Source organism: Photorhabdus africana (assembly GCF_035181445.1).
Lineage (GTDB): Bacteria > Pseudomonadota > Gammaproteobacteria > Enterobacterales > Enterobacteriaceae > Photorhabdus > Photorhabdus laumondii.
Genome location: NZ_JAXBVE010000011.1, coordinates 1 through 57671, shown reverse-complemented (window position 1 = coordinate 57671; position 57671 = coordinate 1). Strand labels below are relative to the sequence as shown.

Below are 57671 nucleotides of genomic sequence, written 5' to 3'. Positions count from 1 at the left end.
CTGGGGCCAGCAACCATCCGCGGTAGCGGACACGCCCAAATCCAAGGCAAAAAGATCGTTATGATCGGTGATGAAAAAAAGGTGCAATTTCAAGCGCAATATATTACTCCCAGCCACCCGGTGCCCGGCATGGGGATGGTCACCATTGCTCAATTAAATGCCAGTCAACAAGTCAACTTTTGCCGCAGCCCTGCCACGGTAATTGTTGTCGGGCAACAATTTATCGCCCGATTTACCCCAACCCAACCCGCTAATAATCCATCGAGTGGCCCGGATGTAACAGTCCCCAGTATGGGTAAAGGCCGGTTTATTGCCAGTCAATATGCGGTCACTGCCGGATAAATAACCTCTTCAACTTTATTTTAAATAACAGGTGATATAAATATGGGACAGGCCGAGTTAGAAAATAAACTCTCTGCTATTGTGCCGGATACTGCATTTAAACTTGATGAAAGAAGTACGCTGGATATTTTAAACTGGCTACAAGAATACGCTAAAAAAATCCCTTTCGATCAAGAGAAAAAACAGTTCTGGGACAGTTTTTACTTTATTCAAGCAAATAATCCGCAACAATTAGCGGATATTTACCAAAATGTAAATAAAGCCGATGGCCGATTACCCGCTCATCAAGCTTTTGTTTTGGCTTTCTTAACGTTATTAGAAACAACCAACCGATTATTAAATACCTTTCCGGCCCGGCACCGTGATCTTTATTACCGGGAATTATTAGGGCTGAAACCTAAAAAAGCCCAAGCGGATAAGGTTGCGCTAGGAATTACTCTCAATCCTGACAGCACAGAATCGTTGATAGCCCAAGGCACGCTATTTGATGCCGGGCAAGACAGCGCTGGCAATCCATTACACTATGCATCAGATACGGATTTACTGGCGAACCAAGGGGAACTGACCGACCTATATTGGTACCGAAGAGATAAAGATGGCTGGCAATCAGCAACCCCACTGAACCACTCAGATAATTTGGCATTACCCGAAAACGGTATTCGACTTTTTAGCCCAACATCCCATGATACTCCTGTGCTGTCCGGTTACCTGATTACCTGCTCCTTGTTTGCCATGCCGGCAGGAGAACGCCGCATTAAAGTGACTCTGGCAAGCGAATGGGCGGGTAATACTGATCACATCACCGCGACAATCAGCGCTGGAGATCATTGGCTCTGCTTGTCAGTAAAATCTATCGACAAAACCACGATAGAGCTTGGATTATCATCCAGTGATGCCGCTGTCACTGCCCCTGATGCCCTGGATAATATGGCGTTTAATGTACCGGCATTAAAACTGGGTACCACTCAAGGCCCTATTCTGCCGGAGATTAAAGGCATCGAAGTCAGTATTAATGGCAACCGCAGCGTGCACTATGCCTCTGACAATGGTATTGAACAGACGGATACCGCCAGCTTCCCGTTTGGTCAATCCCCGTCGCTGGGTTCCGGTTTTAATCTGGTTGCCCCAGAATGGTATGGCTCTGAAAACGCAACATTAACGATTACGCCTCAATGGGTTGGCTTACCGACAAGCAGTTTTTCAACATGGTATGACAAATATAATCCGAAACCTGCCAGTAATGGGGTGTTCAAAGTACAAGGTTACTTAGTCACATCTCAAAAGAGAGACGCTCTCAATAACGCTAAATCTCAGTCATTATTTGGTGGAACAGGTGCCCCACAAGGACAAAGTCTGACATTGACCTTACCGGTGATGAATTATCCCCTTGCAGACAGTCCATCCCCCAACGAATGGCCGGCATCCGTGCGCATAGAACTGGCTGAACAGGATTTTATGCACGCCCAATACTGGCAAAATCCCACGGATAAAAATGTCCCCTATACCCCGCAAATCAGTGCATTGCAGGTACAGTTCAACGCTAAAGCCAAACCTGAGCAATTCACCGTTTATCCTCTGACCCCTTTTGGCCGGGCCGAGGCAACAGCAAAAATGCCGACACTCACCCATGAAGCCTTCTATTTAGGCTTTACAGGCGTATCACCGGGACAAACTCTATCCTTATATTGGCAATTAGCAGGGATTCAAGCCCTCGCTTTATCCTGGTTTTATCTCAACAACAGCAATAGCTGGAACAAATTAGATGAATTAGTTGACGACCAAACCCATAACCTGTTTGACCGGGGTATCTGGCGTACCTTATTGCCCCAAGATGCGGCAAATCAGGCCCCTCTGATGCCGCCGGGGCGCTACTGGCTAAAAGCTGAGATAACGGCTCAGACCGATCCTCAGGATTACCCCAGCATTAAAAGTCCGCTATATAACGCCACGACAGCGACTTTAGTAAATGCCCAAGCCATTGAACAAGCTCATTTTATCAACGGATTGGCCGCTGGCAGCATTAAACAGCCAACCAGCACATTAGTCGCAATCAGCAACGTCACCCAACCTTGGGCTTCTTGGAACGGTCGCCCGCCAGAAACCGAGCAAGCTTTCCTGACACGTCTGCCTGCCCGGTTATCTCACCGTAATCGGGTACTGAGTTGGGGCAACATTGTCACCTTATTAAAAGAGCAATTTGTCAGCCTGTTTGACGTCAAATATCCTTCTGCCAATGAATTAACCAAAATCCCGGCACCAGAAATACAACGACTGATTGTGATCCCTAACAGCCGTTACAAAGATAACGATGATGTACTACGACCCAAATTAAACCCTGCCCGGCTGGCAGAGATGGTCGAATGGATCAAACAACTTAGCAGTCCCTGGGCAACGATTGAAATTAATAACCCCACCTACGTTGACGTTAATGTGGACTACCAAGTGACCTTTATCTCAGGGATTAACCCCGACTACGGCCATCATCAGCTACAACAGCAATTAAGCCGAAAATATATGCCGTGGGGCGAAAATCCGACTATCGGCGTGACAACCGGCAACCATATTGACTACTACCAACTGTTAGCCAACATCCAACAATCCCCTCTGGTGGAACGTGTCACCCATTTAAGTATAACCATTGCTAACCGGACCACAGGTGCCATAGGTGAAAGTATCGAAGCTGCCGATGATGAAGTGCTGATTTTGGTCTGGCCAGAGAGGCGCCCCTTAAACCAAGGAGTTAACTCATGAGTCATCAGGATGCCCTGTTTCCCATCGTCAAAGATGATATTACCTTCGATGCCTTACTCACTCAGGCCAAAACAGTCATTGAGCAGCAATCCGGCCAATGCTGGAGCAATACCAGTGAAAATGATCCCGGGGTCACTTTATTGGAAGCCTGTTGTTATGGTGCATCTGATCTGGCTTACCGTCATTCATTACCTCTGAAAGATCTTCTAACCCCCAAACCCGCGGAACAGATACCCGGCGACGGTATTTTCCCTCAGGAGTTCGGCCCACAACAAACACTGACCTGTGGCCCGATCACGGCGGAGGATTATCGCCGGGCTTTATTGGATTTACATAGCAGCGACACAGTTAATGAGACAAACAACAGTTATTTTTTCTTTAATGATGTCCAACTGATCCGTGAACCTGAAGAACAACGCTATAAATATTGGTATAACAAACAGGAACGTAAATATACCTTTAACGATTTGGGCGCCGACGGCAAATTAACCTTGAGAGGAAATTATTGGCTTTATTTACTTCCTGGTCAGGAAACTCAGGCCGATAATAAGCTGGCTCAGCAGAAACTCAACGATTTCCTAAAAAATAACCGTAACTTGGGGGAATCCGTCAGTAAAATTATCTGGCTGCAACCCATCAATTTCCTCTTGCAGATTGATATTGAACTTAATGATAACGTCATCGATATTCCTGATATCTTCGCTCAGGTTTATATGGCGGCGGAACAGATGGTGCTGGAAAAGCCCGGGCGCTATACCACTCAAGCCATGAAAGATCTGGGCTACAGTAATGAAAAGATATTCTCCGGCCCTTATTTACATCACGGCTGGATACCGGCATTACCTCAAACCAAAAATTACACCGGCGCTACGGTATTAAATCTCAGCCATCTGGTTAACCGACTATTAGCGATTAACGGTATTCAGAGTGTCACCCGGCTGGCATTAGCTAATCCCGACAAAACCATTACGCCATTGCCGGAGGATAATTGGTCCTGGGAGATTGCTCAGGGATATTACCCGAGATTATGGGGTAACGATCCACTGGCATTAATTACCTCACCAGATAGCCCACTGACTATTACCGCCAAAGGCGGCGTTAAAATTGTTGTTTCTAAACAAGATATCGAGGAAAAGCTTATTGCAGAGCCGCTGATCGATACACAGCCGGAATTACTGGATTGGGGTAAACATCGTAAAGTTCTGGATTACTACCCGGTGAGTAATAAATTACCCGCCTGCTATGGATTACAGGCCAAAAAACCTACGCCACAGCAAGTACAACTACACCAATTTATGCTCCCTTTTGAACAGATGTTGGCTAATAGCTGCGCTGAACTTGCCCTCTTACCGAAACTCCTGGCTTTTAAACAACGGGGGGAGACCGTATATGGTGTGCAATGGCCTTTTAAAGCAGGTACGGTCAATTACAACGTGCATCAACAGATCACCTCTGACTTAACCGCAAAACTAAACGACGATTCACAAATCTATATTAATGATGACATTCAGAGGTCCAACTATATAAAAGAACTGGAAATCTTAGATCATCTATTGGGTTATTTTGGCGCTCAACTTGCCGCCAGACCACTTACCCTCGATTTTCAGGATTTTCTGGATACCCAACGCGGTTATTTAGCCCAACAACCGGAACTGACCTATCAACGTAATAATATTCGGATTGATAAAATATCGGCACTACAAAAACGGATTGCTGCCCGGTTAGGTTTAGGCGGGGAATGTTTCAGTGACACGCCTGATCTGGCTAATTTGCCATTCTATTTAATTGAACATCGCCAATTACTACCGGCAAAACCCGATATCCAATTTAATACTAAACAAAAGCCTGATTCTCTGGTGGTTGAAGATGATCAGTTAAGAATCACCCAAAAAGGGACAGCAGGCCGCTTATTGCAAGGGCAGGTCATTAACCTGATCATCACTGACAATGATAGAGAATTTACCTTGCGAGGTCAGATGATCACTGAAGTGTCAGGAGAGACATTCTCCCTTAACACACGCAATAGCTCGGGTCTAAAGCACAATCTGGAAAGAATACTGGAGGCATTTGAGCAAAACAAATTGTTCTGGCAAAACAGCCCAGTGTGGTTGGAAGATATGGATTATCAACTGGTTTATGCCGATGCCACATATCAAAATGCTACCGAAGATCAACGTTGGATCACCTCCAGCGCCCAAAGCCCCTTCCCGGCCATGATTGAAGAAAATGACGAAATCACCCTGAAATATATCATTACGCCATCTGGACCATCCCAAAAAGCATTAGCCCATACAGTTCAAGCTGAACCGAAACCCGAATATGAACTCAAAGCACGTGTCATTAAATTTGATCGTATTCAAGGCAAGATATTAATTAAACGCAACCAAGAGTCACGGGATAATTTTCCTTCCGAGACAGAAGCATGGCGCTATCGCTGGTATTTCTCCAGTGAAAAATATGCCCTGGCTGATCGTTTTTCATTTGTGGTTAGCGTGGTAGTGAATCGCTTGTTAATTGAGAGCAACAAAGTTGACCCTTATAAACTGGAAGCTTGGGTAAAAACGGAGATTCTCTCTGAATTTCCCGCACATATTTCGATGATTATTCACTGGTTATCACCGAAACATTTTGAAGATTTTGCCAATACCTATAAACGCTGGCAAAACAATGATGCGCCTTTAGGGGACGAGGCATACCATATTTTAGAGACCTTAACCTTGGGAAGATTACCTTCCGCTGCAACCGGTATTGGCAGTATGCGAATTGCCACCGAACAGCAACGTATTGAGGTCATTGGTGAATCGGGCGATCAATGGCATGAAGACGTGATAAAAGATAATCAGCTATTATATGTTCCTTATACTAAAACGGTAGTATTGGTAAATATTGACTTAAATAAAGAGAATAATAAAGAAACGACTGTTTCAGAACTTCTGTATCAACCGGTAGAGAATAAAGGAAAATTGGTATTTTTAACTGATAACAGTCAAATAGGCCCTGAATATGCCGTACTGAAATCAGATAATGCATGGACAGATTACCATATCAAAGTGAAAAAGAATAAAAATGGGGTTATTACCGATGAAATATTGCATATTAAAGGAAGAAAGAAAGTCGGACTTAATATATCGTGGACGGCAATGAATTTATATGATCTTGATGCAGATAGTCGCTGGTCATTCTATTATGGATTTGTATTAGGCGATAACCCAGATCTGTCTGGTGCATTATTCCACACCGAAGAACCGCTTATTTTATCACTCAATTACATATCTGACCCTAATGACCTTAAAGGAGAAACACGGACAAAATTCAGCTTTAATTTTATTTATGATGGAAATAACCCTTAATAATATAAAATAAATATCTCACTGATTAATACCTCAAAACATTTCAATAATCTCGCTATTATTTGAATATATTTTAGTATAATAGCAAACATAATATAAGGTGATAAAAATGGTAAAAAAATATAACCTATATAGTTCAGACGCTAATCTGGAAAGTACGAACATTCAATCAACAGGACCTGCCGTCGGTGATTTGAAAAACCGTTTTAAAGAGGGCAGTATTCCATTACAGACCGATTATGCCGATTTGATTAATATTGCCGATATCGGTCGTAAAGCCTGTGGTCAGGCACCACAACAAAATGGGCCAGGAGCAGGATTAAAACTGGCTGATGACGGTACACTGAATTTAAAAATGGGCACGCTTTCCAGCCCAGACTTTTCTCCATTAATACTCGAAAAGGACATTTTATCTGTAGATCTTGGTAGCGGTCTGATTAATAAACCCAATGGAATATGTGTTGGTCAAGGTAATGGCATTGTTGTCAATAATGATAATGTCGCGGTCAAAGCGGCGAACGGTATTACCGTTAATGGTAGCGGTGTGGCAATCAAACCCAATAATGGCATCAATGTTGATACTAATGGTGTCTCGGTAAAATCAAAAAATTCCACGATTAAAGTCGAATCTACCGGGATATCGGTAGGAATTGGTTGGGGAGTAAAAATAGGGGGTGAAGGATTAGATATTAAAGCCAGTAATGGGATTAAAGTCGATGGTAATGGTGTTTCAGTCAAAGCCGGTTTCGGTATCACGGTTAATTCAGACGGTGTTAATATTGATCCCAACAAATTACTTTCCAAAGGAATGATTGTGATGTTTTCCGGTAGTAGCGCTCCTAGCGGCTGGGCTTTTTGTGATGGTAACAACGGAACCCCAGACTTAAGAAGCCGTTTTATCATGTGCGGTGAAACTATTTCTGAAACAGGGAAAAGCAGTAATAAAGCCAGTGGAGGTGGGAGTGGAAAAAACTTTTCCAGAAATACAACATCAACTGCGGTTTCGATCAATGTTAGCGTGCTAAACACAACATTAACAGAATCACAAATACCCAAGCATAAACACATTGAGAGCCTGCCTTATTATACCACTCTGGGATTCGCATATGATCATACGACTATAGGAGCAACTAACTACAAAATAGATAACTCAGTTAACGGACTTATATGGAAAAGGATATCTGGGCCAGACTATCATCCATACACATCAGATATAGGAGGTGGACAAGGACATAATCATAATGCATCAGCATCATCGCCTTCACATACTCATAACGTTGATGTCGTTCCGCCTTATTATCTTTTAGCTTTTATTATGAAACTCTAACTTCATCCCACACAGAAAGACTTAAATTATCTATTTTTTACTCATTACCAAGGATATATTGATATGACTTCGGAGCCAAATCTGTTAAATCGGATTACCATTACTATTGAAGCTAATAATCAACAGGTGGCTAAAAAAGTATTGCATGGCTCCCTGCTTAATCAGGCCAGTATAAATAAATTACTCAATTCATATTTTGATGGATATGATATTTATCAGGATATCGCTTTAGAGAAATTAACGCTGGACCTTGGTGAAATAAGTTTCCATGATTTTAATTCATTATTTCCGGCTCGCCTCAAAGTTGCGCTGAATAAAGCGCTCAGCCAATATCAGACCAATAACCCTAGGGAAGAAACTCTACTGAATAAACCCACATCCAATAAATTTACCGACAGGACTTATTTATCCAGTGAAAATCATTTAATTGATGCAGAGAATTTCATTCATTTCTTATCTCAAAAAGGTCCGCAATTCAATCCAATGGAGGTCATAACGGATAATAAAAATAGCGACATCAAGATTAAGCCATTAATCAATCAATTAATGCAGATAGAAAACCAATCAGCATTATTATTAGCGAAAAGCTGTTTATCTGAACAGGGTCTACAACGGCTTTTAGCTATCAGACAACCGGCCTTATTAGTCGCCATTAACCGCAGATTATCCGCAAGAATAAACAAACCACAACATCAGGAGGAGCGTGTCTCCTCCGGGCAACTGATACTTAATGCACTGGAATATATACAGCAGCATAATACTCAGGAAATACCTAAACCTGATGCGAAAATCATCTCTCGTATTACCACTGAACTCGATAACGGTGTACTTAACGCGGCACCTGTTATTACATCATTTCGCCAGGCGATAACCCGCAATATTCGATTAAACAAGATTCCATTAAACAATATCCCATTAAATCGTTGGCTAAAACAACTCTGGCAAACCGTTTCTGTTTCACAGCTTTGCAAAAAGCACCTGCCCGCTGACGAATACCAATATCTATTGGCATGTTTTACACTAAACCACACGGATAAAAATATATCTGATAAAAAACCAACCATGACTCCCGTTGATATTGCTAATATTCAAACATACCAACATCAAGCCAATCAACCCGTCATCACCGATGATCAAAAAATAGTATCAGCACCCGATAAGACACCGATTACAGGCAATCATTATAACCCACATCAAACTATCAATAGGCCACACTCTGGACGGACTTTATTATCGGAACAATCCCTGCCATACCCGATAAATAATGCCGGCATATTAATTCTGTGGCCGATGCTACCTGCACTATTTAACCAGCTTGGTCTCCTTGAGAAACAGAAATTCATTCATCGTCAAACCCAGCTCAATGCTGTTGATTTACTTGACCATCTAATTTGGGGAACCGAGGAGAAACCAGCAGAAAGAAAATTACTGAATTATGTTCTGTGTGGGCTAATAGCCGATAAAGATATTGAATCAATCCCTATCGAGCCAGAAAAACAATTGATAGCAGATCAATGGCTGGATGCGGTGACTGGTCAACTTACCGGCTGGAAAAAATTAAGCCGTAATGATGTCCGGCAACTGTTTTTACAACGACCGGGTGAATTATTGACAGATGAGCAAGAAATCAAAATCACAATACAGCAACAGCCATTTGATGCGCTACTGATCGATTGGCCGTGGCCATTAAATATCGCCAGACTTCCCTGGTTGGATCGCCCTTTACGCATCGACTGGCAAAATATTTAGAAGGTTTATATGGATTACCTACCTACCCATAACCACCATATAGTGGCAGAATCACATTGGATTTATCCCCATTTGGAACGTATTGATCTGCGGTTACAGCATTATTATTACCAAAAGAGTGACAAATACGATTCCTTGCCGGAAAGTTTTTTACTTGCCGAAGATGAATTAGATCAGCGCTTGAAAAAACCACAGGGCATTCCCCATTGGCTAACTAAACCGAATAATATTGTTATTCTGCCAGAAACAGAAAAAAGTCCAACTATTGATCCATTATCAATTGATCCCTTGTCAATATTAGCTGATCGTTTTGAACTGACTGAATTTGAGCGAGATGCCTTACTATTAGGTTTATTACCCCATTTTGACAGCCGCTATCATGCGCTATTTGCTGCTCTGCACGGTAGCAGTAGAAAACAGTGGCCTACTTTTGCTTTAGCAATTAACCTATTCAGCCAACGCCAAAGTGATCGACAATTACTGCAAAACAGTTTCTTACCGCAAACACCATTAATCAGTCATCAACTATTACAGCTCAATAATCACGAAGAATCTATCTGGCTACAGACGCAATTTTTAACTCACAACGCGGTCTGGCATTTTCTATCCGGCCAGCAGGTCATTCTACCACCGCTAATAACCTGTGCTTATTGGCATTCTCCTGCCTCACATCGTTGGTATCCTCAAGCCCTTTATCATTCATTCGAAAAAGTATTATTGAATGAAGCCGACGAAATACGTCCATTGGTGATACTTAGAGGAAAACAGGACAGCGCCAGGGAATTAGCGGTAAGCCATATTATGGCATCTCATAACATAAGGACTTTAACTCTTGATTTAGCCCGCCTGCCAGACGAAGACAATATAACGGTAATAACTAACTTACTGACGGGTGCCGTGCGGGAAGCCCGGCTATATGATGGCTGTTTATTAATTCGCAACTTTTCTTTATTCACAGAGAAAAAGAAAATATTAAATAACGAATTATCCACTTTACTAAATCAACCCAAATTACGCGTGGTTTGTCTGGCAGAACCACAAGACTCATTAATCTGGATTAAACATCTGCCAATGGTACAAATTGATATGCCCGCAGCTACTCTGGCAGACAAAAAAACCATGCTGGAAGCCAGTTTACCGGATAATATCGTTCAGAAAATAAATATCCCTCAATTATGCCAACGTTTTTCATTCACCGCAGAAACATTACCGCTCATTCTTAAAGAAGCACATCAATACCAAATACTCCGACAACCAGCAGGTCAATTGGAAGAAACTGATCTGCGTAAAGCATTAAGTTTCCGTGCTCAACAAAATTTCGATAAATTAGCTCAGCGAATCACCCCCAAACGCCGCTTTAATGATTTAGTCATTTCAGATGCATTAACACAACAATTAAAAGAAATTATTGCCGCCATTCATTATCGTGACCAAATTCTTAGTGCTGGCTTTCAGGAAAAAATCGGTTATGGTACCGGCATTAGTGCACTATTTTATGGCGAATCCGGGACCGGCAAAACCATGGCTGCCGAAGTGATTGCCGGGCATCTTGGCGTTGATCTGATTAAAGTCGATCTCTCTAGCGTGGTGAATAAATATATTGGTGAGACGGAAAAAAATATCTCTCGTATTTTCGATCTGGCCGAAGCAGATTCCGGCGTGCTATTTTTCGATGAAGCTGATGCGCTATTTGGCAAGCGTAGTGAAACCAAAGACGCCCAAGACAGACACGCTAATATTGAAGTTTCTTACCTATTACAACGACTGGAAAATTATCCGGGATTAGTCATTTTAGCCACCAATAATCGCAGCCATTTAGACAGCGCATTTAATCGTCGTTTTACCTTTATTACTCGCTTTACTTATCCCGACGAAATATTACGTAAAAAAATGTGGCAAACAATCTGGCCTGAACAATTGAAATTATCTGATGAACTTGATCTTGAACATCTGGTTAAACGCACTGATTTAACCGGTGCTAATATCAGAAATATTGCTTTATTAGCATCAATGTTAGCGAAAAATGATCATTGCGAACAAATCGAAAACAAACATATAGATCGAGCGGTTACTCTCGAATTAAATAAAACTGGTCGGTTAATTTTTTAAAACCTAACAAGATTGGAGTCAACATGACAACGATAATTGCTTCTGACAATGCTATTATTGAAATTAACCAAGCATTAAATACTATTTTATCCCAGTATTTAAATATTAATGGCAATAAAATTGATATCCGATTTGATCTACCAGAAATTAACTCCATTCAACCGGAACCGACAGTGAGCGTATTTCTTTACAATATACACGAAGATTTACAATTACGCTCTGCTGAACCAAGACGTTATAATCCAGCAACCCGTTCATTATTACCCGGCTGGGTAAATATCAATTGTAGCTATTTAATTACTTACTGGGATGCGAATAAACCATCGAGCGACAGCTCCAGTCCAGACAGTCAACCTAATAATCAAGCCGCGCAAGTCATGACACGGGTTTTAAATGCCTTGATAAATAATCGTCAATTAACCGGCATTCCCGGCGCCTATACCCGGGTTATTCTACAACAGGAAAATTTAAATAGTTTGGGTAACTTTTGGCAAGCGCTTGGCAATCGCCCACGCCTCTCTTTATTATATTCCATTACCGCACCCATGAAACTCCAAGATATTAAAGAAGATATTACACCAATTAGCCAAATTTCCGCTTCTGTGGATCAGAAGCCAAACCTGGATAATTCACAAATCAATCAAGCTCTGGCAGATAAATTGTGTACCGATTTAGGTGGCACCGAAGATATTCGCCTTGCGCTGGCTAAAGTCAATTTGATCACTGAATTTGCGACAGTCAATAATGAAAGTCTGGAAAATAAAAACGTAATCCTTCATGTTTCAGGCATTACCTATTCAGATTATTTAGCTAAAATAAATAATATTCTCTCAACCTGGAAAAATAGTCAGAATGCCGTAATTAAGATAAACGGCATAGGTATTATGATTGTTGAAGAAAATGCTGATAAATTAATTGGAATTTAGTATTAGCCAGCTTATTGTGATAGGTAAAACATACTATATCACAATCATTTCCATACATTAAACATTCAATTCCCATACATTAAGGTGATGATATGCCAAACAAAAAATACAGTGAAAATACTCATCAAGGAAAAAATCCTCTAATGAAATCAGGAGCGAATAATGAATATGATCTACAAGATTCCCCATTAGGCATCGGATTGGATTTAAATAGCATGCTGGTAAATAGCTCTACCAGTTTAAGTCAAATCCAGGATTATTCATTTTGGAAAGAAAACATTTCCGAATATTACAAATGGATGGTTGTCGTTGAATCTCATTTAAAACAATTGGACTGGACCTTAAAATCAATGGATTCGCCTGAATCTGCCGGAACTAACGTAGCCAAAAATATGGGCGTTACTGCACTGCAATCTCTATTAAATACCGGAAGCAGTATAGCCGGCGGCGCTATTGGAGGAGCCATAGGGAGCGCGATAGCACCGGGTATTGGCACTATAGCTGGCGCGGGTATTGGCGTATTAGCCGGAACCGGATTAAATTACCTTAATGACACAGCTATTGATAAATTAAGTAAGAAATTTAAAATCGCTCATCCTTATCCTAAAACAAGAAACATGATACTTGATATCAATAATTACGATAAAAACCCGATCATTAAAGCAATCAAAAAAAACGTCAACAAAGACAACTTAAAAGTCACGGCGGGCAGTTCATTAACATCGAAACTTGTAGGAACAGTCACCTCACCAATAAAATTTCCTGCCTATAAACTTGCTGATCTGGCTGTATCACATCATAGGGCATTAGAAGGATTGAGTGACGACAAAGCCAGACATATATTAGATTTCACCAATAGTATCCGTGAAGTTCTCAATGAAAGCCATTCTGATGCTGTTGCATTTATGCGTAAAAACTATGGCGATAATGCAATGAGTCTTCCTGGACTTTCTTCTAAAATAAAGGGGGAAAAATTAACCTTAAATACATTAGCAAAGAAAAAAAACAAAATAGAAAATAGAATTAATAGCATCAATAAACAAACATTGAAAGTTTCTTCAGGAAGTCGAAATGAATAATTAATCTGTATTAACTCAGATTGACCAATACCACAGAGTTAAGCTCGTTAATCCTCTTAACGAGCTTATAAGTATATTAATTCATCAGCAGAACGATAAACATAGAAATAACACCAATCCACTTATCCCAATCAATAAAAACAACCCTATTCATTATCCCCGACTTGTCATACTTGAAATTGAATAATCAGAGAAAATAAACATCCATTAACAATCTCTGTTATTAATTAATGTTGTATATAAAAATCCCCCGCCCATAATTGTTTTGTTTCATTGGAAATTATTTAAATAACCATTGGTTAAATTTTTAAATATAAACAATAACATCTATAAATCATGTTATTGCGGTAGCTATACCATTGATGAACAAAACAACTCAATATCATATACAAGGTGATAAAAATGGAAAAAGAATATAACCGGTCCACTTTAGAATCCAATATAGAGAATACCAATACTCTGGATCGCCATGAAATTGGTAAAACGCTTGGTCAGACTGATAATCCACATTCAGCGCTAAAACCGGGTGATGACTATACACAGGCAATAAAAATTAACCCTGACGGCGGCTTAAAAGCAGATAAAGATGGATTAAGTGTAAAAATTAAAGCGGGTAATGGTATTAAGGTAGACAATAGCGGCATCAGTATTGATCCCAATAATGTATTGCCAAAAGGCATGATTGTGATGTTCTCCGGTGAGGATGCTCCCACCGGCTGGGCTTTTTGTGATGGTAATAATGGAACGCCAGATTTAAGAAGCCGTTTTGTCATGTGTGGTGAAACTCTTGCTGAGACAGGAGAAAGCAATAGTAAAGCCAGTGGGAGTGGTAATGGAAAAAACTTTTCCAAAAATACAACATCAACTGCGGTTTCGGTAAATGTTACTGTGGGAAATACAGCATTAACAGAAGCACAAATACCTAGTCATAAACATATTGGAGGTGTGGGTTATGTGCATGGGTGGGGAATGAGATATGGCTCTGATTTCCCTGGCGGCGATAATATTTATCAAATACGTAATGACACTGGTGTAGTATCGACTCTTTCCAATTTACCTGTTTACTCATATACATCAAACACAGGCGGAGGACAAGGACATAATCACCCGGCAACAGCATCATCCCCTGAACATAATCATAGTATTGATATCATTCCGCCTTATTATTTATTGGCTTTTATTATGAAACTTTAATTCCGTTGCACCAAAAAGATTTAAATCACCTCTTATTTTCTAATTACAAAGGATATATAACAATGAATATATCTAGTTATTTCTTCCTGAATGAAGAGAACATTAAGTTCAATAATCAGTGTTTAAATACATACATGGGTTACCCTCATCCCATCAGTAAAGATTGGCCCAACCTGCCTGCCGGGTTCCAAAGATATATTGACGATATTGTTAATTTAAATGGCTTTTTATATTTTTTTAAAGGCTCACTGTATCTTAAATTCGATATCGCGAAAGCACAGGTCGTTGATGGACCAAACTTCATTATAGATGGCTGGCCTGGATTAAAAGGAACAGAACTGGAAAATGGAATAGATGCCGCCATAGAATTGACTACCAACACCGTTTGTTTCTTTAAAGGCAGACATTGTATAGATTACACCATCGATTTACACACAATTAAGACCAACACTATTTCAGAACGGTGGGGAATGACTGGGAAATATGCAGCATTTAGTAGCAATCTGGATGCTATTATTTCATGGCCAGATATCGATGGAAATTTTATTTATTTTTTCAAAAATGATTCTTTTATTCGGTTCGACCCAAATTTGAATGCACTTGATGCCGGGCCAATCATCATCTCCAGCGATAATGAGGGTTGGAGAGGATTAGCCTTCAAAAATATTCAAGCTGCAGTATCGGTCGATACCGATTTATTAAGCAGTCACCGTGGCAATAATGGAGGCAATAGTAAAGTCTGTAATGGAACATGTGGTACTAATGACACGGGTAAATATTGTTTCCAGTTACCTCACAGTATTCGATTCGGCTTGATAGCCTACGCTAATACAAATATTCCGCAAACTGTAAAAGTATATATTGACGATCTTCTGGTAGATACATTAACCAGTACCAGTAAAGGACAAAATAATCTCATGGCAACTAAAGCCTACACATCAGGTACAGGCAAAATCTGTATTGAGATTGAAGGGGATGGCAAACCATGTGAGCTACGTTATTTCGATAATATATTTGATGGAAAACCGGGAACAGCTATTATCAGCGCTGAAAATGGTACCAATAGTCATTACAATGATAGCGTGGTGTTCTTGAATTGGCCTCTGACATAAACTAAAAATACTCGGTTTCGAATAATAATTGCGCCCTCCGTGGCGCTTTTTTTCCTACTCATATGACTACCGTAAAATAAATAGTAGTATTTGGAAGAAATACAGTAATTTTGTCGGACATTTATTCAAGCTCACTCTGGCTCAGACCGGTGGTTTTCATCACTGTTTCACAATCGATTCCGCTGTTCAGCAATGCATGAGCAATTTTTAACGTTGCTTCCTGACGCCCTTCTTGACGTCCTTCCTGACGTCCTTCTTGACGTGCTTTATGTTCCAATCTTTGTGCTATTGTCATCAGTACCTCCTCATACCTCGGGGACTGTTCTGCCAGTCGCCGTAAGATCCCCATCTCACACGGATCGTTGAATGCTGATTGAGGACTCTCAAGACGAGTTAGTGGCGTATTTGCTCCAGTTCGTTCTGGCTCAGACCGGTGGTTTTCATCACTGTTTCACAATCGATTCCGCTGTTCAGCAATGCATGAGCAATTTTTAACGTTGCTTCTTGACGTCCTTCCTGACGCCCTTCTTGACGCCCTTCTTGACGCCCTTCTTGACGCCCTTCTTGACGTCCTTCTTGACGTCCTTCTTGACGTGCTTTATGTTCCAATCTTTGTGCTATTGTCACCAGTACCTCCTCATACCTCGGGGACTGTTCTGCCAGTCGCCGAATAAAACCCTCTGGATCGGCGGTATCTCCCACCTGTAATAAGTAGTTTAGCACGCTTTTTAGCTGTTCATCCGTATAGTAATCATACGTCAGCAGTATAACCAACTCTTGCAGCAGCTCTGCCATATCTCGCTGCCGGATATGCTTTTGCACCATTTCCAGTAGCGCGACCCGTTTGTGCGTCAAGATTTCATCATCCGGGATTACCGTCACATCTACCAGCGGGAATTTATTGGAATAGATTTCCTCCGCCAGGGCCGGATCATCGAAACAGTCGAGCCAATTGGTACTCCAAGGATACGGCTGTATTTTACCGTGATAGAACAACACCGGAATGACCAGCGGCAATTTTTCATGTCCCTGCTCCAGATGCCGTTGCATGGCTGAAATACCGTAGCGCATTAATCGAAATGCCATCATTTTGTCCGGGGAACTTTGGTGCTCGATCACACAATACACATAACCGTCACCCTGAGCCGTTTTCAATGAATACAAAATGTCGGAATAATGCGCCCGCAGATTGTCTTCAATAAACGACCCTGATTCCAACCGCAGTGTATCCAGATCACAAACTGCCCGTAATGTCGCAGGCAAATGTATCTCCAAAAAGTCTCTGGCAGTATCAATATGACTTAAAAACTGTTTAAAAACAGCGTCATGTGGCGTTGGTGTATTTTTTCTCTTCATCGGTGAATGGTAGCATACTTTCTTTTATATTGAAGGAATATTAAGCAAGAAACCAAGCGGACTGAAATGTCTTGAATTTTCTTTGACAAAAACTTTGATCGTATCTCAGATACTTTAATTTCCTTCTTAAGCGAAGTTCAGGTTAGTTACCTTTCCTGCAAATTTCCGCTATTTACCTGCTCCAATGATTTAAGTAAATGTTTTGCATTAGCGGATGAACGTAGTAAATAAGCAGTTTCTTCAAGGCTTACATATTCTGCATTTGAAATAATGACGCAATCACCACCGTTTTGTCTGGTGATCAATATTGGTGCACAATCCTGAATATATTGCGCCATCCGTGGCGCACTCTCTTTATTTTCCCTACTTACAATTACCGTAAAGCATCCATTTAATTAAGCGGTAGCATCTGAAATCAATTGGGTTGCCGGCACATCCTGTCCAAATCCTCGCAACCCTACCACATGCACATGTTCGTGGTTTTTAAATACCTTACGCACCAGTTTATAGGTGGTCCCTTTTTCAGGACTGATATTTTCCGGGGCAGCGATAATCAATTGCATTTGCAGACGCTCACATAATTCAAACAAAGTAGCGATAGATTTAGCATCCAGACGTGCTGCTTCATCAAGGAATAATAACCGGCAAGGGGAAATATCTTTACCACGCAAACGGCGGGATTCTTCTTCCCAACTCTGCACCACCATCACCAAAATCGACATGCCGGTACCGATCGCTTCACCAGTAGACAACGCACCACTCTCCGCTTTTAACCAGCCATCCGATCCACGGTTAACTTCAACGTCCAGTTCCAAGTAGTTACGGTAATCCAGCAGCTCTTCACCGATGGTTTGCGGCAAGCGCTGCCCCATATCTACTTGCGGATTCAGGCGCTGATAAAGTTTTGCCATTGCTTCCGAGAAGGTTAATCGTTGGCTGTTAAAGAGATCCTGATGCTGTTCTTGCTGTTCAGACAACACATCCAGCAATATCGCGTGGCTTTCACGCACGTTTACATTCAACCGCACACCACGAACTTGTCCGAAGGAGACTGCTTGTAATCCCTGATTTAGCATGCGGATACGGTTCTGCTCGCGCTGAATGGTTTTGCGGATAATATTCGCCACACTCTTCGAACTGATGGCGAGTTTTTGCTCGCGAGCGGTCAGCTCTTCCGTCAGACGGGCCAGCTCAATTTCCATCTGTTCAATGGCATCAACCGGATCGTCAGTACGGATAATGTCCTGACGAATACGCTCACGCAGGTGCTGATAAACCGCAATGAAGAATTGAATCTTACGTTCAGGGCGTTTTGGATCTTCGGACAAACGCAGCGCATCACGTAGAGGTTCGTTATCGGACACCGCCAGACGCAACGCACCCAGTGCCTTATCCGACATGGAACGTAACGCGCCACCCTCCATATACGCCAGTTCACGGCGATGCAGACGACGCTCAACGCCATTGTCTTTCACCATGCGCATCACCGCACACCAACCCGCTTTGGCAGAAACCACCTGTTCACGGATTTGATAGTAATCACGTTCCAGCTTACGCAGTTTTTTCTGCAAGCTATCCATTTCTGCTTCGCAAAAGGCGATCTGCTTCTCAAGCTGGTTGACTCTGGAACGGTTAGTGCTGAGTGCTTCATGGAGTCGATCACGGCGCTCGCGGGCGCGCATTTCAGCATTGACGTCCGCCTGCACACCAATCTCTTTCATCTCTTGGTGCAACTCTTTCAGCATATCCTGTTTGGTTTCGTAAGAGCTTTTTAGCGATGCCAGCACTTGGTTAAATTGGGAATACTGCGCTTGCTGTTGACGCAATTGTTCGCGGGCGCGACTGCGGTCCGATTCTGCATGTTCCAGACGCTGACGCAGTTTATCATTCAGATCCGCATTTTCACTGAGCATACCGGCAGAATCGCTGTAGCTAAAATGCGCACGGCGCTGCACCACTTCCACCAGCGCAAAAGCCTGTTGTTTAGCCTGATGCTGACTCTGTTTGGCTGTTTCATAGTCCCGTTGCAACTGTTCATGCTGCTGTGGATCGCTTTGCAGAACCGCAACCATCGGTTCCAACTTTGCCAGTGCCGAGCCATGTTGTTGCAGGAAACGGGCCGCTTCCTGCGCTTCGTCCAGCTCTTCGCGTATTTCTTCTACGCGATCGATTAAGGTTTCATCCAGCAATAGCGTAACTTGAGGGATCAGGCGATTTAATGTCGTCAGGCTCTCTTTAGCCTGAGTATATTGCTGACGCTGTTGTTGGGTTTGATCTTCAAACCGGGATAGTTCACGTTCCAGTTCCGTGTGACGCTGCCTCAGTTCGCGGATTTCCGCTTCCGGATCGGTATCAAATGCCACAGAGAGGTGTTTACCCACAAACTGGCTGAATGCCTGATGCGCACGCTGAATTTTCTGCACATCAAAAGAGAGCGTGGCATAACGCTCTGCCAAGGTATCTCGTTCCAGATTCAAGGCTTCCAGACGGTTTTCTCTGGCAGCACGACCAAACAGCGGCAATTCAGGATAACGGGAATAACGCCACTGGCGGTCAGAAGATTTGACCAATACCGCATTTATCCGCTCTTCGGCATTAAATACGCTGTCATCAAAGGATTGTGGATCTCCTTCAATTAAGTAGAGATCTTCCGGGCAATCTTCCAGCGTTTCAAGATGTGGACGTACCAAGGAAAGATCGGGCACCACAATGCCATGTCGCGCAGGCCCATACAGAGCAGAGAAGTACGGTGCATCATCAATGGTGATGTCGTCATAAATTTCTGACAGCAAAACTCCACCGAAACGTTCCGCCAACGCAATCATCCGGCTATCTTCCGCTCCGCTCGGCTGACTGAGGCGCTCGATCTGTTTTTCCAGCTCACGTTTCTGGGCAGCAACTTCATCTCGCTCTACCGTTGCTTCACGCTCACGTTCAAGCAACTGCTGCATATATTCCGTCACGTCATTACCGCTCGCCAGCACTTCACCATTCTGTTCACACAGTTGGCTCAGGGTATCCTGCGCAGCCAGCCAGACCGGGGCACGGGCAGTCAATGACTGAATTTTCTGTTTCAGTTGTTCAAGCGCCTGACGCATCTCCATACGGCGTTCACCGCTTTCATTAACGCTTAAGCTTAGTGCTTCCTGCCGTGCTTCAAGTTCACTCTGTAACCCTTCCAGATCTTCAACCTGATATTGCTGCCCTTGGCGTTTACAAAATTCGTTTAATAAAAACTCTGCATTTTGTTGGGTGGTCAGGCGCTGCTCCAGTTCAGCCAATCGCATTCGCAATGGCGGCACACGATCCGCAAGATGTTGCTGTGACGGCCAGTCACGCAACAATTCACGAGCACTCTGCCACGCTTCACTACGGCTGATTTCACCAACCATGTTTTTAACCAGTTGATATGCCTGCTCAAACTGGCTATGAGCCGCATCAGCAACACTTAATTTCTGTTCCAATGCCAACAGGGCTTCTGTCGCCTGTTGCTCTTTAGCCTGAAAAGTTTCCAGCCATGTTTCTGCATTATCAGCGGCAAGATCCGGTAGCCGACAAAGCTCACGAGCACGTTCCAGCGCTTGTAACGCCTGTTGATACTGAATAGCGCGGGTTTGCTGAACATCCAGTGCTTGCTGGTAATCTGCCAACTGGCTTTTCAGCTCATCGACTTCCTGTTCTGCCGCTTCCGCTCTGGCTTCATATTCAGCTTGAAGTTCCGCTGCTTCTTCAACAACCTCAGTCTGCTCTTCCAGACGGTAGGAGAGTTCTTCCAGATCTCCCTGATAACGGTCAATTTTTTCCTGCTGGCGCATGGCTGTCTGCACCAGATTCAGGTGATCACTGGCGGCTTGATGATCAGCTTCTAAATCAACAGAAGCTCCACTCTGTTCCTCCAGTTCCCGCGCCATTTCGACATGGCGATACTGTTCGGTTGCCAGTTGCCGATGGCTGCCAAATAGCTCCCCACGCAATGCCAGTGCTTGATCCAAATAAGTGCGCCGCTCATTGGCATGGCGCATATAATCAGCGGAAACGTAAGCAGTTGCTTCTGTGATTAAGTGTTTGAACAGATCACGATCAGATTGGGTAACTCGGATAGCTTCCAGCGTTATACGGTTTTCACGCAGTGCCGCTTCCATATCCTGAAATGCCTTGCGAACACCGCTGTTTTCCGGCAACAGGTAATCACGCAGGGAACGGGTAATGGCGCTGGAAATACCGCCGTACAGGGAAGCTTCGATCAGACGATAGAATTTACTGCGATCACTGGCTGAACGCAGGCGTTTGGGTATCACCCCCAAATCAAACATCAGCGCATGATAATCGGTAATAGAGTTAAATTGTTTGAACTGCACGCCTTCCATCTCATCAAGGCGATCTTTCAGTTCATTCAGTGGCAATACACGCGCCTGTCTTTCACCCACATTTTCAGTCAATAACTGCGTAGGTTGAATGGCGGTTGGCAAGCCTTGGATCATAAAGGGTTTGATATCAACCTTACGGTCACGTCCCGCCACCTGTTGCAATCTCACCCCGACCACCACCCGCTGATGCCGAGAGTTAATCACATCCAGCGTTGAGTAACAGACCCCCGCCCGCAACTTGCCGTGCAAACCTTTATCACGAGAACCGGAAGTCGCTCCGGCTTCGGTGGTGTTACGGAAATGCAACAAGGTTAAATCAGGGATCAGCGCGGTGACAAAAGCCGCCATCGTGGTGGATTTACCCGCGCCATTGCCGCCTGATAAGGTTGTCACTAATTCATCAAGATCAAATGTTCTGGCAAAAAAACCATTCCAGTTAACCAGCGTCAGTGAACGAAATTTACCGCGTTCAATCATGGTTGTTCATCTCCCGTACCTTCTGCTGAGTTATCCGCTGTTTCATCATTTTCACTGTCATCAAGCGACAAACCGCCTTCAATCGGCATTGCCTCACCATCACGGATCATCCTCAGTTGTACTTCACGAGGATCGTCGCCACTGCGTACATCCGCACCAAAACGGAATACCGCCTCAGTAATGGTAAATTTGTTGTTGTCATTTGGCAGGATATAGACCATGCCCAAACGGCGCAGACGGTTCAGTGTCGTGCGCACTTTCTCCTGCAATTTCTGTTTATCCAAATCGGAACCGGAGGATCGCTGGTTGACAAACTTCATCAACTTGCCCTCATCGGCCAGTGAAATCAGCTCTTCGTACAGCTCTTGAGCAGTAAAAATCCCCTGATTAGTCAGGCGTTCCGGGCTGAGATAGAGATAACAGAGGATTTTTCCCACCATCATGTCCAGCTCCGATAACACCGAACGCGGGATCAATGTGGTTGAACGAGGCCGCAGATAGAAGAAACCTTCTGGCGCACGGATCAACTCCACATTATAGCGGGCGTAAAATTCCTCCAATTGCGCCTGAAAATCCATCAGATAAGCGTGATTATCAAGATCATCCATCCCGATATGACGACCCGCACGAAGCTGGCTATCCAGTTCCGGGAAAAGTGAATTGGCTAACGCCTGTGCCAGTTTAACTGGCATAAATTGTTCAATATGTGTCGATGACATGTGCCTGTACCTTGGCTCCGTAATCATTAATCGCTAACCATTCTGCTGGCAACCCAGAGAAATCCGCTTCTGCCACTCCCAACCGCACAGCCTGATCCACCAAAATACGCGCCACATCAAAGTGACGAGAGAGCGGGTGCTGAGCAAGGTAATCCCTCAGCACTGCACCTAAATCCAGTGGGCGCTGTTCCTGCCGATATACCAACAGAGCTTTTTCAATCATTTCTGCCAGTTGTTCGTTTATTTCACTGAATTCTTCATATTCCAGCGCTAATGGCAGTTCACCGGTCACCTCTTCATTACGTAACGTCAATTCTTCGTCCCGCATATCGAGCAAACGTTCGGCGTTAGCAATAGTGAGGGTCCACGGGTTATCAAAATAGTGTTGAACTGATTGACGTAAGCGCTGAGAGAAAATACGGTTTTTATCCATATCAATCGCAGTACGGATAAATTTGTGAACGTGACGATCATAGCCAATCCATAAATCAATCGCCTGCTGACCCCAACTGATAATACGGTCCAGTTTGCTTTGCAGATCAAATACCAGTTTATCAACCAGTTCTGATCCACCACTGTCCATATTGGCTTCCTGAATGCGCAGCAAATTAGCCTGTAATTTATCTCCAGCCGCTTCCAGTGTGTCCTGGAGTTCCCGCAACGTACCCGATGTTTCAGATAACAGTTGCTCACAGTTGGCAATCGCTGCCTGCCAATCTTGATTCAGCAACGCCGCAATATCTTCCTTAACCGAGCTTTGCTGCTCGTCCATTACGCGCTGAGACATGTCGATACTGTCGAAGATTTCTGCAACAGAATATTTCAGCGGCGCAAAAACATGACGGTGCCAATGAAATTCATCTCCCTTTTCTTCTGCCGCTTCCGCTGCCCGGTGTAACTCACTCGCCACCACCGAAAGTTGCATCGAAAGACGTAAGGTAGAAAATTCCCGCTGACGAATGTAATAGTCACTGATACCCATCCCAAGCGGGGTTAAGCGATAAATTGCATTGTTATCAGCCAATTCACTGGTGAAACGGTTAAGAAGTTTCTGACGCACCATGTCATTGATAGCATTGTTGGCCCGCACCGCGACCGATTCTGTGGTCTGCTCAAATCCTTTGCAAACTTCACGAAAAGCATCAACCAGCTCCCCTTCGCTCATCTCGCCATCCAGACGCTCGCTGTTCAGCACCGCAATTGCCATCAGAAACGCCAGTCTTTCTACAGGCAAGGAGATGGAAAAATCGTTTTTCCTGGCCCAAGACACCAGTTCCGGGACAGTCTGGGAATATTCACTCATAATTTGTCCTTTAAACTGTTAAAGCGGGTTTGCGCGCCATGACATGAATGTAGCGCCCCAGGCTGATATAAGGCTCCTGTCGGCAATAACGCTGTTCCAATTCCAGCAACGCCGGAAAGTTTTCGTTCTGTAATTGGCGATTTTGCAAATAATCGTGAAAAACACGCACGCCTGTTTTGCCGGTGATCGTCATATTTAATTCATCAAGCCATTGATATACCTGTTCAGGTGCCAACGGATTCTGAGGCGATAATGAACGTTTTCTGCGGCGTTGTATATTGGGCGTCGCCAAATGAAAATTACCTAAAATAGCATTGCGCATTACTAAGCCATTGGCATTGTAAAACATTAAAGATAGAGCGCCACCCGGATTAATGATATTCATTAGCACTTCTATTGCATATTTCTGATCGGTAATCCATTCCAGTACTGCATGAAATAATACCAAATCTACCGGTTGTTCTATATATTGGCTAATTTCTTGTACCGGACTTTGTATAAATTGCATATTTTGGCTGACCCCTTTCTCTTCCGCGGCCAGCCTTGCCCGCTGGATCATCTCTTCTGATAAATCACACAATATCACTTGATGACCCAATTCAGCTAATTGGCATGCCATATTTCCCTCACCACCACCCGCATCTAAAATACGCAGTGGACGTTGAGGTAATTGAGCCAGTAATTCGCTAATATCCTGCCAGACAACAGCTTGCCTGATTTTACCTTTGGTTGTGCCGTAAATATTACGAGAGAATTTGTCTGCAATATCATCGAAATTGCGATCCCGCATGAAAAACTGCCTCACTAATGGAATAGATCTGATTTATCTGTTGAGATTTCATTATGCTGAATGCTATTTTGGCACAGCATTCGTTGATATACCCGTCATCTTTCAAGTTGCCTCTTTGTTGGCTGCACTCACTCACCCCAGTCACATAGTTCGCTATGCTCCCGGGGATTCGCTCCCTTGCCGCCGCGATCCATCTTGAAATCCATAGGGTATATAACCACTTTTGACGACAAACTGTGAACCACATGGCTATAATTCAACCAAATTAAGGCAAATAGATGCAATTTTTATTTAAAAAGTACCTCGGTGCAATGGTGATGCCTCTACCATTAATATTGCTAATTTCACTTGTTGCTTTATTACTGCTGTGGTTTACCCGTTGGCAAAAAACAGGAAAAACAGTTCTAACATTCAGTTGGCTCACGCTACTTCTGCTAAGTTTGCAACCTATTGCCGATAAGCTGCTGTTACCGGTGGAATCAGTTTATGCTAACAGCGACCAATCTGATACCAGTCATATCAATCCACCGGTTGATTATATCGTTGTTCTTGGCGGCGGCTTCACTTATAACCCAAATTGGGCACCCAGTTCAAACTTACTTAACAACAGTTTGCCACGAGTGACAGAAGGTATTCGCTTATATCGCCTGAACCCCGGCTCTAAAATGGTCTTTACCGGTGGTAAAGGGGCAAATGTTAAAAGCAGTGCTGAAGTCGCCGCTATCGTAGCCCAATCGCTCGGCGTGCCCGCAGAAGATACAATTGCACTGACAAAGCCAATGGATACTGAGCAAGAAGCCAATGAGGTTGAGAAACTGATTGGTAACCAACCCTTTATTTTAGTGACTTCCGCCAATCATATGCAGCGAGCAATCACTTTCTTTCAACAGCATGGGTTGAACCCCATTCCCGGCCCAGCTAACCAATTAGCGATCACTTCACCATTACATCCTTGGGAAAAATATCTGCCCTCAGCTTACTATCTGTCTCATTCAGAGCGAGTATGGTATGAAACTTTAGGCACCCTCTGGCAACGCATTAAGCCATCAAAAGATCCAGAACAGCCACAAAAATCAGAACATTCTCAGCCGCTAAATAATCCTCAAGCGACTTCTTGAAGCAAAGCAGCAAGATAGATGGAGAAACGAAAGCGCAATGGAAAAAACAGCAATAAATAAATGATGCGCTTTCGTTAATCTAAAATATACCCGTCATCTTTCAAGTTACCGCTTTGTTGGCTGCACTCTCTCACCCCGGTCACATCGTTATCTATGCTCCCGGGGATTCGCTCCCTTGCCGTCGCGATCCATCTTGAAATCCATAGGGTATAAGTTCAAACAATCAATCAGATTTCAAACACTTTTCTGATTGCTGCCAAGTCTTCCGGGGTATCAACGCCCACGCCCGGCGCTTTTAATGCAATCCCCACATGAATTCTTTCGCCGTACCAAAGTACCCGCAGTTGTTCCAGCATTTCAATTTGCTCCAACGGACTCGGCTCCCATTGTACATAACGACGGATAAAACCCGCACGATAGGCATAAATACCAATATGACGCAGGAAATGATCACCAATCGTTTCCCGTGATTGAATAAAACGGTCACGTTCCCAAGGAATTGTCGCCCTGGAGAAATAGAGCGCATAACCCTGTTTATCCATAACGACTTTCACAGCATTAGGGTTAAAAGCTTCCTCTGCATCATGAACCTGCACGGCCAACGTTGCCATTCCCGCGTTACAACCCGCCAAATTCTCTGCAACCTGTTTAATAATCTCTTCGGGAATTAATGGTTCATCCCCCTGAACATTAACGATAATTTCATCATCGGAAAATTGATATTTGTTGATAACCTCAGCTAACCGTTCAGTACCAGAATGGTGATTTTCGTTGGTCAGACAGGCCTCTCCCCCCGCCGCTACAACGGCATCAACAACGTCGTGATTATCTGTTGCCACAATGACGCGTGCAGCGCCTGAACGCTTCGCCCGCTCCATAACACGAACAACCATTGGCTTGCCGTGAATATCGGCTAAAGGTTTACCGGGTAAACGGGTTGAAGCAAAGCGAGCAGGAATAATAACGGTGAACATGCCTTATTTTTCCTCATCCAGAGGTAATTCGCGGGCTTCGTGCTCTAACAGGACGGGAATACCATCACGGACAGGAAACGCAAGTCGATCTAACTTACAAATGAGTTCAAAATTCTCTTTATCGTAACTGAGTTTTCCGTTACATACGGGACAGGCAATAATTTCGAGTAAACGGTGATCCATACATCCTCCAATTATGGAGCTTTAATTTAATGCAACTCAGAATAACATAAGCTTGGTATCATCGTTAACTCTTGTTATTTGATCTTTCGATCCTTTTCCCAATATTATCCACTGAAAAATCAGGTAAGTTGGTGAAAGTCCAAAACCATCTCGGTAGGTGTCATTGGCACAATCCCTAATTGCCAATAAATCATCAACATAGATAACAAACAAAAACCGGAGAGTAAACGCCGTCGTCAAAAATGACTCACTTCGCTACCCTCCGAATTTTACCAAAAGTGCGTTCAAAAAAACGATTACCTTTGTTTGCACATGGTTCAATGCTTCCTCTTTACCATTTAAAGAATGGCAATAAAATAGCTTGATTTTAATAGGGTTTTAGAATGCGATCACATCTGCTGCGGTTAAATCATAACCTTTGCGAATAATTGAAAATTCTACATCCTGCCCTTCTGTGAGTGACTTGTTTTTTGTATTCGCAATCGCTTTTCTATTGACGAATATGTCTTGTCCCCCATCCTGTGGAGAAATAAAACCATATCCTTTATGCTCATCAAACCATTTCACTCTACCCATCTTTAATTGTAATGTCATAATAACTCCCCCGTTTGTCCATCTCACAATAATTTAATTTATTGTTTTTGATGTTTTTTTACCCTTTATTCAATTTTCGAATAGAACCTCATCTCAGTTTCAATACCTTGACCTTGAAATACATTTCATTCGAGTAGTATACCCGTCATCTTTCAAGTTACCTCTTTGTTGGCTGCACTCACTCACCCCGGTCACATAGTTCTCTATGCTCCCGGGGATTCGCTCCCTTGCCGCCGCGATGCATCTTGAAATCCATAGGGTATATATCGTTTAAGTAACAGATACGAGCGGATATCCTACCAGAATCGTACATGTTTGACTCAAGAATACACAATGGTTGTTTATCCATAATGGATAGTTTCAATATCAGTTAACAATGGCGAAAAATCAAATAAATCTGAAAAATTACTGAAATTGTACGAATTGGCAAGGCGAGAACCGCTTTGGCAAGGAGCAAAAAGGCAATCTCCCTGTTGACTATCATCGACTCACAAAGGCCGCTTTGATTAAAACATAATATACCCGTCATCTTTCAAGTTGCCTCTTTGTTGGCTGCTCTCGCTCACCCCGGTCACATCGTTATCTATGCTCCCGGGGATTCGCTCCCTTGCCGTCGCGATGCATCTTGAAATCCATAGGGTATGTTTACTTACTATTTTTATTCGTCTCCAATAACGAACAAATCTTGTTTAGCATTATCTCCCCCTTTTCCTGAGGTAACCGCGCATCTACGGGTAAATACCACCAATTTGGCTGAGCAAAACTAAAACACTTAACCGCATCTTTTTCTGTCATCAGTAAATTCTGGTTGGTATCAGCCAGATGACACAATTGATCTTCTGCGTACAGTTGATGGTCGGCAAATGTATACTCCTTTTGTAGGTCAGCACCTAACTGTTGCAAGGTCGCAAAAAACCGCGGTGGATGGCCGATTCCAGCCATAGCAACAGCGTGAGGTATCAGATTCACGGCGCGTTTTTCACCATTCACCATATTCACAGCTAATTCACCAGCTAATGTCATGGATAATTCGCCTGGCTGAGGAGTACCACCGTTGGTGATAATGGCATTAACCCTGTTCAACCGCCCAGATAGTTCACGCATTGGGCCAGCGGGAAGCCACCAACCATTACCAAAACGGCGCACGCCATCAATAACCGCAATTTCAAAATCCCGCTGCAAAGCATAGTGCTGTAAGCCATCATCAGTCACGATGATATCCAGTGGCGTGTCTGCCAGTAATGCTTTCACTGCTGCAACCCGTTTTGGCGCAACAGCCACTGGTGCGCCAGTACGACGATGAATTAATACCGGTTCATCACCGGCTTGAGCCGTAGTGATATTTCCAGTCACCAACAGAGGATAACTTTCCGCTTTACCTCCATAGCCGCGGGAAACAACACCAACCCGGTAACCTTTTTTCTGCAACTGCTCCACCAGCCAAATAACCACCGGCGTTTTACCATTACCGCCGGCAGTGAGATTACCCACTACCACAACAGGTACAGGTGCTTTCCAAGATTGCCTCAACCTTGTTTTATAACTCAACCACCGTAAGCCACTTATCAGCCCGTAAAGGGCTGAAAAAGGTAATAACAGTAAATAAAGCCATGAGCGGCCTGACCATATGCGCTCAATCATTGACCAAATTGCATCCGATGTAGTTGTGAGTAGACACCATTTCGCTCCAGTAGAGAGAGATGGTCACCCCGTTCAACAATATGCCCATCTTCAACCACCAGAATTTCATCCGCGTTTTCAATGGTTGATAGACGATGTGCAATAACCAGCGAGGTTCTGTTTTTCTGCAATTCATCCAGTGCAGCCTGAATTGCCCGTTCAGATTCCGTGTCCAGCGCCGAAGTTGCCTCATCAAGAATCAGAACCGGAGAATCACGCAACAAGGCACGTGCAATAGCAATACGCTGACGTTGACCGCCAGAAAGCAGCACACCATTCTCACCGATCATCGTATCCAAGCCGTTATCTAACTTCCTGATGAAGTCCATTGCATAAGCCATCTCAGCGGCTTTCTCAATCTCTTCACGGCTGTATCGGTTTTCACTGGCATAAGCAATATTATTCGCTACCGTATCATTAAATAGATGCACATTCTGCGATACCAGAGCAACCTGTCCACGCAAGGAAGAGAGCGTATATTCCCGCAAGTCATGCCCATCCAGCAAAATATTACCTCCGTTGACATCATAAAAACGGGTCAGCAAATTCGCTATTGTGGATTTACCAGAACCAGAACGCCCTACCAAAGCAACAATTTTTCCCGCCGGGATATACATGGAAATATTTTGTAACGCCGGTAATTCCTTGGTTGGATAGCAGAAAGTTACATTACGGAACTCAATATCACCGTTCGCTTTTTTAAGCTCCAGCTTACCGTCATCTTTTTCCTGTTCCATATCCAGAATCGAAAACAGAGTCTGACAGGCGGCCATGCCTCGCTGGAATTGCGCATTAACATTAGTCAACGATTTCAATGGACGCATCAACGCAATCATTGATGAAAATACGACCGTAATTTTACCCGCTGTCAGTGTTTCCATAATATCCGGGAAACTTGCTGCATACAGGACAAAAGCCAAAGCAAACGAGGCAATAAGTTGAATGATAGGATCAGAAATTGATGAAGCAGAAACCATTTTCATGCCTTGCTGACGCATATGGTTACTGACTTTATTAAAGCGCTCAGTTTCTACTTTCTGCCCACCGAAAATGAGCACTTCTTTATGCCCTTTCAACATCTGCTCAGCACTGGCTGTGACTTGCCCCATGCTATTCTGCATATTTTTACTAATACTGCGAAATCGCTTCGATACCACACGAATCACCAATGACACGATCGGCGCAATCACAATCAGGATCAGAGATAATTGCCAGCTATAGTAAAACATCAAAATAAACAGGCCGATAATGGATGCCCCTTCCCTGACCACGGTAATCAGTGCACTGGAAGAGGAGGAGGCCACTTGTTCAGAATCATAAGTGATACGAGAAAGCAGCGTCCCTGTAGATTGCTGATCAAAAAATGACACCGGCATCCCCATCATATGGCTGAACAGACGGCGACGCATCTGCATTACCACTTTACCGGAGACCCAAGAGATACAATAACTTGATACAAACCCGGATAGCCCTCGCATAATCATTAAAGCAATCACAATCAGTGGCATCCATTTCAGTACATCACTGCTTGCTTTGCCGAAACCTTCATCAAGTAAAGGCTTAAGCAATGAAAGCATTAACGTATCACCGGCAGCATTAAGGATCAGTGCAACCGCAGCAACTATCAGCCCAATCCTGAACGGAGAGACAATTGGCCATAGTCGGCAAAACGTCTGCCAGGTAGAAAGGTCTTTATCATTCATTATTGAGTTACCAACACAAAAAGAAATAGCGGGTTATTCTACTCATGATCACTACGAATACCAAACCACTGATGATACCAACGTGACATAATTTGTTGCCTGTAGCTCATTATTTCAACATGATCGCCATAAAAATAACCTGTTATCTGCCCGGATACCGCGGTGCTACGCCATTCTGCCCCTGTTTTACGATAACGTCGCTGCACTTTAACCGAAGGAAGTCGCCACGGGCTATAACGTGCAACAGAGGCCAGTGCATATTGTGGTGAGACGGTATGAATAAAAGCGGCTGTAGATGACGTGTTACTACCATGATGTGGAACCTGCAATACGGTCGATCTTAAATGCTCTTTTTCTATTCCCAATAGCTTATATTCCCCTTGCTTTTCCAGATCTCCGGTTAAAAGCAAGCTATGTTTACCATCTTCTACCCGAATGACACAAGATTCGTCATTACCTGCGCGTAATGATCTTACCGGCGGCCATAATACACGGAAGCTCAACCCCTGCCAGAGCCACTGTTCACCGCGTATACATGGAAGATGTTGCTGATTGATTAAAGAACTTCTCACCGCAATACCTGGATATTTTTGTTGTAAGAATGCTAACCCACCGGTATGGTCAAGATGATCATGACTGATAATAATCTGCTCTGGCATTAATCGATGCCAACGCAAATAAGGGATTATCACCCTTTCAGCCATACTGCCAGTTTCCCAACGATTAGCGGTATCAAAAATCAGCGCTTTGCCATCTTTTTCAATGATAACCGCAAGCCCGTGCCCAACATCCAGCATAGAAAATCGCCACAGATATTCTTCGTTACGCCTCAGATAGCAAAGCATTATCCCTAAAGAAATGCCAATCAGTAACTTATATGATTGCCACCAGGAAAATCGCCAAATGATGATAACAAACCAGCCAATAAACGTTATTAATAGGGGAAAACGACCCGTTTCACTCCATGACTGTTGCAAAACTGGCAAAGGAATTAAAGAGAAGGTTACAGAGTAATCGACTAATTGCCATAATAAAGCATGACTAAAAGAACAAAAATGACCTATTAATGCCAGCATAATCAACGGCACAGTAATAAAAGAGATGATTGGCACGGCCCAGAAATTAGCAAATAAAGCGGCAAAATTGACACCATGAAATAATAATAGCTGGAGAGGAATAAGCATCAGCATCATACCCATTTGCATATATAACCCTCGCAGCCATAGCCATTTCCAACCATAACGAAATGGCTCAATCAACGGTGCCCAAAAGAACCAGAACATTAGCGCCATCACAGCAAAGAAAGAGAGCCAGAAGCTGTCAGAAAGCACCGTCAGAGGATCAAATAAGAGAATCATTGCGGCTGTCCACAATGCCCACTGCCAAGGGAAACAGAGAATATTTCTATAACGTAAATATAGCCAGAGCGTTAAACCCAATAATGCACGAATAGCCGGAATGCCCCAACCCGATAGCCAGACGTAATTTATTGCCACTATCCAACCAGCAATCAGTGGAAATCTGTGCCCTATCCAGTGCACCGGAAAGAAGAGTTGTAATAATCTTGCCATCCACCAACCAAACATACTGGCAACAGTAATATGCAACCCTGAAATAGCCATAAGGTGAGCCGTACCTGTTTGTTGTAATAATAAATTATCCTCCTTACTTAACCACTGACGCTCACCGAATGCTAATGCCATCGCAATGCCACTATGCTTCAATTCACGCATAGCCGGTGCAATATGACTGACCAATCGCTGACGTAAGTTACATTTCCCGTCAATTAATTCAGCATGAATGACTTTCCCCGTTAAAGGTCGGCGGATAGCTAATGCCCTACGCTGGCTATCATATCCACCTTGATTTAGCTGACTATGAACTGGCCGTAATTTCATTTTCAGCCGCCATTCTTGACCAGCACACAGAGATTCAGGCGAAATATCCCAATAAGCGGAAACATACAGTGGCGGAAAAATAACTTTGTTTTCATTCTCAATAATACGCAGGATAACCCTGCCTTTCTCTTCATTATCTAACGATAAACTTTCAATAATAACCCGTGATAAATGCGCTTTTTCACTAAAATAGATTATCTGTTCGAGCAGATGATTTCCCTGCCAGCACCCAATAAGAAATGCCAGTAACGAAATTGAAACCATCCTGCAAAGACAAAATGGCAAGAATAAGCAGAATAGCGCCAGTAATAACAATGTCATAACCTGCCATTTCTGTGGTAACTCAGGCAGAAAAAGCAAGGGTACAATACCGACAATAATAGCTATTGCAGCCTGATTCACGCTGATGATTGGTATAGGTTGTTTCCAATTTGTTGTTATCTTATTTATCACAACTGAAAACCACATCCTTATTCATCCTTACCCTTTTATTTTTCCAGCAGAGTATTCCTTATTTTTTACAAAGCAGCCAGAAGCACAAGAAAAATTATCAAACACCTTCGCAGATTAATTTCAGGCTAATAATCATTTCACAAATATATGCGAACAGCTTCGCAAATATAGAAATTGCCACCTGCTAACTAACCAACAAATTTTATATTGATCTCAAATGTAACATTGCGATACTGATATCAAATAAAATATCTCGTAAGGTTTTGTCTGCATCCTCATTACAGACATAAATAAACACGCTAAGCCATCATGAACTTACGAGAAATTACATTATCCACTTATTATTATAATTAAACACTAAATTCATTTTTGAAATTATTAGCCAAGCCTATAAATTAATAGTACAATTAACCTAACCATATGTAAAATAATAAAAATCATTATTACTAGACATTACCTCAATTATTGAGCATTAAATTAGTGAAACTACTTAACTGCTTGTCTACTTTTTGTTTTGTGATTAAGATCGCATTGATTAAATTTAAATAATATTAAATTAATATTTCCATTCTATTTTTATATGGAAAGTAATCAAAAAATCATGTTAAATACAATAAGGTGGTTTTTATGAAAAACAAAATAATTGTATCTGACTCTCTGCAAGAACATCATCTTACTAAATTATTTAATGATGAAGTGTTAGCAATCCATATAAAGAAATATGTTAATATCCCTCTTGCAAACAAGCTCTCTGATTTTTTTCTCTCTCACGAAAATCTAGAATGTCACCCTCATGATTTGAAAAAAGGAGATGAAGTTGTTTTAGTTGATTATGGTGTTGATAGAATCGGTCCATCCTACAACACAACTTTTGGCAAATCCAAAGATAGCGATAGCTATAAAAAATATTTTGAAAATGCGTTACCTGCCATCAGAAACGTCAGAAATTTCTGTGCTCCAATGTTAGCTCCTTTCGACAAATTTCGTTTAGAACTGGACGAAGTATGGTCCGCCGGGGCCAGTATTGCCAACTTTGAAGGTAAAAAGATGCATGCGGGTATTGCCAGAGTGATGAACAGACCAGAACGCTCTTTCATGGTTGAAAAACAACCCCATTTTGATGGCCTTCAACAACAATCTGTCAATTTGTTTGGGCAATTCTCAGTGAATATCTATATAAAAATGCCTGCAACTGGAGGAGAGCTGGAGCTGTGGGATGTTCCTGAAATCCCTATCACCGAGTTAATTGAAGATAATGCAGAAAATGATTGGCGAGGCACGCTTCCGCCATCTATCCTTATTAAACCAGAACAAGGAGATTTAATTATAATAAACACTAGGAAACCCCATGCTATTCGTAGTTTTTCCGAAGGGTGCAGAATATCATTACAAAGCTTCATTGGATTATCACTAAATAAACATCTCATGTTATGGAATTAATTATATGGTTGATGTCATCAGTACATTAGGAACATTTTTTCTTTTAGGATTGGGAGCTGCGGCTCCCGTTGGCCCTATAAATATAGAAATTATGCGTAGACACTTGAATATCAGTTGTCTTCACGCAGTCGTTTTTGGTTTAGGTGCTTGTTTTGCCGATATAATTTATTTATTACTTTTAGGTTTTGGTATATTGCAGTTTTTTTCCAATACTATTTTTATGCCTATTTTGGGGTTTTTAGGCGCATTAATGGTCATTTGGTTTGGTATTACCAGCTTCATAAATAAGAAAAATGAGGAAAATATCAATGTCATCGCCAAACCCTATCATAGGCAATTTTTTGATGGCGTATTGTTGACACTATTAAATCCATACAATGTTATTTTTTGGCTGTCTGTCAGCGCACAACTCAACAATATTGCATCAGGTAAATATAGTTTAGCTATTGGTGCAGCAGGGACAATTATTGGCGTTATTGTTTGGGTTGCCTTTATTAATACTGTGATATTCTTCTCCAGGAAAATGCTCAGTCACCGTGTTATCAAATTTATTAATTACACCAGCGGCGTCGTTCTTATTATGCTTGGAATCTATTTCTTCTCATATTCAATAACACTATTTAATCTGAAATTTTCTTAAGTCAGGAAATACTATGCCTGAGGGTCCAATAACGTTTTTAATCAAACGAAATTTCGTGGAGATCCTTAGGCATAATTAAAATAACTTCTCCGTTTTCATTACTTAGAGCCTATCTCAATAGGCGTAATTGTTGCAGGCAGTTTGAACACGGACAGCGCGGAAAAACCGGAGCGTACACGTAGTACGTGAGGATTTTGAGCACTGCCCAGGTTCAAAATGGCAAATAAAATAGCCCTATTGGGATAGGCAGTTATTGTTAATTAAACGAGAAAGACTATATACCCTATGGATTTCAAGATGGATCGCGACGGCAAGGGATCGAATCCCCGGGAGCATAGATAACTATGTGACCGGGGTGAGAGAGTGCAGCCAACAAAGAGGCAACTTGAAAGATAACGGGTACATCAAGCTGTGGGACATCTTATCCGTACTAAACAGAGGATACCGGAGCAGTAACGATTCTCGACACGCGCATTAAATTCAAAACTACGGCAAAGATATTCTCAATTCTCTGCCCCCGTTTCGTCGTGTTATCTGATAAGACATTTACGTTATTAAAAAACATGATCAAACAAACCTAGTTGAAGTTGCTGTGACTTTGGTATATATTTTATGCAAGAGTTTTTAAAATTAATTCCCTTGTAGGAAGCACTTCAAGATGAATGCACCTGATATTAAGAAAGCACAACATGTTGCATACGCTCAACGTGTAAAAGAGCAGAAGAGTAGTCATGCAGCTCCACAGCCTGTTATACAAAGACCTGCTTTAAGTGTGCCATCAGGTAGTTTCGTTGCTGGTATGGCTCCAAGCTTCTGATTCTTCCCCCTATACCGCACATGATATAATGAGCCAGTGTTTATAATATTTGGTTCTTTTTTTATGACTGTTGAACACATACCGCCTTCTGAACAAATTTATTTACTCAATCAAGAGCTAGTCCAAAACGCTGATAGTTTAGCAGGGCCAGCAATCACTGTTGGTGGTCAAGCTGTGCGCTACTGGGTAAATACATACCTTCATAAATACTCGAAAGATAATTTACCTAATGAAGTTTTCATAACTTCTGTTGATGTTGATTATGTAACAAAACGGAACAATGTTGAAAACATCGCCAGAGCATTCAACGTTGAACCTCACTATAACAATCCACTTGATTTCCCATCTATTGCAATATGCCTTCTGACCGATAAGGACACAAAGACAATTAAAGAGCATGAAGGCCGGTTGTTCTCTAACCCTGATAACAATGATGAATGTAACCTTGTTGATATCATTGACCGGCCAGCAGGTTTTGAACACGACGATTTATCTGGCGACAAACTATACTTGAATACAGAACGTTTTATGATTAATGCAGCGCCAGGCTCTCATGAGCTCGTTCGTATTTTGAATCCTATCGCTTGTATTCGATCTCGCCTCGCCAACATTGTGAATAAAGTCAAAGACGATATTGAGGTCGAGAAAGAGCGCATCAGAAGCCTGATGATCCCTACTTATTACTTTCTGTTAGAAAAACTTGAGCATGAAGATTTTCGAACAGCCAGAAAATATGTTGAAGACTTTGGTTATCTGCTACAAGAACGATCACGGCGTCATTGTCTTGTAAAATATGGGATTGAACTCCATAAAGTTCTTGAATCACTTCAAGTTAATCTCTCTGAACACAGGGATGATTACGAGTTGCCGGATATGTTTCTTGATGAAGAGTTAAGGCGAATGGCTGATCATCATAAGAATCAATATATTAGACTAAGAACTCAATTACAGTTAGACCAATAACTTTATAAGAACGAACGCCCTATTGGGCGTTTCAGACCGCTATTTTTAAAGCCCGGTTTATCTCTTCTGGCTCGCCATTCTTTTATAACTTTAAGAACACCTTCTGGGTTATCTTCAATGCCTTCCTCAGGATAAAATATTAAATCACCACCAGAGGCGGTATTCTGATATTCTATCCAATGTGCCAGCCAACTTACGCCCCATGTCAAACATATCTGTTACACCACCGGCAATGATGTAAGTACCGGGATGTTTACCACAGGTAACCTTATCTCCTTCACGAGCCGTTGCTCGCCCATCAAATGTCATGGTGTGGTCACCAGTAATAATCTGGCCGCCACACGTTGTTTTATCACCAACCAGCAGGAAATACCCTATTGCCATCTATTCACTTCTCCATTGATTTATAGCATGAAGAGTGGCTCTAACTGAAATCATCATGTTTTCACCACTTATGGATTAATAAATATCCAATGATGCAATGGATTTCACTTAAAAATATATAGGAATATTCCGAAATTTATCGAAATTAAGTTGCTTGATGCTGGTATTACCTCATGTTTTGCAACAATTATGATACAATTTTTTATCAAAAACGAATATCACGAATAAATTTGAAACCAATGACGATGTTGGTTTTGCATGCAAATGATTTCTAGGGACACAATGTCAGATTGACAGGATTATGGGGAAGGTTTTCTCAATATAAAATTCAGCTCTTTTTATATGAGCCTTGATTAGATCAAAAAAGTGCTGGCCAAAAGGGCCAGCACTTTATTATTAATTTAAAACAGCACCGAACACACTGTTTAAAATAAGCAATAACTTGTTATCTTCAAACTTAATCGTAGATATTCACGCGATCACGCAACTCTTTGCCAGGTTTAAAATGGGGAACGTATTTACCTTCCAGCTCCACTTTATCACCGGTTTTAGGGTTACGGCCTACGCGCGGAGCACGGTAGTGAAGAGAAAAACTGCCGAATCCGCGCACCTCTATACGTTCGCCATCTGCCAATGTTATTGCCATATGGTCGAGTATTTCTTTCACTGCATCTTCAACGGTTTTGGCCGAAATATGAGATTGCTGGCCAGCAAGTCTTTCAATTAATTCAGACTTGGTCATGAGTACCTCCCTAAACTACCGCACTTGGATAACACTTACGTGTTATCCACCGTTATTCACTTGAATTATTCGCCTTTCGCTGCTTTGAAAGCTTCAGCCATTGCATTGTTTGCAAAGTTTGCGTCTTCTTGTTTGTTCACAGAAGCGATAGCGTCTTTCTCGTCAGCTTCGTCTTTAGCACGAACAGACAAGTTAATAACGCGGTTTTTGCGATCAACACCAGTATATTTAGCTTCAACTGCATCACCCACGTTCAGAACCAGCGTTGCATCTTCAACACGGTCACGAGAAGCTTCTGATGCACGCAGGTAACCTTCAACGCCGTCAGACAGTTCTACTGTCGCACCTTTAGCATCAACTGCGGTAACTTTACCAGTAACAATAACACCCTTCTTGTTCACAGACAGGTAGTTATTGAATGGATCTTCCGCCAGTTGCTTAATGCCCAGAGAGATACGCTCACGCTCTGCATCTACTTGCAGAACAACAGCCGCGATTTCATCACCTTTTTTGTATTCACGAACGGCTTCTTCTCCAGCAACGTTCCAGGAGATGTCAGACAGGTGAACCAGGCCATCAATGCCGCCATCCAGACCAATGAAGATACCGAAGTCAGTAATAGACTTGATCTTACCTTCAACACGGTCATTTTTGTTGTGAGTCTCAGCAAATAGCTGCCAAGGATTAGCTTTACACTGTTTCAGACCCAGGGAGATACGACGACGTTCTTCGTCGATATCCAGAACCATAACTTCCACAACGTCACCAACGTTAACCACTTTGGATGGGTGGATGTTTTTATTGGTCCAGTCCATTTCTGAAACGTGTACCAGACCTTCAACGCCTTCTTCGATCTCTACGAAGCAGCCGTAATCAGTCAGGTTAGTTACGCGACCAGTCAGTTTAGTGCCTTCTGGATAACGCTTAGCGATTGCTACCCAAGGATCTTCGCCCAGTTGTTTCAGGCCCAGAGATACACGGGTACGCTCACGGTCAAATTTCAGTACTTTAACTGCGATTTCGTCGCCCACATTGACGATTTCACTTGGATGTTTAACACGTTTCCAAGCCATATCAGTAATGTGCAGCAAGCCATCAACGCCGCCCAGATCAACAAATGCGCCGTAGTCAGTCAGGTTCTTAACGATACCTTTAACTTCCATACCTTCTTGCAGGTTTTCTAGCAGTTGATCACGTTCCGCACTGTTTTCAGATTCGATAACAGCACGACGAGAAACCACGACGTTGTTGCGTTTCTGATCCAGTTTGATGACTTTAAACTCAAGCTCTTTACCTTCCAGGTGAGTTGTATCACGAACTGGACGAACATCAACCAGAGAACCAGGCAGGAATGCGCGGATACCGTTCAGTTCAACAGTAAAACCGCCTTTTACTTTACCGTTGATGATGCCGGTAACTGTTTCTGCGTCTTCGTAAGCTTTTTCCAGCATCAGCCACGCTTCATGGCGTTTTGCTTTCTCACGAGACAGAACAGTTTCACCAAAACCATCTTCAACAGCGTCTAGCGCAACATCAATTTCATCACCGACCTGGATTTCCAGCTCACCCTGAACATTTTTAAACTGTTCTACAGGAATAGCGGATTCTGATTTCAGACCTGCATCAACCAATACAACGTCTTTATCGATAGCAACAACGATGCCGCGAACGATAGCACCTGGACGAGTTTCAATAGATAGCAGGGATTCTTCAAAGAGTTGAGCAAAAGATTCTGTCATGTTAATGATCTTCAAGATTTTAATTTAACGTCCATTTAGCTTCCCGCCGAATGGGGTTGTTTTACATGCCCTGCTACTATTTCCCTGTAACAAGGTTGTTTGGTTTGCGGAAAAATTCGATACCCGCGTACCCAATTTTTAGTACATCGTCATCAATTATAAGCTAAAAACTTAAAATCGCTCAGGTAATTGAGAGAATTTTTTTCGCATAATTTAGCGCCTTGTCGATAACTTCTTCGATAGACATACTGGTTGAATCCAATATTAATGCATCTTCAGCCGACGCTAACGGCGCAACTGCCCGGTTACGGTCGCGGTAATCACGTTCCTGTATCTCGGACAAAAGACATTCAAAGTTAACACTAAAGCCTTTTTCCTGCAACTGTAGCATACGTCTGCGTGCACGTTCTTCTGCGCTGGCATCAAGGAATATTTTTACCGGGGCGTCGGAAAACACCACAGTTCCCATATCACGACCATCTGCAATCAAGCCCGGTGCAACCCGAAAAGCACGCTGACGCCGTAACAAGGCTTCACGAACTCGTGGGAAAGCAGCCGCCTGCGAGGCAGTATTGCCGACCGCCTCGGTCCGGATCTCATTACTGACATCCTCGCCCTCAAGCATCACACTGAGCTTCCCTTTTCTAGGGACAAAACGCACATCAAGATTAGCAGCCAGAGGAACTAACGCGTCTTCAGACTGGATATCCACCTGATGATGAATCGCGGCCAGTGCCAACACTCGATAAATAGCACCTGAATCAAGCAGTTGCCAGCCTAAAGCCTCTGCCAGTGCCTGGCATAATGTTCCTTTACCTGCACCGCTTGGCCCATCAACAGTTATTACTGGGGCTATCGCCACCATTATTGTTCTCCTTTAGCATGGCAAACACTTCACCAGATGCTGAATATTTACTCAATAAAATAATCAATATCTGCCGTTGATTATACGCACTCATAGAGTGAACGAAATAAGCGCATGCCATGTAGATATACCCGTTATCTTTCAAGTTGCTTCTTTGTTGGCTGCGCTCGTTCACCCCGGTCACATAGTTCGCTATGCTCCCAGGGATTCACTCCCTTGCCGTCTCGATGCATCTTGAAATCCATAGGGTATAGATTTTGATCAAAGAAATACGCTCTATTAAATCATAATAATCGATAATTATGACTTTCGCTGGCTTAATCTCTCCAATTGATTGAAATAATCAGGAAAGGTCTTTGCTGTACAACCTGGATCGAGAATAGTAACCGGTGTATCGGACAGCGCCACCAACGAGAAACACATCGCCATTCGATGATCATTATAGGTGCCAATTTCAGCAGGTAATAATCTTGGTGGCGGTGTGATGCGAATGTAATCAACCCCCTCTTCCACCTCTGCACCGACTTTACGCAATTCAGTTGCCATCGCATGCAGCCGATCCGTCTCTTTTACCCGCCAATTGTATATATTGCGAATGACGGTCTCCCCTGCCGCAAACAACGCAGTGGTTGCAATGGTCATAGCAGCATCAGGGATCTCATTCATATCCATATCAATGCCAGCGAGGGTGCCACGTTCACATTCAACAAAGTCATCACCCCAACGAATTTTCGCCCCCATTTTCTCCAGCACATTGGCAAATTTGGTATCCCCTTGAAGGCTATTTTTACCAATTCCGGTCACACGCACAGTGCCCCCTTTAATTGCTGCGGCCGCCAGAAAATAGGAAGCAGAAGAGGCATCACCTTCCACCAAATAGTGCCCCGGAGAAATGTATTGCTGTCGGCCTTTAATGTGGAAAATCTGATATTGATCGTGATTTACGGTAATACCAAAATTTTTCATCAATGCCAGAGTAATATCAATATAGGGTTTGGAAACCAATTCCCCCTGAATATGAATCTCAGAATCATTTTCCGCCAATGGCGCAGCCATCAGCAATGCGGTCAGAAATTGGCTAGAAACCCGGCCATCTACCGTCACTTTGCCGCCAACAAAACCCCCTTTGATATGTAACGGCGGATAATTTTCCTGCTCCAGATAATCAATTTCTGCGCCCCCTTGACGCAAAGCATCCACCAGATGACCAATCGGACGCTCTTTCATCCGAGGTTCGCCGGTAAGAACGACGTCATTTTTGCCCAAGCATAACGCGGCGGTTAGGGGACGCATTGCCGTACCGGCATTACCCAGAAACAGTTCTATCGGGCCTTGGTGGGTAATCAATCCACCAATACCGTCAACTTCACAACGGGTACGATCATCAGATAAATGATAACTGACACCCAGCGCAGCCAAGGCATTGAGCATATGGCGAATATCATCACTGTCCAACAAGTTAGTTAAGCAGGTAGTACCTTTGGCGAAAGCCGCCAGTAATAGCGCACGGTTAGAAACACTTTTTGACCCTGGCAGGTTAATAGTTCCATTCATGGAGGAAATAGGTTGTAGCATCAGGGATTGCATAAATAACGGGCTCTCCGGTTCTCAATTACATTGTTTTAATTATACCCCTCATCTTTCAAGTTGCCTCTTTGTTGGCGGCACTCACTCACCCCGGTCACATAGTTTGCTATGCTCCCAGGGATTCGCTCCCTTGCCGCCGCGATGCATCTTGAAATCAATGGGGTATATAAGTGAGTCATTTTTACGTTTGAGGAAATATTTTTATCTTGAATAGGCCGGGAACCGTTGTTCCCGGTAATGATTGGCAAATTAACCGTTACGGCGCTCAAAATCAGCCATAAAATCAACTAAAGCCTGAACCCCGTCTATCGACATCGCATTATAAATAGAAGCACGCATACCGCCGGAAACCCGGTGCCCTTTCAGTGCCTGCAACCCTTGTGCATCAGCCTCTGCCAAAAATTTGCTATCCAGTGAGGCATCCGCCGTCTGGAACGGTACATTCATCAGAGAACGATTTTCAGGGGCAATCTGGTTGCGATAAAAACCGCTCTTATCAATCACACCATAAAGCAGTTCAGCCTTAGCTCGGTTACGCTTTTCCATCTCTTGTACTCCGCCTTGCTCTTTCAGCCACTTGAAGACCAAACCAGAGAGATACCAAGCAAACGTTGGCGGTGTGTTGAACATGGAGTCATTCTCTGCCAGAACAGCATAGTCGAAAATAGACGGAGTTTCTTTACGGGCTTTGCCTAATAAATCTTCACGCACAATAACTAATGTGATACCAGCAGGACCAATATTTTTCTGCGCTCCCGCATAAATCATACCGTAACGGCTAACATCCAATGGCCCGGAAAGAATAGAGGAAGAGTAGTCAGCAATAATAACTTTATTCTCGTTAAAATCCGGCTGTTCATGAATAGCGATACCATCAATAGTTTCATTCGGGCAATAATGAACATAAGCCGCATCATCGCTCAATGACCATTCACGCATTGGTTTAACGCTTTTCAAGCCATTAATTTCAGTTTTGATATTAATCACATTCGGCGTGCAGTATTTTTTTGCTTCTTTAACTGCACATGCCGCCCAATAACCGCCATCAACATAATCGGCTTTAACATTGTCTCCCAACAGGTTCATTGGGATAGCGGCAAATTGACCGCGGGCACCACCATGACAGAACAGTACTTTATAGTTTTCAGGCACTGATAATAAATCCCGCAGATCATTTTCAGCTTCCTTTGCCACTGCGATAAATTCCTTACCTCGGTGACTGATCTCCATAATTGAAGTCCCAATACCATGCCAGTTGCAAAGTTCTTGTTCTGCACGGCGCAACACTTCAGCCGGTAACATAGCGGGACCTGAACTGAAATTATATACCTGATTCATTTACCTCACCTTATTCTGACGAAATAACAATGATTGATAACAATAAATAATCTGATATATCGGTTGTACCATTCCCATTTCATTGCTGCAATGGTTATTCAAACGTTGAACAAAACTACCGCAAAAATAGCCAATAAACTTGTTCATTCAACGCTATACCCAATGGATTTCAAGATGCATCGCGACGGCAAGGGAGTGAATCCCCGGGAGCATAGCAAACTATGTGACCGGGGTGAGCGAGCGCAGCCAACAAAGAGGCAACTTGAAGGATAACGGGTATATTACAGATGAACTGCTTATTTTTTCCTTTGTTTATCTACAGCGATGAGAGGAAGGAATAATGTGAATGGCGAATCGGGTAAAGCAATAAGGCCATGATATCGGTAAAATTGCACTGCATTATCATCTTTTGCGTCAACAAGTAGCGCATAAGATGCAATTTCGGTACAAATGGTCCTCTCAATAGCATCAGCTAGCAATGCTCCACCGAGTCCCTGATTTCTAAATGCCTGATCAACGGCCATCCTGACCAACCTGTCTCTGAAAGTAACCATCTAGAGATTCTGAACCACTGTAGAACGAATCACGATCGTGTTCTTCGTTGAGTTGCATAACATCAAACATCGTGGAACTCATTCTGATCGTAATAAAGAGCGGCGCCGTGCGAATGCACGTTCAAGCGCCGGAGCCGATTCCGGTGGATTCAGCAATGCCTGCGCAAAACATTGCTGATCGACCAAAGACAAACGAAGTACTTCTGACTGCTCAATTGCGCGCTGTGCGGCATCCTGTGCAGCAGACACAACAAAATCAGTCATAGTACGTCCTTGAATTTCAGCGGCCCGTTTAATCAGGGCATGTAGATCAGGATTCATACGCGCCTCAAAACGCGCAGTGGAAGTAGCCATAATAGACCTCGACTAAAATTATCCGGCAAATTTCCGTACAAATAATATCTTAGCTACTTCTTGAGCAGAAACTGCTAGTTTTAATCAGCGCGTTCCCTCGCTATAGGGCGCGAAACTCCGTTACCTGCGCGCGCCCTATTGTTATCTCTGAATCACAAATCAATATTTCACAAACATCTCGTGAATTTTCACCGGATCACGTGTTTCAGTGAGTGCTAATTGTAAAAGCACTCTGGCCTTTTGCGGGTTCAAGCGCTCAGAAGCGACAAAACCATGTTTGCTATCGTCCACTTCCGCATTCTGAGTAACATATCCCACTGGTACACGGCTTGCTCTCACAACCACAACCCCATCTTTAGCCGCCAAGGCCAAGGTATCGAAAATCGCCTTGTACATATTACCGTTACCTACACCAGCGCTGACAATACCTTGGTAACCCGCACTCAGAAATGCTTTTGCTGGCAAATCAGACGCATTGGCATAGTTATAGACAATGCCTACTTTAGGCAGCTTATCCAATTTACTGATATCAAAAATCGCCTTACTCGCTCTCGGTTTAGCGGCAGCGTAATAATTGACTTTGCCATTATGAACAAATCCTTCAGCGCCCGCATTAACTGGCTGGAACGCCTGAACTTCGGTGGTGCTCATTTTCACCACGGTGCGCCCACTGATAACCGCATCATTCATTGACATTAACACACCACGTTTGGCAGATGCTTGATCACCCGCAACGACCACAGCGTTATACAGATTTAACGGGCCATCGGCGCCAAGCGCTGTAGATGGACGCATCGCTCCAACCATGACAATGGGTTTCTGGCAGTGGGTAGTCAGATCGAGGAAGTAAGCGGTTTCTTCCATCGTGTCGGTACCGTGGGTGATAACAAAACCATCGGTCTTGTCACACTCAGCATTGATTCTTTTCGCCAAGGTCAACCATACCTGATCATTCATATCTTGCGAGCCAATACTCACCACCTGCTCACCTTTCAGGTTGGCGATATTTTTGATCTCAGGAACAGCATTGACTAATTCATCAATACCAACTCTTCCAGCAACATAGTTGGACTGCGTTGCAGACTTACCGCCGCCAGCAATCGTTCCTCCCGTCGCCAAAAGTGTAATATTTGGTAAAGCAAAAGCAGAACCACTAATTAATGCCAATAAACTGGCTAAAGCTGTGTGTTTCATCTTTTTCATGCTTCTTCCTTAATAAAAAATATCCTGTTAAATTATGGATGATGATAACAATAAATCTGTGATACATACCAGACTTTAGCTACTGAAAAAAAACTCGTATGATGAGCGCCCCATAACGAGCACTCATAAGTGAATACCATGATGCAAACCTTTATTCCCGGCAAAGACGCCGCACTGGAAGATTCGATCAACCGTTTTCAGCAAAAACTGCAACATCTTGGTTTTAACATCGAAGAAGCCTCATGGCTGAATCCGGTTCCTCATGTCTGGTCGGTTCATATCCGCGACCGCGATTGTCCTCTCTGTTTTACCAACGGCAAAGGTGCTAGCAAGAAAGCCGCTTTAGCTTCTGCTTTAGGTGAGTATTTTGAACGCCTGTCAACCAACTATTTTTTTGCTGATTTCTATTTAGGCGAAGCTATCGCTAACGGTGATTTTGTCCATTATCCGAATGAAAAATGGTTTGCTTTACCAGACGATGATTCTCTGCCAGCAGGCATTCTGGATGACCGGTTACACCAATTTTATAATCCTGAAAATGAGTTATGCGCCAGTCAGTTAGTCGATTTGCAGTCAGGTAATGAAGAGCGTGGTATCTGCTCACTGCCGTTTACTCGTCAATCTGATCATCATACCGTCTATATTCCGATGAATATTATTGGCAATCTTTATGTTTCCAATGGTATGTCAGCCGGCAACACGATGAATGAAGCCAGAGTTCAGGGATTATCTGAAGTTTTTGAACGCTATGTGAAAAATCGTATTATCGCCGAAGGCATCAGCCTGCCAGAAATTCCCCAAGAAGTGATGAATCGTTATCCCGACGTTGTTGCCGCAGTCAGCAAATTACAGGATGAAGGTTTCCCACTCTATTGTTATGACGCCTCCCTCAGTGGGCAGTTCCCAGTTATTTGCGTCGTGCTGTTTAATCCTAATAACGGGACTTGTTTCGCCTCTTTTGGTGCACATCCTGAATTTGGTGTAGCACTAGAACGTACTGTGACCGAATTATTACAGGGCCGCAGTTTGAAAGATCTGGATGTATTCAATGCGCCGACTTTCGATAATGAAGAAGTGGCAGAACATACCAATCTAGAGACTCACTTTATCGATTCGAGCGGTTTAATCAGTTGGGATTTATTCAAACAAGATGCTGATTATGCATTCGCTGACTGGAGTTTCAGCGGCACGACCGAAGAAGAATTCGCCACTTTGATGGCTATCTTCAAACAATTGGATGCCGAAGTTTATATTGCTGACTACGAGCACCTTGGTGTTTATGCCTGCCGTATTTTGGTTCCGGGAATGTCTGATATTTATCCTGTGGAAGATTTACATCTTGCTAATAACACGATGGGAACGCATTTGCGGGAAGCTTTATTAACATTACCAGGTAGCCAATGGCAAGCCGAAGAATATCTGGCACTGATTGAGCAATTAGATGAAGAAGGTTTGGATGATTTTACCCGTATCCGTGAGTTGCTTGGCATTGCGGTGGGTAAAGATAATGGCTGGAGCAATTTACGGATTGGTGAACTGAAATCCATGTTGGCGCTGGCTGGCGGTGATTTGGAACAGGCTTTAATTTGGGTAGAATGGACCCAAGATTTTAACGCCTCAATCTTTACGGCCGAACGCGCTAATTATTATCGCTGTTTACAAACACTGCTTTTACTTGCTCTGGAAGCGGATAAAGCACCTACACAATATTATCAAGCATTCGTAAAAATGTATGGGCAAGATGCTGTTGAAGCAGCATCAGCAGCTATTTCTGGTGAACACTGTTTTTATGGCCTGTGGTCAGTTGATGCAGATTTAAAATCACTGCCCGCTCATCAGGCTTTATTAGCTGCTTATGAGAAGCTGCAAAAAGCAAAATGTGATTTCTGGAACGCAAAATAAAATTGTAGAAAAGACAATTCATAATTAAAAGTAAAATTCAGGTTAAATTAAATTTATTTTTAACAACAAATAAACAACAATTTGGCCTGTAATTTTACTTATCAAACTTCCTATTAATGGGTTAAATAAAAAATATTTTAATTTTTAAAATTTTTTTATTTTATTAAAATCAATAGGTTAAATTGAATTCAAACCATTTTCACTCCCCAAAACAAAGGCCACTCTCAGGGAACTATGATCTATATCAAATTCTCCCCTTCACGCCTTTGTTACTATCATTACGTACCGTAACTTATTAATGATAAAGAGATGTTGGTATGAAAGCTGACAACCCCTTTAACCTATTACCACCTGCAGTAATAACACAAATCGCCAATGACATTGGTGTTTATAAAACCACTAAACCTGTTGCCATTACCTATCTGTCAGCAATAACTGCCGGGATTTTTATTTCCATTGCATTCGTCTTTTATATTACCGCGACTACAGGAACCACATCTGTCCCTTATGGGTTAGCTAAATTAGTTGGCGGCATCTGTTTTTCCCTTGGATTAATGTTAGTAGTCGTTTGCGGAGCAGATTTATTTACTTCCACTGTGTTGACGATTATTTCCAAAGCCAGCGGACGTATAACCTGGCATCAAATGATGATAAACTGGATTAACGTTTATTTCGGTAATTTAATTGGCGCACTATTTTTCGTCGCCATTATCTGGTTTGCCGGTCAATACCATGTTGCCGACGGATTGTGGGGCTTGAATGTTTTGCAAACAGCAAACCATAAAATGCACCACTCTTTTATTGAAGCGCTATTTTTAGGCATTCTCGCCAATTTAATGGTTTGTCTCGCGGTTTGGATGAGTTATGCCGGACGTAGTTTAATGGACAAAATATTCGCCATGATTTTGCCAGTAAGTATGTTCGTTGCCAGCGGCTTTGAGCACAGTATTGCGAATATGTTTTTAATCCCGCTTGGCATTGCTATTAAGCATTTCGCGCCAACTGAATTTTGGATTAACGTGGGGGCAACACCTGAACAATTTTCTCAACTCACCATTTCACACTTTATTACTCACAATTTAATTCCAGTCACTATTGGTAACATTATCGGTGGCGCCATTTTGGTGGGTTTAACTTACTGGTCAATTTATCTGCGTAGTGAGCAAAAACATTAATTAGCTCTCTCGCCTGATTTCTTAAAAGTTCGATTATTACAAAGGTAGAAGTATCATGACTGAATTAAATAAAAAGTTCTCTGTAGCATGGCAAGATTTTAACCAGGGTGATTGGCAAAGCGAAGTCAATATTCGTGACTTCATCCAAAAAAACTATACGCCATATGAGGGTGATGAATCTTTCCTGGCAGGTTCGACAAAAGCGACCGATACCTTATGGGAAAAAGTCATGGAAGGTATAAAAATCGAAAACCGCACTCATGCACCGGTTGATTTTGATACTGATGTTGCTGCTACTATTACCTCCCACGACGCAGGTTATATCGAAAAAGATCTGGAAACTATTGTTGGCCTGCAAACGGAAGCTCCATTAAAACGTGCCCTAATCCCATTTGGCGGCATCAAAATGGTAGAAGGATCATGTAAAGTTTATGGCCGTGAACTCGATCCTAAATTGAAACAGATTTTCACTGAATACCGCAAAACACATAATCAAGGCGTTTTCGATGTTTACACACCAGATATTCTTAAATGCCGAAAATCTGGTGTTCTGACAGGTCTGCCTGATGCCTATGGCCGTGGTCGCATTATTGGTGACTACCGTCGTGTTGCAGTATACGGTATCGATTTCTTGCGTGATGATAAATTAGCTCAGTTCAATTCATTGCAGGAAAAGCTGGAAAACGGTGAAGATCTGGCAATGACTATTCAATTGCGTGAAGAAATCGCTGAACAGCACCGCGCTCTGAGCCAAATTAAAGAGATGGCGGCTAAATACGGCTATGATATCTCTGGCCCCGCCACTGACGCTAAGGAAGCAATACAGTGGACTTATTTCGCTTATCTGGCGGCGGTTAAGTCTCAAAATGGTGCCGCAATGTCCTTCGGTCGCGTTTCCAGTTTCCTGGATATCTACATCGAACGTGACCTGAAAGCGGGTAAGCTGACAGAAGTTGAAGCTCAGGAATTAATTGACCATCTGGTGATGAAATTACGTATGGTTCGTTTCCTGCGTACCCCTGAATATGATGAACTATTTTCCGGTGACCCAATCTGGGCAACAGAATCGCTGGCAGGTATGGGGATAGATGGTCGCACGCTGGTGACTAAAAATAGTTTCCGTTTCCTGAACACCCTATACACAATGGGCCCATCACCAGAACCCAACATGACCATCCTATGGTCCGAAAAACTGCCGACAAATTTCAAAAAATTCGCGGCAAAAGTTTCCATCGATACCTCATCTTTGCAATATGAGAACGATGATTTGATGCGCCCTGACTTCAACAACGATGATTACGCTATTGCTTGTTGCGTCAGCCCTATGATTGTGGGTAAACAGATGCAATTCTTCGGTGCCCGCGCAAATCTGGCTAAAACGATGCTGTACGCCATTAACGGCGGTGTAGATGAAAAGCTGAAAATGCAGGTTGGCCCGAAAGAAGAGCCAATAAAAGATGAAGTGCTGGATTACGACAAGGTTATGGCCCGCATGGATCACTTTATGGATTGGCTGGCAAAACAGTATGTTACTGCACTAAACATCATTCACTATATGCATGATAAGTATAGCTATGAAGCGGCACTGATGGCACTGCACGACCGTGATGTTTACCGTACTATGGCCTGTGGCATTGCCGGTCTGTCTGTCGCTGCTGACTCATTGTCTGCCATCAAATATGCCAAAGTGACACCGATCCGTGATGAGGATGGTTTAGCGGTTGATTTCAAGATTGAAGGTGAATATCCACAATTCGGTAACAACGACTCGCGTGTTGATGATATCGCCTGTGATTTGGTTGAACGTTTCATGAAAAAAATCCAGAAACTGAATACTTATCGCAACGCGGTACCGACACAATCCGTTCTGACCATCACTTCTAACGTGGTATATGGTAAGAAAACCGGTAACACCCCTGACGGACGTCGTGCTGGCTCACCATTTGGGCCCGGAGCCAATCCAATGCATGGTCGCGATCAAAAAGGTGCCGTCGCCTCTTTGACCTCTGTAGCTAAATTGCCCTTCGCCTATGCAAAAGATGGTATCTCTTATACCTTCTCTATCGTACCAAACGCGTTAGGCAAAGATGATGAAACACGCAAAACTAATCTGGCTGGTTTGCTGGATGGTTATTTCCACCATGAAGCAGAAATTGAAGGTGGTCAGCATTTGAACGTCAATGTGATGAACCGTGACATGCTACTCGATGCCATGGAAGACCCTGAGAAATATCCTCAGCTCACCATCCGGGTATCAGGTTATGCCGTACGTTTCAACTCACTGACTAAAGAACAACAACAGGATGTGATCACCCGTACTTTCACCCAATCTATGTAATAATTTGTTAGCACAGGCCCTGAACTCTGGGGCCTCTATTCGTTTATCCTGCCAGTTTTGGAGTAAACCTGCTATGTCCGTACTTGGTCGTATCCACTCTTTCGAATCCTGTGGCACCGTTGATGGCCCCGGTATTCGGTTTATTGTTTTCTTTCAAGGTTGTCTGATGCGCTGTCTCTATTGCCATAACCGCGACACATGGGATACCCACGGCGGCAAAGACGTGACCGTTGAAGAATTGATAAAAGAAGCGACAGCCTATCGTCATTTTATGAACGCATCCGGTGGCGGGGTTACTGCATCGGGTGGTGAAGCCGTTCTTCAAGCTGAATTTGTACGTGACTGGTTCCGGGCCTGTCGTGCCGAAGGTATTCATACTTGCCTTGACACTAATGGATTTGTCCGCCGCTATGGTCCGGTTATTGATGAATTAATGGATGCCACAGATCTCGTTATGCTTGATTTGAAGCAACTTAATGATGAGATTCATCAGAAATTAGTCGGTGTCTCCAATCACCGTACCTTGGAGTTTGCCCGCTATCTGGCTAAACGTAACCAGAAAACTTGGATCCGTTACGTTGTGGTTCCAGGTTGGTCCGATGATAATAAATCCGCTCACAAGCTAGGTGAATTTACCAAGGATATGAAAAATATTGAAAAAATCGAGCTTCTGCCTTATCACGAACTGGGTAAACATAAATGGACAACTATGGGGGAAGAATATCAGTTGGAAGGTGTAAAACCGCCTGCAAAAGAGACAATGGAGAGAGTGAAAAACATTTTGGAAAGTTATGGTCATAAGGTTATCTATTAATTAAATTATTTAACTTTTATCTCTGAAATAAAGTCGCAATAACACCTTCAGAATATCAATGGCTTTTAATCATTGCATTATGTGGCAAGTTCCCCGGTACTAGAATTTTTAAGCTTTGATACCTTACAACAAAGGGGTTCACGAACTCTGTTCGGATGCCAAAATCAGTAATAAAAGGTCACATCAGGCACATGAACATTGAGGTTTTGACGAAACAGAACGAGTTATTTGTTTCCGCAAACAACTCACTTAATCGCGTTCCCCATGCTCTTATGGCCCCTATAAAGCTGCTTCCGTCTGATAGGTTTCAGCTTCGCCGGGCAAACGTAAAAATCCCTTGTATAACCATCATCCTGAATAAGAACAAAAATGCCGATCTTGAATATCGGCATTTTGCTATGAAAGAGGAGATTAATTTAATGCCTTAACGCTTCAACTTTATCCCGGCTCAGTCCGGTACTGGTGACAATAATGTCCAAACTCACACCATGCCGTAATAAGGCACGAGCCGTTTCCAGTTTACCTTCCTCTCGGCCTTCTTCTCGGCCTTCCTCTCGGCCTTGCTCAATACCTTGCTCAATGCCTTGCTTGATACCTTGCTCGCGCCCTTTTTGTTCAAGCTGTTCTGCAATAGTCATCAACATCGTTTCATGCTCCGGAGATTGTTCAATCAGTTGATGGACAAATTGTGAGAGATCCAACGTATGTCCATTCAGTAAAATATAGCGTAACACCACACTGCGCTGCTCGGTTGTATTATACCCTGCATTCAAGAGTTCCACCAATTGGAGGACCCATTCCTGCATATCCCGGCAGCGAATATGTTTTTGCACCAGCTCCATCAGGGCAACCCCTTTATGCGTCAGGATTTCTTCATCGCTGAGTACACTGACGTCCACCAACGGAAACGCCTGACGGTATAAGCGAGCCGCCTGTTCGGGGAGCGTGAAACAATCCAGCCACCGGTTTGAGTAAGGATACGGCCGAACCTCACCATGATAAAACAACAAAGGCGCTACTAAAGGGAGTTCAGTATGGCCTTTTTTCAGGTGAGCCTCCATGGCTGACATGGCATAATACATCAACCGCCAGGCCATCAATGGGTCAGGAGTGGACTGATGTTCAATCAGACAATAGATATAGCCTTGTCCCCGAGCCGTTTCAACCGAGTAAAGCACATCACTGTGCAGTTGACGTAAATTCTGGTCCACAAAACTGCCGGGTTCCAGTTTCAATGTGGCTAAATCACACAACGACTGGACCTCTCCGGGCAGATAAAGGGATAAAAACTCCCTGGCCGTTTCAGGCTGCGTTAAAAAATATTTGAATAATCCGTCATGGTGAGGCCGTTTTTCTTTCTTTGCCACAATCTGTTTCTCTGTCTTATTAGTTAGTCATTACCATTTATAGTATTTCTACCAAGTTACAAAAAACATTGTCTCAGATTTCCTCAGGCAAATCTTTACCGAATGCATTAATAGAAGAGCCTAAAGAATCAAATATCAGAAAAGGAAAAATGAGAAAAAATTATATTTACAACAACTATTCAATGAAAGCCATTTATTTAAATGAGTTTTTAACTTGTATTCGCATAATAATAATCCCGTTATCAAAACATTGATTATTTATATTTCTGTTAATCTTGGATTCACATAATAATTGCCACTCTCATTAGAAGAAAAATTTACAATGGATTTTGCTAAAACCCTACGTCTTAAAACACGCTAAAAAAGTATCCTTACAAGTGAAAACAAACCTTGACTTATAATTTTAATTGTATATTTTTAGTTCATAACACTATTTTAAGCTAAATTCCAAACAACAAGTTACTCATTATGGATGCTTTAGATGAATTTTACGAAAGAAATCCTTCCGCCAGAGGATACTTGGATAACAGTACCAATGAAGAAAGAAAACTCCTAAAAATTCAAATGGATAAACAAAATGAGTTGATGATGCTTATGAACAGAGTTGCCGATAAATATGTAAAATGGAGTCTGGCCAAAGACCATTTTATCGGTGAAGTCATGGCTTATTGCCAAGAAAACACATCAAAGATAAATACCGGGGAGATCTCAATCTCTGAAGCAATAGCTTTATTAGACGAAGAAATAAGATCGTTAGAAGAGCAAGATTCAATGCTTTCTCAAAAAAATGTCAGGCAAGCCATTGTTGTAAAGAAAAAGGTAAACAGTGAAAGTGCTAGAAGCAGGAATGATGAGACAGTTAATTTGATTGTCTCATGGATTGGATTTGTATCTGGCAGTATACAACTCATGGGTGGATTTCTTGCTATTGATACCGGTGTTGGAGCAGCACTTGGAGCACCATTGATGGCTCATGGTTTCAATAATATTGTTGAAAGTGGTTATTATATCCTTTATCGCGAAAGCTATACTGGGCCAGTTAAATTCGTCTATGAAGGGGTTGGAGAAAAAGCTTTTGGAATGGATAAACGCGATACTGATGTGGTATATACATCGGTTGATGTTGGTATGTCTATTAATGGATTATTCGGTTACAAACTTGAATCAGATAGTCAACGGTTATATCGGTATATAAATGCAGATCTGCTTGTTGGCTTAAAACGACAAGGTATAGAAATAATGAATTACAAAGAGATAGCTCTAGAAATCACTGGCAACGCTAATACCATTTATGGACAATATAGATCATATTGAGGAGAAATAAAATGGTTGACTATTTATACATTACTTTCTCTTTACTTGCACTTTATCCTCTATACATTGCTTTTAAGAAACTTTTAATTCCCTATGATGTTTACATTAACCTTTTAGCTGTATTACTTATGATGGCATCTGATCTTTTCCATCTACATGTTTTTCATACCGGATGCATTCCATTTTTTAGCGTGCCTACTTCATATGATGATTTTGTATTTTATAGTTCTATTGTACTAGCCATATTATGTAATATCACATTTATGATCGCACACAGCAGGCATTATAGGAAAAACAAGTGGTAATTTTGCCGGTAAAACAACACTATTTTACCGGCAAATAAATTAATAAACGCGATCATCCCAAATACTATAAGCACTTGTCCCTGCTATATGATGAGTCCACGTGATACTCTTATAACGTAAAGATATCGTTTCCTGCGGCTGTGCGCCAGCATGTGTTATCGAATGGGGGTGATAAACAGCTAAATCAACTATCGTCGCCTCAATTACCTTTATAGTGTAATACAACTCCTGAATCCCGGATTGATTCGTTCTATAAATATCAAACATACCGTCCAATACTTCATTTTCTGACATCGCTATTCCCAAAAGCGGTGACGATTTATCAACAGGTTTTTTAAATGTTATGGGATGGTGCTTGGCATGCTGATCCCAAGTTAAAGAATGATTGAGATTATATATGAATATTTGGTCTGTATGATCTAATTGGCCTTTATTTCCTATTGAATCTATCGATGAACAACCTGCCGATATCAGGCCCTGCTTACGGCCCTTTAAAGTTAAATAAATTAAGTCTAACATATGTGCTCCTTCTCAGGGTTAAAATGCCAACTACTAACTATTAGTAGTGTTTTCCATTCTACAGAAAAAAACACCCAACGGAATTAAAATTATTCCGATTATATGGGTTAGAAGTTAATTAAATTCAGCCGTCAGTTAACATTAAAACACTTTATTACAATTATTATCAATTTGATACAATTAAAAACACTTAGCAATACTTTGTAGGAAATTATTTATCTTTTCTGGTCGTGACTTATATTTAATGCTTGTTGGACAATAGAATTAATATAATATATTTACCTAATCTCTCAATCTGACTGCATCTTCCGAGATAAAGTCAAGAAGGCGATTTGAAATATCATGTATCAACACATTAATTGGAAAATTATATGGATAATCAAAACTTAAATTTTAACTCCAACGCTATGACTAATGACCATCAGGAAGTATTTATTCCTAATGGCCAGTCCCTCAGTAGCACAGAAGGTGTGAAATGGATTGGTCAAGCATGGCAACTTGTCAAGAACAAATGGGGCATGTGGATACTACTCTATATTATCTATTCTATATGTATATACCCGTTATCTTTCAAGTTGCCTCTTTGTTGGCTGCACTCACTCACCCCGGTCACATAGTTTGCTATGCTCCCGGGGATTCGCTCCTTTGCCGCCGCGATGCATCTTGAAATCCATTGGGTATAGCTGGTTTCATGCTTATTCCTTTTATTGGAATATTTGTCGGTTTTTTGAACCCAGTATTTATCGGCGGTATAATTGCCGTGTGCGAAAAACAGAAGACTAGCGGAGAATTCGAACTAGGGCTGTTATTCAACGGATTTCAGAAAAACTTTGCGTCACTGCTCGGCGTTGGTGCTTTAACGCTTGGCATTATACTCCCCGGTGTTATCGCAATGTTTATTGCCGGTGGTAGTGCCGTAATTCATATTCTACTATCCGCTCAACATGGTGAAATTTCAGCCGAAATGCTTCGAAATAGCCTGTCCTCATTACTTCTTGGTTTCTTTATTCTAATAATTTTCTCAATTGTGAATGCCGCATTGACCTGGTTTGCACCAGCGCTAATTGTTATCCATAATTTGAAATTTGGTGCCGCCATATCAATGAGCCTGGCAGCAGTGAAAAAAAATCTATTACCTGGTTTATTATTCTTTATCACCTCCGCGATCATTTTCATAATTTCGGTAATGACTTTTGGTTTAGGTTTTCTAATCTCTATACCAATATTTTTAGTTAGTTATTATTCCTCCTACCGTAGCATTTTTATCGGTAAGGAGAAATCATCCACATTTTAATCGACTAAAAAATACTTAGGTTGACAAGCCTCGCTATTTTAAACGAGGTTTGTTTTTTTATGATGGAAAAACTCCTGCCATTTTCCCGATTTAACCCATTTGATTGTTATTAGCAGCTACATTTTTACCGCAGAGCGTCAACCACTTAAGGATCGTTTAAAACGAGTAAAAAAATCCGAGGTTATACTGATACCTGATTATCACTTAAATTCAGCTCCCATAGGCGTATACTTAAAATAAGTCTGTGTGGAGGTAAATGAAAATGGCTAAAAATCAGATTCAATTCCAAAAAGGCATTTCTATTCATGAGTTTATTTCATTATATGGTCATGAAGAACAATGCCAGAAACAGGTGTTCGATATGCGCTGGCCTACGGGGTATCACTGCCCTCATTGTGGGCATGATAAGTATTGCCAGTTAAAATCTCGTCTCCTTTATCAGTGCAATCAATGCCATCATCAG

Annotated in this window: 47 protein-coding genes and 1 pseudogene (1 of these 48 running past the window's edge); 22 read left to right on the top strand and 26 right to left on the bottom strand. The window is 42.5% G+C overall.

Features of this window, described 5'->3' with window-relative positions; genetic code table 11:
• The 10 genes from SLS51_RS08755 to SLS51_RS08710 all read left to right on the top strand — a co-directional run.
• Positions 1 to 342 carry the 3' portion of a contractile injection system spike tip protein gene (locus SLS51_RS08755; protein WP_054479997.1) on the top strand. It extends 75 nt beyond the left edge of the window, so only the last 342 of its 417 coding nucleotides appear in the window; its start codon lies off the left edge, out of view; it ends in the stop codon at positions 340 to 342.
• A 42-nt stretch (positions 343 to 384) separates the two neighbouring features.
• Positions 385 to 3093, top strand: a complete 2709-nt coding sequence (locus tag SLS51_RS08750) for a baseplate J/gp47 family protein (protein ID WP_323837431.1) — start codon at positions 385 to 387, stop codon at positions 3091 to 3093.
• Positions 3090 to 6443 carry a baseplate wedge protein gene (locus SLS51_RS08745; protein WP_323837429.1) on the top strand — a complete coding sequence of 1118 codons (3354 nt, stop codon included), beginning with the start codon at positions 3090 to 3092 and terminating at the stop codon, positions 6441 to 6443. The genes SLS51_RS08750 and SLS51_RS08745 overlap by 4 nt, the downstream gene beginning before the upstream one ends.
• Before the next feature lie 109 nt (positions 6444 to 6552).
• Complete coding sequence (locus SLS51_RS08740) at positions 6553 to 7770, top strand: tail fiber protein (RefSeq protein WP_323837427.1); 1218 nt, start codon at positions 6553 to 6555, stop codon at positions 7768 to 7770.
• A 63-nt stretch (positions 7771 to 7833) separates the two neighbouring features.
• Complete coding sequence (locus tag SLS51_RS08735) at positions 7834 to 9519, top strand: contractile injection system tape measure protein (RefSeq protein WP_323837425.1); 1686 nt, start codon at positions 7834 to 7836, stop codon at positions 9517 to 9519.
• A gap of 9 nt (positions 9520 to 9528) precedes the next feature.
• Positions 9529 to 11628 carry an ATP-binding protein gene (locus SLS51_RS08730; RefSeq protein WP_323837423.1) on the top strand — a complete coding sequence of 700 codons (2100 nt, stop codon included), beginning with the start codon at positions 9529 to 9531 and terminating at the stop codon, positions 11626 to 11628.
• Positions 11629 to 11651: 23 nt separating this feature from the next.
• The gene (locus SLS51_RS08725) at positions 11652 to 12554 is read left to right on the top strand and encodes a Pvc16 family protein (RefSeq protein WP_323837421.1); all 903 of its coding nucleotides are present in this window, start codon (positions 11652 to 11654) and stop codon (positions 12552 to 12554) included.
• A gap of 92 nt (positions 12555 to 12646) precedes the next feature.
• On the top strand, positions 12647 to 13633 hold the full coding sequence (locus SLS51_RS08720) for a hypothetical protein (protein WP_323837418.1): 987 nt from the start codon (positions 12647 to 12649) through the stop codon (positions 13631 to 13633).
• A gap of 402 nt (positions 13634 to 14035) precedes the next feature.
• Complete coding sequence (locus SLS51_RS08715) at positions 14036 to 14827, top strand: hypothetical protein (RefSeq protein WP_323837416.1); 792 nt, start codon at positions 14036 to 14038, stop codon at positions 14825 to 14827.
• Positions 14828 to 14889: 62 nt separating this feature from the next.
• Positions 14890 to 15939 carry a fucose-binding lectin II gene (locus SLS51_RS08710; protein ID WP_323837414.1) on the top strand — a complete coding sequence of 350 codons (1050 nt, stop codon included), beginning with the start codon at positions 14890 to 14892 and terminating at the stop codon, positions 15937 to 15939.
• Positions 15940 to 16060: 121 nt separating this feature from the next.
• On the opposite strand, the gene SLS51_RS08705 is transcribed toward SLS51_RS08710, so the two are convergent.
• The 7 genes from SLS51_RS08705 to cmoM all read right to left on the bottom strand — a co-directional run bounded on the left by SLS51_RS08705 (position 16061) and on the right by cmoM (position 24951).
• Entirely contained in the window at positions 16061 to 16234 is a 174-nt protein-coding gene (locus SLS51_RS08705; RefSeq protein WP_075508987.1) for an Rpn/YhgA-type helix-turn-helix domain-containing protein, read from the bottom strand.
• Positions 16235 to 16332: 98 nt separating this feature from the next.
• Complete coding sequence (locus SLS51_RS08700; RefSeq protein WP_011145934.1) at positions 16333 to 17295, bottom strand: Rpn family recombination-promoting nuclease/putative transposase; 963 nt, start codon at positions 17293 to 17295, stop codon at positions 16333 to 16335.
• A gap of 146 nt (positions 17296 to 17441) precedes the next feature.
• Positions 17442 to 17633 (bottom strand): type II toxin-antitoxin system prevent-host-death family antitoxin, encoded by a 192-nt coding sequence (locus tag SLS51_RS08695; protein ID WP_323837411.1) that lies wholly within the window; start codon positions 17631 to 17633, stop codon positions 17442 to 17444.
• A gap of 57 nt (positions 17634 to 17690) precedes the next feature.
• The gene (gene mukB / locus SLS51_RS08690; protein ID WP_323837409.1) at positions 17691 to 22139 is read right to left on the bottom strand and encodes a chromosome partition protein MukB; all 4449 of its coding nucleotides are present in this window, start codon (positions 22137 to 22139) and stop codon (positions 17691 to 17693) included.
• On the bottom strand, positions 22136 to 22858 hold the full coding sequence (mukE, locus tag SLS51_RS08685) for a chromosome partition protein MukE (RefSeq protein WP_323837407.1): 723 nt from the start codon (positions 22856 to 22858) through the stop codon (positions 22136 to 22138). Before mukE ends, mukB begins: the two co-directional genes overlap by 4 nt.
• Entirely contained in the window at positions 22839 to 24161 is a 1323-nt protein-coding gene (mukF, locus tag SLS51_RS08680; protein WP_323837405.1) for a chromosome partition protein MukF, read from the bottom strand. The genes mukE and mukF overlap by 20 nt, the downstream gene beginning before the upstream one ends.
• A 10-nt stretch (positions 24162 to 24171) precedes the next feature.
• On the bottom strand, positions 24172 to 24951 hold the full coding sequence (gene cmoM / locus SLS51_RS08675) for a tRNA uridine 5-oxyacetic acid(34) methyltransferase CmoM (protein WP_011145927.1): 780 nt from the start codon (positions 24949 to 24951) through the stop codon (positions 24172 to 24174).
• Between the two features lie 278 nt (positions 24952 to 25229).
• On the opposite strand from cmoM, the gene elyC reads away from it, so the two are divergent.
• Complete coding sequence (elyC, locus tag SLS51_RS08670) at positions 25230 to 26069, top strand: envelope biogenesis factor ElyC (RefSeq protein WP_323837401.1); 840 nt, start codon at positions 25230 to 25232, stop codon at positions 26067 to 26069.
• Positions 26070 to 26296: 227 nt separating this feature from the next.
• Here elyC and kdsB read toward each other — a convergent pair whose 3' ends face one another.
• The 6 genes from kdsB to SLS51_RS08640 all read right to left on the bottom strand — a co-directional run bounded on the left by kdsB (position 26297) and on the right by SLS51_RS08640 (position 33569).
• Positions 26297 to 27043, bottom strand: a complete 747-nt coding sequence (kdsB, locus tag SLS51_RS08665) for a 3-deoxy-manno-octulosonate cytidylyltransferase (RefSeq protein ID WP_323837399.1) — start codon at positions 27041 to 27043, stop codon at positions 26297 to 26299.
• Between the two features lie 3 nt (positions 27044 to 27046).
• Positions 27047 to 27226 (bottom strand): Trm112 family protein, encoded by a 180-nt coding sequence (locus tag SLS51_RS08660; protein ID WP_011145924.1) that lies wholly within the window; start codon positions 27224 to 27226, stop codon positions 27047 to 27049.
• Positions 27227 to 27604: 378 nt separating this feature from the next.
• Positions 27605 to 27820: a cold-shock protein gene (locus tag SLS51_RS08655; protein ID WP_036781154.1), complete on the bottom strand. Its 216-nt coding sequence runs from the start codon at positions 27818 to 27820 to the stop codon at positions 27605 to 27607.
• 645 nt (positions 27821 to 28465) lie between these two features.
• The gene (gene lpxK, locus SLS51_RS08650) at positions 28466 to 29461 is read right to left on the bottom strand and encodes a tetraacyldisaccharide 4'-kinase (RefSeq protein WP_323837394.1); all 996 of its coding nucleotides are present in this window, start codon (positions 29459 to 29461) and stop codon (positions 28466 to 28468) included.
• Complete coding sequence (gene msbA, locus SLS51_RS08645) at positions 29458 to 31206, bottom strand: lipid A ABC transporter ATP-binding protein/permease MsbA (RefSeq protein WP_323837510.1); 1749 nt, start codon at positions 31204 to 31206, stop codon at positions 29458 to 29460. The genes lpxK and msbA overlap by 4 nt, the downstream gene beginning before the upstream one ends.
• Before the next feature lie 35 nt (positions 31207 to 31241).
• Positions 31242 to 33569: a ComEC family protein gene (locus SLS51_RS08640; RefSeq protein WP_323837392.1), complete on the bottom strand. Its 2328-nt coding sequence runs from the start codon at positions 33567 to 33569 to the stop codon at positions 31242 to 31244.
• Between the two features lie 612 nt (positions 33570 to 34181).
• On the opposite strand from SLS51_RS08640, the gene SLS51_RS08635 reads away from it, so the two are divergent.
• The 4 genes from SLS51_RS08635 to SLS51_RS08620 all read left to right on the top strand — a co-directional run bounded on the left by SLS51_RS08635 (position 34182) and on the right by SLS51_RS08620 (position 37414).
• Complete coding sequence (locus tag SLS51_RS08635; protein WP_323837390.1) at positions 34182 to 34994, top strand: 2OG-Fe(II) oxygenase; 813 nt, start codon at positions 34182 to 34184, stop codon at positions 34992 to 34994.
• 4 nt (positions 34995 to 34998) lie between these two features.
• Positions 34999 to 35634 carry a LysE family translocator gene (locus SLS51_RS08630; protein WP_323837389.1) on the top strand — a complete coding sequence of 212 codons (636 nt, stop codon included), beginning with the start codon at positions 34999 to 35001 and terminating at the stop codon, positions 35632 to 35634.
• A 658-nt stretch (positions 35635 to 36292) separates the two neighbouring features.
• The gene (locus tag SLS51_RS08625; RefSeq protein ID WP_011145917.1) at positions 36293 to 36451 is read left to right on the top strand and encodes a hypothetical protein; all 159 of its coding nucleotides are present in this window, start codon (positions 36293 to 36295) and stop codon (positions 36449 to 36451) included.
• Positions 36452 to 36514: 63 nt separating this feature from the next.
• The gene (locus tag SLS51_RS08620; protein ID WP_323837386.1) at positions 36515 to 37414 is read left to right on the top strand and encodes a hypothetical protein; all 900 of its coding nucleotides are present in this window, start codon (positions 36515 to 36517) and stop codon (positions 37412 to 37414) included.
• Between the two features lie 2 nt (positions 37415 to 37416).
• Here the strand turns inward: SLS51_RS08620 and SLS51_RS08615 are convergent, their stop codons facing one another.
• The 11 genes and pseudogenes from SLS51_RS08615 to ansB all read right to left on the bottom strand — a co-directional run bounded on the left by SLS51_RS08615 (position 37417) and on the right by ansB (position 46180).
• Positions 37417 to 37623 carry a bacteriocin immunity protein gene (locus tag SLS51_RS08615; RefSeq protein WP_434086484.1) on the bottom strand — a complete coding sequence of 69 codons (207 nt, stop codon included), beginning with the start codon at positions 37621 to 37623 and terminating at the stop codon, positions 37417 to 37419.
• Positions 37580 to 37798: pseudogene (locus SLS51_RS08610) on the bottom strand (PAAR domain-containing protein); the annotation flags it as partial. The gene SLS51_RS08615 and the pseudogene SLS51_RS08610, both read right to left, overlap by 44 nt.
• A gap of 457 nt (positions 37799 to 38255) precedes the next feature.
• Positions 38256 to 38540: an integration host factor subunit beta gene (ihfB, locus tag SLS51_RS08605; protein ID WP_011145915.1), complete on the bottom strand. Its 285-nt coding sequence runs from the start codon at positions 38538 to 38540 to the stop codon at positions 38256 to 38258.
• 65 nt (positions 38541 to 38605) lie between these two features.
• Positions 38606 to 40279, bottom strand: a complete 1674-nt coding sequence (rpsA, locus tag SLS51_RS08600; protein WP_323837381.1) for a 30S ribosomal protein S1 — start codon at positions 40277 to 40279, stop codon at positions 38606 to 38608.
• A 181-nt stretch (positions 40280 to 40460) separates the two neighbouring features.
• A complete protein-coding gene (gene cmk, locus SLS51_RS08595) occupies positions 40461 to 41144 on the bottom strand; it encodes a (d)CMP kinase (RefSeq protein WP_323837379.1) in 684 nt (227 codons plus the stop codon).
• Positions 41113 to 41328 carry a hypothetical protein gene (locus SLS51_RS08590; protein WP_323837377.1) on the bottom strand — a complete coding sequence of 72 codons (216 nt, stop codon included), beginning with the start codon at positions 41326 to 41328 and terminating at the stop codon, positions 41113 to 41115. Before SLS51_RS08590 ends, cmk begins: the two co-directional genes overlap by 32 nt.
• 116 nt (positions 41329 to 41444) lie before the next feature.
• Complete coding sequence (gene aroA, locus SLS51_RS08585) at positions 41445 to 42731, bottom strand: 3-phosphoshikimate 1-carboxyvinyltransferase (RefSeq protein ID WP_323837375.1); 1287 nt, start codon at positions 42729 to 42731, stop codon at positions 41445 to 41447.
• A gap of 249 nt (positions 42732 to 42980) precedes the next feature.
• A complete protein-coding gene (serC, locus tag SLS51_RS08580) occupies positions 42981 to 44069 on the bottom strand; it encodes a 3-phosphoserine/phosphohydroxythreonine transaminase (RefSeq protein WP_323837373.1) in 1089 nt (362 codons plus the stop codon).
• A 296-nt stretch (positions 44070 to 44365) separates the two neighbouring features.
• Positions 44366 to 44593 (bottom strand): GNAT family N-acetyltransferase, encoded by a 228-nt coding sequence (locus tag SLS51_RS08575; protein ID WP_323837371.1) that lies wholly within the window; start codon positions 44591 to 44593, stop codon positions 44366 to 44368.
• 108 nt (positions 44594 to 44701) lie between these two features.
• Positions 44702 to 44977 carry a type II toxin-antitoxin system TacA family antitoxin gene (locus SLS51_RS08570; RefSeq protein WP_323837369.1) on the bottom strand — a complete coding sequence of 92 codons (276 nt, stop codon included), beginning with the start codon at positions 44975 to 44977 and terminating at the stop codon, positions 44702 to 44704.
• A 159-nt stretch (positions 44978 to 45136) separates the two neighbouring features.
• On the bottom strand, positions 45137 to 46180 hold the full coding sequence (gene ansB / locus SLS51_RS08565; RefSeq protein ID WP_323837367.1) for an L-asparaginase 2: 1044 nt from the start codon (positions 46178 to 46180) through the stop codon (positions 45137 to 45139).
• Between the two features lie 138 nt (positions 46181 to 46318).
• On the opposite strand from ansB, the gene ycaO reads away from it, so the two are divergent.
• The 4 genes from ycaO to pflA all read left to right on the top strand — a co-directional run bounded on the left by ycaO (position 46319) and on the right by pflA (position 52409).
• On the top strand, positions 46319 to 48082 hold the full coding sequence (gene ycaO / locus SLS51_RS08560) for a 30S ribosomal protein S12 methylthiotransferase accessory factor YcaO (RefSeq protein ID WP_323837365.1): 1764 nt from the start codon (positions 46319 to 46321) through the stop codon (positions 48080 to 48082).
• 317 nt (positions 48083 to 48399) lie between these two features.
• Positions 48400 to 49257, top strand: coding sequence for a formate transporter FocA (focA, locus tag SLS51_RS08555; RefSeq protein WP_323837363.1), 858 nt, complete (start codon positions 48400 to 48402; stop codon positions 49255 to 49257).
• A gap of 55 nt (positions 49258 to 49312) precedes the next feature.
• On the top strand, positions 49313 to 51595 hold the full coding sequence (pflB, locus tag SLS51_RS08550; RefSeq protein ID WP_323837361.1) for a formate C-acetyltransferase: 2283 nt from the start codon (positions 49313 to 49315) through the stop codon (positions 51593 to 51595).
• Between the two features lie 73 nt (positions 51596 to 51668).
• Positions 51669 to 52409, top strand: coding sequence for a pyruvate formate lyase 1-activating protein (pflA, locus tag SLS51_RS08545; protein WP_323837359.1), 741 nt, complete (start codon positions 51669 to 51671; stop codon positions 52407 to 52409).
• A 416-nt stretch (positions 52410 to 52825) separates the two neighbouring features.
• Here pflA and SLS51_RS08540 read toward each other — a convergent pair whose 3' ends face one another.
• On the bottom strand, positions 52826 to 53776 hold the full coding sequence (locus SLS51_RS08540; protein ID WP_323837357.1) for an Rpn family recombination-promoting nuclease/putative transposase: 951 nt from the start codon (positions 53774 to 53776) through the stop codon (positions 52826 to 52828).
• Positions 53777 to 54244: 468 nt separating this feature from the next.
• Between SLS51_RS08540 and SLS51_RS08535 the strand changes: the two genes are divergently transcribed.
• Positions 54245 to 55090 carry a DUF4225 domain-containing protein gene (locus SLS51_RS08535; RefSeq protein ID WP_323837355.1) on the top strand — a complete coding sequence of 282 codons (846 nt, stop codon included), beginning with the start codon at positions 54245 to 54247 and terminating at the stop codon, positions 55088 to 55090.
• 344 nt (positions 55091 to 55434) lie between these two features.
• On the opposite strand, the gene SLS51_RS08530 is transcribed toward SLS51_RS08535, so the two are convergent.
• Positions 55435 to 55914 (bottom strand): Hcp family type VI secretion system effector, encoded by a 480-nt coding sequence (locus tag SLS51_RS08530; RefSeq protein WP_323837354.1) that lies wholly within the window; start codon positions 55912 to 55914, stop codon positions 55435 to 55437.
• Positions 55915 to 56605: 691 nt separating this feature from the next.
• Here SLS51_RS08530 and SLS51_RS08525 point away from each other — a divergent pair.
• Together SLS51_RS08525 and SLS51_RS08520 are read left to right on the top strand one after the other, a co-directional pair.
• Positions 56606 to 57208: a BPSS1780 family membrane protein gene (locus tag SLS51_RS08525; protein ID WP_323837352.1), complete on the top strand. Its 603-nt coding sequence runs from the start codon at positions 56606 to 56608 to the stop codon at positions 57206 to 57208.
• A gap of 262 nt (positions 57209 to 57470) precedes the next feature.
• Positions 57471 to 57671, top strand: a 201-nt coding sequence (locus tag SLS51_RS08520) for a transposase (protein ID WP_323837350.1), incomplete at its 3' end; no start/stop codon positions are given.

What these genes read in the sequence shown, in the direction of transcription:
- SLS51_RS08750 (WP_323837431.1), top strand. Translation starts at nt 385, where the DNA reads ATGGGACAGGCCGAGTTAGAAAATAAACTCTCTGCTATTGTGCCGGAT.
- SLS51_RS08745 (WP_323837429.1), top strand. Translation starts at nt 3,090, where the DNA reads ATGAGTCATCAGGATGCCCTGTTTCCCATCGTCAAAGATGATATTACC.
- SLS51_RS08740 (WP_323837427.1), top strand. Translation starts at nt 6,553, where the DNA reads ATGGTAAAAAAATATAACCTATATAGTTCAGACGCTAATCTGGAAAGT.
- SLS51_RS08735 (WP_323837425.1), top strand. Translation starts at nt 7,834, where the DNA reads ATGACTTCGGAGCCAAATCTGTTAAATCGGATTACCATTACTATTGAA.
- SLS51_RS08730 (WP_323837423.1), top strand. Translation starts at nt 9,529, where the DNA reads ATGGATTACCTACCTACCCATAACCACCATATAGTGGCAGAATCACAT.
- SLS51_RS08725 (WP_323837421.1), top strand. Translation starts at nt 11,652, where the DNA reads ATGACAACGATAATTGCTTCTGACAATGCTATTATTGAAATTAACCAA.
- SLS51_RS08720 (WP_323837418.1), top strand. Translation starts at nt 12,647, where the DNA reads ATGCCAAACAAAAAATACAGTGAAAATACTCATCAAGGAAAAAATCCT.
- SLS51_RS08715 (WP_323837416.1), top strand. Translation starts at nt 14,036, where the DNA reads ATGGAAAAAGAATATAACCGGTCCACTTTAGAATCCAATATAGAGAAT.
- SLS51_RS08710 (WP_323837414.1), top strand. Translation starts at nt 14,890, where the DNA reads ATGAATATATCTAGTTATTTCTTCCTGAATGAAGAGAACATTAAGTTC.
- SLS51_RS08705 (WP_075508987.1), bottom strand. Translation starts at nt 16,234, where the DNA reads ATGACAATAGCACAAAGATTGGAACATAAAGCACGTCAAGAAGGACGT.
- SLS51_RS08700 (WP_011145934.1), bottom strand. Translation starts at nt 17,295, where the DNA reads ATGAAGAGAAAAAATACACCAACGCCACATGACGCTGTTTTTAAACAG.
- SLS51_RS08695 (WP_323837411.1), bottom strand. Translation starts at nt 17,633, where the DNA reads ATGGCGCAATATATTCAGGATTGTGCACCAATATTGATCACCAGACAA.
- mukB (WP_323837409.1), bottom strand. Translation starts at nt 22,139, where the DNA reads ATGATTGAACGCGGTAAATTTCGTTCACTGACGCTGGTTAACTGGAAT.
- mukE (WP_323837407.1), bottom strand. Translation starts at nt 22,858, where the DNA reads ATGTCATCGACACATATTGAACAATTTATGCCAGTTAAACTGGCACAG.
- mukF (WP_323837405.1), bottom strand. Translation starts at nt 24,161, where the DNA reads ATGAGTGAATATTCCCAGACTGTCCCGGAACTGGTGTCTTGGGCCAGG.
- cmoM (WP_011145927.1), bottom strand. Translation starts at nt 24,951, where the DNA reads ATGCGGGATCGCAATTTCGATGATATTGCAGACAAATTCTCTCGTAAT.
- elyC (WP_323837401.1), top strand. Translation starts at nt 25,230, where the DNA reads ATGCAATTTTTATTTAAAAAGTACCTCGGTGCAATGGTGATGCCTCTA.
- kdsB (WP_323837399.1), bottom strand. Translation starts at nt 27,043, where the DNA reads ATGTTCACCGTTATTATTCCTGCTCGCTTTGCTTCAACCCGTTTACCC.
- SLS51_RS08660 (WP_011145924.1), bottom strand. Translation starts at nt 27,226, where the DNA reads ATGGATCACCGTTTACTCGAAATTATTGCCTGTCCCGTATGTAACGGA.
- SLS51_RS08655 (WP_036781154.1), bottom strand. Translation starts at nt 27,820, where the DNA reads ATGACATTACAATTAAAGATGGGTAGAGTGAAATGGTTTGATGAGCAT.
- lpxK (WP_323837394.1), bottom strand. Translation starts at nt 29,461, where the DNA reads ATGATTGAGCGCATATGGTCAGGCCGCTCATGGCTTTATTTACTGTTA.
- SLS51_RS08640 (WP_323837392.1), bottom strand. Translation starts at nt 33,569, where the DNA reads ATGTGGTTTTCAGTTGTGATAAATAAGATAACAACAAATTGGAAACAA.
- SLS51_RS08635 (WP_323837390.1), top strand. Translation starts at nt 34,182, where the DNA reads ATGAAAAACAAAATAATTGTATCTGACTCTCTGCAAGAACATCATCTT.
- SLS51_RS08630 (WP_323837389.1), top strand. Translation starts at nt 34,999, where the DNA reads ATGGTTGATGTCATCAGTACATTAGGAACATTTTTTCTTTTAGGATTG.
- SLS51_RS08625 (WP_011145917.1), top strand. Translation starts at nt 36,293, where the DNA reads ATGAATGCACCTGATATTAAGAAAGCACAACATGTTGCATACGCTCAA.
- SLS51_RS08620 (WP_323837386.1), top strand. Translation starts at nt 36,515, where the DNA reads ATGACTGTTGAACACATACCGCCTTCTGAACAAATTTATTTACTCAAT.
- ihfB (WP_011145915.1), bottom strand. Translation starts at nt 38,540, where the DNA reads ATGACCAAGTCTGAATTAATTGAAAGACTTGCTGGCCAGCAATCTCAT.
- rpsA (WP_323837381.1), bottom strand. Translation starts at nt 40,279, where the DNA reads ATGACAGAATCTTTTGCTCAACTCTTTGAAGAATCCCTGCTATCTATT.
- cmk (WP_323837379.1), bottom strand. Translation starts at nt 41,144, where the DNA reads ATGGTGGCGATAGCCCCAGTAATAACTGTTGATGGGCCAAGCGGTGCA.
- aroA (WP_323837375.1), bottom strand. Translation starts at nt 42,731, where the DNA reads ATGCAATCCCTGATGCTACAACCTATTTCCTCCATGAATGGAACTATT.
- serC (WP_323837373.1), bottom strand. Translation starts at nt 44,069, where the DNA reads ATGAATCAGGTATATAATTTCAGTTCAGGTCCCGCTATGTTACCGGCT.
- SLS51_RS08575 (WP_323837371.1), bottom strand. Translation starts at nt 44,593, where the DNA reads ATGGCCGTTGATCAGGCATTTAGAAATCAGGGACTCGGTGGAGCATTG.
- SLS51_RS08570 (WP_323837369.1), bottom strand. Translation starts at nt 44,977, where the DNA reads ATGGCTACTTCCACTGCGCGTTTTGAGGCGCGTATGAATCCTGATCTA.
- ansB (WP_323837367.1), bottom strand. Translation starts at nt 46,180, where the DNA reads ATGAAAAAGATGAAACACACAGCTTTAGCCAGTTTATTGGCATTAATT.
- ycaO (WP_323837365.1), top strand. Translation starts at nt 46,319, where the DNA reads ATGATGCAAACCTTTATTCCCGGCAAAGACGCCGCACTGGAAGATTCG.
- focA (WP_323837363.1), top strand. Translation starts at nt 48,400, where the DNA reads ATGAAAGCTGACAACCCCTTTAACCTATTACCACCTGCAGTAATAACA.
- pflB (WP_323837361.1), top strand. Translation starts at nt 49,313, where the DNA reads ATGACTGAATTAAATAAAAAGTTCTCTGTAGCATGGCAAGATTTTAAC.
- pflA (WP_323837359.1), top strand. Translation starts at nt 51,669, where the DNA reads ATGTCCGTACTTGGTCGTATCCACTCTTTCGAATCCTGTGGCACCGTT.
- SLS51_RS08535 (WP_323837355.1), top strand. Translation starts at nt 54,245, where the DNA reads ATGGATGCTTTAGATGAATTTTACGAAAGAAATCCTTCCGCCAGAGGA.
- SLS51_RS08530 (WP_323837354.1), bottom strand. Translation starts at nt 55,914, where the DNA reads ATGTTAGACTTAATTTATTTAACTTTAAAGGGCCGTAAGCAGGGCCTG.
- SLS51_RS08525 (WP_323837352.1), top strand. Translation starts at nt 56,606, where the DNA reads ATGCTTATTCCTTTTATTGGAATATTTGTCGGTTTTTTGAACCCAGTA.